This is a genomic window from Oceanobacillus locisalsi (assembly GCF_042675985.1).
GTDB lineage: Bacteria > Bacillota > Bacilli > Bacillales > Amphibacillaceae > Oceanobacillus > Oceanobacillus locisalsi.
In genome coordinates, this window is the sequence record NZ_JBHTKK010000026.1 from 1 (window position 1) to 57,671 (window position 57,671).

A 57,671-nucleotide genomic window follows, 5' to 3' on the forward strand; every position below is an offset into this window, starting at 1 on the left:
TAAAATGGAGGGGCGTGTGGCTACCCCTAAACATTTTTTCAAGTATTTTATGTTGTTTTTCACTTAGTTTTATCTCGACAGCTTGCTTAACCATTTCCATTCATCCCCTTGGTTATTTTTTACAAGTTAAGAATAACATGGAAGGGGGAGTGAATTCAGCCGTTCTGCACTCGTATGACATGAAATCACCTTTATAGTATTTTCATTTTGACATATTATGAAGTACTTGAACACTTGAAAACACGGTTTTATCTTCTTTTTCCATTCATTTTAAATCACTTCATTAGATGTTCACATGATACTCTAAAAGAGCTGCAGCAAAATGCTTATTATGTATCTTGCAACAGCCCCTCTAAATTACTGCAAATCCTGCCCGCGTGTAAAGCCAATATAATTTCCATTACCATCTTTTAAACGAATTTCATTACGCCAGTAAGCATTAATGGTGTCCACAATCCCGGAAATACTGGAACGGCGTACATTTTTAGTGCTGCTGGATGTCGTATATAAACGGTTGGCAGATACTTTGCTGCCTTCGCTTATCGCATGCGATTGTTGTTTGCTGGATGAAGATTCACCATTAATCACCTTCATCACAGCTTGATAATGACTGCCAAGAGACTTTTTACGAGCTTCTCCATTTCCGTGCTTTCCCGCTTTCGTTTCTTCTACCAACTTCGAAATAGACTTTCCGCTTCCAGAAGAAGGATTATCGGCAGAAGAGCTATTTAACTGTTGATAAACTTGCTTACCTGCTAATCCATCAGCAGCTAAACCATAATACGATTGAAAACGTGTGACCGCATTCTCTGTATCATTACCATAATAGCTATCAATGCCATAGTTTTCAGCACTTTTATTGGGATAAAAAGGCGGTTGATTATTTGCCAGCTTTGTTTGCAGCTGTTTCACGGGCTCTCCGTATTCCCCGTTTCCTAATGTTTGCCCAGTCCAATTTCCCGACACCTTGGTCCAATTACTGCTGTTATTGTTTGCTGCTTTTGATATGGAATGGTTACCAGATGCTTTCCCGATCATCTTTTTAAATTGGTTCCATGTTACGCCATGTGTTCCATCTCTTAATTTTCTGGGGCAATGTTTTCCGCTCCACGTATGATGCTGGTTCACATGAGATGACGAAATGCTTTCCTTCTTCATAATATGTTTGACTAAAGCAGCCGTATTTTCAATAGCTTTCTTATAATCGCTATCTGCATTGACACAAACTTCTATCTGTATAGAATGAAGGTTTCCATTGCCTCTGCCGTCACCCGCTCCCCAAAGTTGAAAATGGTGGTCAAAAGACTGAATCGCCACTTTATCATCCACTTGCCAATGCCAAGCAGCTTCCCGAGAATTTCCGTTAGATTGTAAATTAGCATGATTTTGCGCTCCTGCACCACGCCTTACATTATCGGTTTCATGGATTGTGATATAGCTTTTTTGGTTATTATTACCATACTTAAATGACGTGTCATGAATGAGTTGTTCTTTCATTTGTACCACAATACCGCCCCCTATTATTAATTATTATTTTTAGCCCCTGTTCCAATCTATTTTACGAAGTTTCTTTTTCGAGCTTTTTGCCCAGCTTTTTACTGCCTCGATGCTCACCTTTTCCTGTATCGCAATTTCTTGATTAGACAATCCTTCTAAAATGGCACAGTGGAACCAGACTTTTTGTTTGTCTGTCAGTAACGTGGTGAATTGATAGAAATCGTTTTCATTATTATGCTCCACTATTTCTTGCGGGTCCCCTCCCCCTTCAAATTCCGCCGATATTTTCTTTCCATGTGCCTGACTATAGTTTCCTGATTTTGTTTCTACATTTTGTTCATGACCTAACTGTTCAAAGTACTTTTTTTCCACCATAGATTTCCGAAATACATCCACTAAACGATTGCGGATTTGAAAATTCATATACGTAGCTAAAGGTCCTTTATCCGGCATGTAGTTTTCATATGCTCTCCACATCGCTACCAATCCCTCTTGAAAATACTCCTCTTTTTCCTCTTCAATTTGCAGTCGTGCCATCTGGTAATATACCCTGCGCTGATTCTGTTCAATAAAATCCTCCAACTCCCACAACTTTTTACTCATTTATAACTCCCCTTTCAATTAGATTATTATTAATTTACCAGAATATAAAAGTTTTGTCATATTGCAAAATAGCATTTCAGGATAGAAATAGCTATAATTCAGTCAAATTTCCCTATTATTTTTGAACTACTTTATTGATATAAAAGACTTTTACTAGGACAATTTTCGAATTTTATACTTTTTGTAGACAAATACTAACATTTTCTGCAAATATCGTCGTAAAAACGCTACATAGCGCCTTTGAAAAGCTTCCATTACCCATTTTTCGAATGATTTCTTGCATACTAAATAAATTCACTTTAAATATGCCCCCTTTTTAAAACCAGAAACGACTATAGGGATGAAAGGAGGTGATGAACCATGGCAGTCGCTGAATTAACTGAATCCGTTTTGCAGCTGACGATAAACGAAGGTATTGATCCCATGACCGGGGAGTTTGTCTTCAAGCAAAAACGATTCAACAACGTCAAACCAGAAGCTACTGCTGAACAGCTCTTCCAAACAGCGCACGCATTCGCATCTGTTCAGCAGCATACGCTCTACGCTATCACGCGCCGAGACGCTTCAGACATTTATGACGAAGAAGCTTAATCACTGCAGTTTATGAAGAAAGGAGGTGAAAAACATGCGAAAACTGGAATTGAAATTCTTAAATGAAGAAGGCCGTGTAGTGACTTATACGTTGGACCATCCTGTCGAACCAGTCGATCCTGAAACAATCCAAGAAGCAATGGACACAATCCTCGGGGAAAACGCCCTTTACTCCACAGGCGGCAACCTGACTGAAGTACACAGTGCCCGTATTGTGGAGCGTATCGTGGAAGATATTGAATTATAATGTTTGGCTCATACAGGACTTTAGACCGTGAGGGACTCTCCTCACGGCATTGTTCTTGTATAAATGCTACAAAAGGCATGCTTATTCGACATTCGTTTATGAAATCAAAGGTGGTGAACCCTATGGAAGCATGGATTTCTCTTATAACGGATATTGGATTTCCTGCGGCGGTGACCTTCTACTTATTGCACCGGGTGGAAGGAAAACTGAATCAGTTAATTGAATCCATCTACGCGATTTCCATTCCTAAGAAGGTAAATGAATGATGAACATATAACATTTTCTGCCATAAAAATCCGAACGGCCATTTAGAATTCTCTTAGCAGAATTCTGATGAGTTCGGATTTTTTCGTTCTTTTTAGGTTTACGTATATTCAAGGCATAACTATCTTATATTTTAAATCGCTTTGAATTTTTAAATCATAAGAAAATCCCTTGCACTTCACGTAACGGAAACCGTTATACTTATCAGTAAAGGAACTGATTCAGATATATACCATTGGTGAATTCGGAGCAAAAACCGGATTTTCAACACGAACGCTGCGTTTTTATGAAGAGCTTGGGATTCTTTACCCAAACAAAAGAAGTGAGAATGGTCATCGTTTTTACGGATTAGAGGAACTCGCAACCTTACAGCGGATTCAATCATTAAAGTTTATTGGATACTCGTTGCAGGAAATTAGAGAAATGCTGGATAAAGAAGAAGTCACGTTAGACAATTTCGCTGATTCTCTTCCTATTCAGAGAAAGGTATTGGTGCACAAGCGGGAAGAATTAGACCGTGCTATTGCAGCCATCGATCATGTACAAGAACTTTTAAATGATAACTTTCTATTAGATTGGACGGTACTCACCTCGTTACTTCACGGGATGGAATTTGAAGAAGAACAAAAGGCATGGATGAAGGAGCATTTTCCAGATGATTTTGCATCGCTTTTCACAGATATTTCAAAGGAAGTTCGCGCGAAATTAGATAGAGAATGGCTGTCTATCCTGGCTGAAGTAAAAAGGTTGATGAGAGAAAACGTCCCTTCGCATGCCCCGGAAGCACAACAGGTATTGTTAAATATCAATGAATTATTTATGAAAATTGTCTCTGAAGATGTTATTACAAAAAACATCGATAACTGGGAAGAACAATTGGAATCTGCTGAAGCGGCGGATGATTTTGTAGCTCCGACTTTCTGGTCGAAAGAGGAAGAAGCTTATATGGAGGAAATAGCTAAAGCGATGGAACAGAAGTATAAAGAGGACGAAGAAAAATAATAAAATACATTTTTAGATAAAGAAAAAAGCCAGGCAACAACCTGACCTCCTCTTTTACCGTATATCTCGAACAACACTGTTTAAAATCATCGAAATCAATGAAATCACAATCGATGCGATAAACGCCGTACCAAACCCGTCAATGACAAAGGAAGGTCCGATAAGCGCCTGCGTAATCATCAATATAATCGCATTGACAACAATTAAAAACAATCCAAATGTAATCACTGTAATCGGCAATGTTAAAATTACCAAAATCGGCTTCACAAACATATTCAAGATGGCTAAAATAACACTTGCTAACAGCGCTGTTCCAAATCCATCCAGCTGAAAAGAATCAAAAATCTGGGCAACAGCTATCAGCGCAACAGCATTTAATACTAATGAAATAATTCCCCGAAGTAACATTAATACACGTCTCCCCTAGGCATAATAAAGGCAGCGATGAGATAAACAATCGCTAATGTAGAAAAACTCGGGATAAGCAGGATTAAGAAAATAATCCGCAACAGTGTCGGGTCTACATTTAAATATTCTCCTAATCCGCCAAGTACGCCGGCGAGTATTTTATTGGTTTCAGAACGCTTTAATTTTTTCATGAAAGTACCTCCTCAGGTAATTGTTTTGCTGTTTATTGATTCAAGCTTATGTGGGTTGCTATCCTTATATACGAAAATAGAAATGAAAAAGTTTCATTTCTATTTTCCCGCATCGTATTCTTTTTAAACAAAACAATTATTTGGAGACGTCTTTATCAAAATGCCAAGTATAAAAACGTTCTATAGATTGCCCTTCAATCAATTCATTTTTTACTTCTTCATCGATTTCATCCATCTTTTTAAACCAGCCAAACATGCCTGCTACCTGTGAGTCATGGGAGAGGACTGTTTGCAGCTTGGTATCAAACGTATCGTGCACATCATTGACGATATCCGGGCTGCCTAAATCTTCTTCATGCCCATTTGAAAAAGCTTGGGCCCAAACTTTGGGTCTTTCCTCAGGAGCCATTTCTTCTACTGCCTGGATTGCAGCAGCTCCCAAAGCATTATGATCCGGATGCACCGCATAGCCGGGATAATGCGTGATGACAAGGGATGGTTTAATTTCTTCCAAATACCCTCTTAAATGATCCGCTACCTCTTGTTTATCTTCAAATTCAATTGTTTTATCACGATACCCGAGCATTTTCAATTCGATATCCAGGGTTTCACATGCCTGCTTCAATTCTTTTTTGCGAATTTCAGGCAGGGATTCCCGATTTGCAAATGTCGGATTCCCCATATTTCTTCCCATTTGTCCTAACGTTCCACATAAATATGTTACCGGCACGCCTTCTTTTCGAAACTGCGCGATGGAGCCGGACGCTCCAAATGCTTCATCATCCGGATGTGGATAAATGACAACAACATGTTTCTCCATTTCGTTCACCTGTCTTTCTGAAATCAAACTATATCATTCGTGTCTGTTATTATTGTTGAAACGGTGTCTCGCTAATTTCCAATGCGACCATTAACCGGCCCTCATCGTCATGGCCGGCCATGAGCAGCTGATGTCCTTCATGGATCGTCCAATCCGTCAATCCTTCTGCATAAATCCAGCCGATTTCCATCTTCAAACCGACACGGTAGGAATTTCCGTCCCCTATAATTTTTGCATTCTCATATCTCACTTTTGCATTCCGTATATATGCGCCAACATTATAAGCATTGGCATCTAAATGACTCGCATAAGCACCATTTGTTGTCTCTAAATGGACATATACATCTTTATTTAAGTAACTGTCCAGCGCCTGCTGAACTTTTTCCATTTCTATCGGCTTCATGTTTCAACCTCCAATTCTACTCTTTCACTCTATCGAAATGCAGACACAGCGTCAAATGAACAGCTTCATCAAATTAATATACTGTCCTTCCTAACAAAGACCAGCCTGCAAAACACGATGCTTTACAGACTGGCATTTTTCCATTATTTACTGCTGACTTTCTCTTTCAGCACATCTTCCATACGTGCTTTATCTCTTTCTAAAACTGGGCCTAGGTATTTTCCTGTATAAGAGACGTCTGCCTGCTCTGCAATTTTTTCCGGAGATCCCGTCGCAACAATCTGTCCGCCGCGGTCTCCACCTTCTGGACCTAAATCAATAATATGGTCTGCGCTTTTAATCACATCTAAATTGTGTTCGATGATCATAACAGAGTCTCCATTATCCACCAGACGCTGCAAAACATCCAGCAAACGGCGGATATCAGCAGAATGAAGGCCGGTAGTCGGCTCATCCAGAATATAAAAGGTCTTGCCGTTGGAGCGTTTATGCAACTCACTCGCTAACTTCACCCGCTGTGCTTCCCCGCCGGATAAAGTTGTGGCCTGCTGACCTAACTTAATATAACCTAATCCGACATCGTACATGGTTTGAAGTTTCCGTTTAATCTTTGGAATTGCAGAGAAAAATTCCAATGCTTCTTCAATCCGCATTTCCAGGACTTCGGATATATTTTTGCCTTTATACTTCACTTCCAGGGTTTCTCGGTTGTAACGTGCCCCTTCACAAACTTCACATGGGACATAGACATCTGGCAGAAAATGCATTTCAATCTTGATAATCCCGTCTCCGCGGCAGGCTTCACAACGTCCGCCTTTCACATTAAAACTGAAACGTCCTTTTTTATAACCGCGTACTTTAGCTTCATTCGTTTGCGCAAATACATCACGAATGTCATCAAATACGCCGGTATATGTGGCCGGGTTGGAACGCGGCGTTCTTCCGATTGGAGACTGGTCAATATCAATGACTTTGTCGATATGCTCGATACCTTTGATAGACCGATATTTCCCGGGCTTCACTTTTCCTTTATATAATTCTTTCGCCAGGGATTTATAAACAATATCGTTTACCAGCGTACTTTTTCCAGATCCGGAAACACCAGTCACAACAGTCATCAAACCGATAGGAATTTCAGCGGATACGTTTTTTAAGTTATTTTCCGATGCCCCGGTAATTTTTATTTTACGCTTATCTGCTTTTTTACGTTTCGACGGTACAGGGATAAATTCTTTTCCGGATAAATAACGGCCGGTTAAAGAATTCTCATTTGCTTTCACATTTTCCGGTGTGTCGCTGGCGACAATCTCTCCGCCATGTTCGCCTGCACCTGGACCAATATCTATCAGCCAATCCGCTGCCAGCATCGTATCCTCATCATGTTCTACAACGATTAACGTATTATCCAAATCCCGCATTTGTTTAAGCGTTTCAATCAGCCGATTATTATCACGCTGATGCAGACCGATGGAAGGCTCATCAAGCACATAAAGCACACCTGTCAGCGCAGATCCGATTTGTGTTGCCAGGCGAATCCGCTGCGCTTCCCCTCCTGAAAGTGTTCCTGCTGAACGGGATAAGGTTAAATAATCCAGACCAACATTATTTAAAAATGCCAGACGGCTATCAATTTCTCTTAAAATCAGACGTGCAATCTGACGGTCTTTGTCACTTAGTTCAAGCTGCTGGAAGAAGTCTTTAGCTTCCAAAATCGAAAAATCGGTTACTTGGCTGATATGCTTTCCATCCATTAATACAGCCAGTGCTTCCTTATTTAAACGGTTCCCTTTACAAGTCGGGCAATTTTTCTGAGCCATATATTTTTCTAATGTTTCACGTATAAAATCGGATGACGTTTCTTTATATCGGCGCTCCACGTTCTTTAGCACCCCTTCAAAAGGAGCATCCTTCGTACGGGAACTGCCAAAATCATTCTCATAATGAAAATGAATTTTTTCCTTTCCGCTGCCATTTAAAATGATATCCATTTTTTCCTCAGGAATATCTTTCACTGGGACATCCATCGGAATCGCATAATGGTCACAAACACTTTTGAGAAGCTGCGGATAATACTGTGAACTGATCGGTTCCCAAGGTGCAATCGCATGTTCATTCAACGTTTTATCCCAATCCGGAATAACCAATTCCTCATCCACCTCAAGTTTGGAGCCCAATCCATCACAGCTTGGACAAGCACCGAACGGGCTGTTGAAAGAGAATAAGCGCGGCTCCAGCTTCCCAATGGAAAAACCGCAAATCGGGCATGCATGGTTCTCGCTGAACAACAGCTCTTCATCGTCAATCACATCGACAATAGCATTGCCATCGCCAAGTTTCAATGCTGCTTCAAGAGAATCACTTAAACGGCTTTCGATGCCTTCTTTCACCACTATACGGTCAATAACAACCTCGATAGAGTGCTTTTTATTCTTTTCCAAATTAATATCGTCGGTAACTTCCATCATATTTCCATCTACTCGGATACGTACATAGCCTTGCTTTTTCAAGTCTTCTAATACTTTGACATGTTCTCCCTTCCTGCCTGATACGACAGGGGATAAAATCTGCATTTTCGTTCTTTCCGGATATTCAAGCACCCGGTCAACCATCTGCTGTACAGTCTGGGAACTGATTTCAATACCGTGCTTTGGACAAGTCGGTCTTCCTACCCGTGCAAATAGTAAACGCAGATAATCATAAATCTCGGTCACCGTTCCCACAGTAGACCTTGGATTTTTGCTGGTTGTTTTCTGGTCAATCGAAATAGCCGGTGATAACCCTTCAATCACATCGACATCCGGTTTGTCCATCTGTCCCAGGAATTGTCTTGCATAGGCAGACAGAGATTCAACATACCTGCGTTGACCTTCCGCATAAACGGTATCAAAGGCAAGGGAGGATTTCCCGGAACCGGACAGTCCGGTCAGAACTACTAATTTATTTTTAGGAATATCCACATCTATATTTTTTAAGTTATGTGCTCTTGCACCTTGAATGTTTATAGATTTGCTTGGCATAAAAACCTCATCCTTCCGCTTTAAGCTCCAAGAGAACATCTCTTAATTCCGCTGCTTTCTCGAAGTCTAGATTTTTGGCTGCTTGTTTCATTTCTTCGTCCATATTTTCGATGACCTTTTGTCTTTCCTTCTTCGTCATCTTCTTCACTTGTTCCGCTTCCGATTCGTAGGTTTCCGGAGCTTCGGCAGCAACCGTTGCCTGAATAACATCCCGGACTTCTTTCCGAATAGTTTGCGGGGTGATGCCATATTTTTCATTATATGCTTGCTGTACTTCACGACGGCGGTTCGTTTCATCCATCGCTTTTTGCATGGAATCGGTTATTTTGTCTGCATACATAATGACTTTGCCCTGCTCATTACGCGCAGCACGACCCATCGTCTGAATTAAAGAACGCTCGGAACGCAGGAATCCTTCTTTATCTGCATCCAAAATGGAAACCAGCGATACTTCCGGAATATCCAGCCCTTCCCGGAGAAGGTTAATTCCGACAAGCACATCATATTTTCCGACACGAAGATTGCGAATCACTTCAATCCGCTCCAATGTTTTAATTTCCGAATGCAGGTAAGCAACTTTAATGCCGATTTCTTTTAAATAATCGGTTAAGTCCTCTGACATTTTCTTCGTCAACGTCGTGATTAAGACACGCTCTTTACGTTCCGTCCGTTTATTAATCTCACTAATTAAATCATCAATCTGTCCATCAATCGGTCGGACCTGCACTTCCGGATCCAGCAAGCCTGTCGGCCGGATGATCTGCTCTGTCATTTCCGGTGAATGCTCTAATTCATATGGCCCCGGCGTTGCAGAAACATACACCAGTTGATTGGTTTTTCCCTCAAACTCTTCAAATCGTAACGGCCGGTTATCCATTGCAGAAGGCAGCCGGAATCCGTGATCCACCAGAACCTGCTTCCGGGCTTGGTCTCCATTGTACATACCGCGGATCTGCGGCAATGTCGCATGGGATTCATCAATGATAACTAAAAAGTCATCGGGAAAGAAATCCAGCAAAGTATAAGGCGTTGCTCCCGGCTCACGTAACGTTAATGGACGCGAGTAGTTTTCAATTCCGGAACAAAAGCCCATCTCCCGCATCATTTCCAAATCATAATTGGTCCGTTGTTCTAAACGTTGCGCTTCCAGCAGTTTCCCGGCATCATGTAATTCTTTCAGCCGTTCTTCCAGTTCTTTTTCGATATTTTTAATCGCTATTTTCATCTTTTCATCACGGGTAACAAAGTGAGAAGCTGGGAAGATAGCTACATGTTCACGGTCTCCGATAATTTCACCGGTTAACGCATCGACTTCCCGAACCCGGTCAATCTCATCCCCAAAAAATTCTACCCGGATACAGTGTTCTTCATGTGATGCAGGGATAATTTCTACGGAGTCTCCGCGTACACGGAATGTCCCGCGCTGAAAATTAATATCATTTCTTGCATATTGAATATCCACCAGCTCCCGCAACAGCTGATCTCTCTCTTTTTCCATGCCGAGCCTTAAGGACAGCACCTGGCTCTTATATTCTTCCGGATTACCCAAACCGTAAATACAGGAAACACTGGATACAATTAAAACATCATTTCGTTCAAAAAGTGCGGATGTAGCCGAGTGACGTAATTTATCAATTTCATCATTGATACTTGCATCCTTTTCAATAAACGTGTCGGTAGAAGGCACATAAGCTTCCGGCTGATAGTAGTCATAATAGCTCACAAAATATTCTACCGCGTTATTTGGAAAGAATTCTTTAAACTCACTATACAGCTGACCTGCCAATGTTTTATTATGCGCAATCACAAGTGTCGGCCGGTTAATTTCTTTGACCACATTGGACATGGTAAATGTTTTTCCCGTTCCGGTAGCACCGAGCAATGTCTGGTGACGCTGGCCGGCAAGCACTTTTTCAACAATGTCATTAATTGCTTCCGGCTGATCGCCCGCCGGTTCATAAGCAGATACTAATTCAAATTGATCCTTCATCCTATTTCCTCCGTTCCTTGCAATAACTATTATCTATTATACCCTTTTTGCCAAAAACGAACAAGCATTCGATATTTTCTTTATATTGTTGTATACAATTTATTTAAAATCCTCTACTTCTATTATAGCCTTTCTGTCAAACACTCAATCCTTGATTCTATTTTATAATAACGAAAAGAATGCTTGGAGCACGTAACAACTGCTGTTCCAAGCATTCTTTTATTAAGATGCGTTATTCTTTCTCTCTCTTCTTGCTTTAAAAGGTTCTTCTGCAAATTGAAATCCTAAGGAATGATGTTCTCCTTCGTACAGAGAGCATTGTACAAAACGGACTTCTTCGTCCTGGTTGAGCACTTCCATTTTAATATAAGCGCCACTCCCCTGCAGCGCTTCATAAAAAGCTTGAGGAGTCTGTACATTTCTTCCATGAACTCGGTAAACCACTTCGCCAGGTTCTATTTTTAGCCTGTCTGCAGGGCTTCCCGGTAAAACACCGACAACCCGCAACCCTTTTGCATGTGGCTGATAATATGGCCGGCGCAAACGGTCGCCTTCTCTGTAACGGTAATTCAAATATTCTTTTCCTATTATCGCCAGGATAATGGCAGTAAGGGAAAGATATGGAACAAATACACCGCCGACAGCAATAAGCAGAATACCGATTGCTAAAAAGGTATTCGCTTTTGCGAGTTTATAGATAGCCTCCTCATGGAAATGCCCTTTAGCTTTGTAGTTAAACCCTATTAAAAAGGGAATAAGCACTAATCCCAAAGAAGATTCGCCAATGGATAAATAAGGCCACCAAGGCGCAAAAGAAGTAATTGCTCCTTCAGGTACGAGCATCAGCAGCGGTACAACCGTTAGCCGCTTCAGCTGCTGCACACCTACCCAAGCCCCGCGATCACTTAATTGAATGCTTGGAAACACGTCCTGTTTTTCTATCCGTTTAATCAATAAAGACTCTACAAAAAGAAGCAGACCTGCCAGCACCGCTAACGCCGGAAGACTCCGTCCGTACAGCAAGGAGTAATCCACAACATTTTGCATGTCTAATACATAAGGCGCAAAAAATAAAATAAGGAATGTCAGCCCCAAAGTATAACTGGGGGAAAGTAATGTAAAACGCGTACTGACACTTAAAATAACAAAGCTGAGTGCTAATACGAGAAGCGTTTCATACGAAAATACCATTCCGGCACCGATAATAACAGCCGATATCAATATCCCGCTGATTAATGCAACAAGCCAGGTCCGATGCCATTCCATAAACCTGGGATACATTTTTATCCCGAAATCATACCGCTCACGTTTTATACGAAGATAACTTGCCATCGTTAATATAAATAAAAACCAGTATAATGCCGGGTTCAGAAAAAATTTGCCTATGCCTTTTGCCAATTCAATAAGCCATGATTCCACCAATACGCTTCACCTGCTTTGTAAATCCTATTTGTCAATGAAAATTTGTTCATCCATCACAATAGGATGAATGAACAAATCTCCTGTTTTACTGATACAGTTCTTCTAAAGAACGTTCTAACTGTCTGTCATCTTCACCTTCGCGGATTTTTTCCACTACTTGGGTTTCAATTAACCCGCCGGTTTCTTCATCTACTTCTCCGGTTACTTCCAAATCATTATCTTCCTGGAATGCTTCTACAGCACTTTCCGTTTCCTCACTGAAGTAGCCGTCTGTTCTTCCCGTATCGTATTCCAGTCCAGATAACATCTCTTGCATATTCGCAATCGCTTCGCTGGTATGGTCAACAGTAAGCGGTTCGTCGTCTGTTACTTGAATAGGGGTTGCATAATAGTAATCATCCTGTCTTTGTTCGATGGTCGGTTCGACACCTTCTCCGTCAATCGAATTACCATTAGGCGATAACCATCTAAAGGTTGTCATTTTAACAGAACTGTCATCCCCTAACGGAATAGCCTGCTGTACAGACCCTTTTCCGAAACTGGTTTCGCCGACAATATCATAATCCAGCTCTTTCATAGCAACAGCGATAATTTCAGAAGCAGAAGCACTGCCTTCATCAATCAACACACTGATCGGATAATCCTTTTGTTCATCTAAATCAGATACATATTCTTCTGCATTCCCGTCAGCATCTTCTATTTGCAGATAAGGCATGTCGCTCGGCACAAATTGCTGCAGAATTTCTTCAGCAACATCCAGCAATCCGCCTGGGTTTCCGCGAACATCAATCACCAGTCCGTCAATACCTTGATTTTCTAATTCGGTCAGCTGCTCTTCAAATTCTTCCCCTGTATGTTCGGAGAAGTTGGTGATTTGAATGACTCCTGTATCATTTCCACCTTCTGAATCCACTTCACTATACACTGTTTCAACTGGAATAGTATCCCGTTCAATTGTTACTTCAAATGGGTCAGAAGTACCTGAACGCTGTATTTCTAAAACCACATCGGTTCCTTTTTCTCCGCGTATTTTAGCAACAGCCTCGTTCACATTTAATCCTTCCAGACTTTCACCGTCCACACTTAACACTTGATCGTTTGGACGCAGACCCGCTTTTTCGGCCGGAGATTCTTTCATTGGAGACATAATGGTAATATAGCCGTCTACCTCGCTGACCTCTGCACCGATTCCTTCAAAAGAGGACTCAATTTGTTCATTGAACTGTTCCATCATTTCACTATCTAAGTAAGAAGTATGCGGATCGTCCAGTGTAGAAAGCATGCCTTCAATGGCGCCTTCCACCAATTCATTATCATCCACGTCTTCTATATAGTTGGATTGAATCAACTCAAAAATCTGGGATACTTTATCTAAATCTCCCGATAATTCGCCGCCTGATTCTTCACCGCTGTTACTCAATGTACCATTGTCTGAATCAGACATTTCTATAGCAGAGTTGTCCCCCTGGTTCTGGGCTAACTTCACCCCGCCATATCCGCCTAGCACACCGATAAGTAATGCACCGATTAATATCAATATGATTTTAGTTTGATTAAGCTTCATTGCTACACCTCTTTATTACTTCAAAAGATTTCATTCACCTCTGAAGTCGAATTAATGTATCCATAACCACAGCAGGAACTTTAGTTTGTCTTATTCTTCTATTATACCTGCTTTCTTCACTGAAAACACGTCATTTTTCTAATAAGAAAAGCATATCATGATATGAAAAGAATGACCATAATTTAAATCAAATATTATGAACTCAACCTTCGCACCTGAGAATAACTTGCTGTTCCAGGATGAACAGGATATAGTGTATAGCTTCCGCTCCGGCCAAGTCCTCCGCTTTCCCATTGGAGTCTACGTGGTTGGCCTGCGCTCTAATAGGATACTACAGCGTTTGGAAGAAATAACATCCTGATGAAGGGAGATGAAAGAATCGCTTTTTAGCCTAAATAAACAATCATTCTGGTGTTTCAAATGGTTGATTTAGCAGTTCACATCATGACAACATGGTCCTCATATCGAGAATCCTTTCATGCACAGAAAGGACTGATTGCAGAACTTTTTACCGTACACCACGAAAAATGTGTTCTGTCTAATCTACCTTTAGTTGTTCAACTATTTCATGCATAGAACATCCCACCAGCGGAGGCGGACCGTTTTGACTCCTGAGGGATCAGCACCCTCTGAAGATCCACTTTTGCCAAGCGCTCTTCTTGGCAAAAGTTAGCTGAAGAGCGTGCCCCTAGGAAAGCAAAACGGTCCGCCGCAACGGTAGCTTGACACCTTACCTTCCAGTCCTAGTCAACGACTGTTTGGAAGAAATAATCTACCCTTAGTTACTTTTAAAGTGCGTAAGTTGAGTTATGAAGAAGCAGTCTATTGGAGCGTATCTCTCTCATTATCCTTTTTATAACAAGAAAACCGAACTAATTCAAACGCCAGATACATGGTCATTTGAATAATAGTTCGGATTCCTTCATCTTTATACAACTGTTTTATACTATTTACGATTTGTTACATTAATTAATATAACCTGCCGGGTTTACCGGGTTCTTATAACCGCCTGGATGAATTTCAAAATGGAGATGGACACCCGTAGAGCCCCCTGTATTTCCCATCACTGCAATTTGATCTCCTTGGCTCACCTTATCGCCATTAGAAACATTAAAACTGTTTAAATGTGCGTACAGCGTCGTATATTCTTCTCCATTGACCTCATGGGTAACCATGACAGTGTTACCGTAACCGCTCATTGTTCCTGCAAAAGCAACTACACCGTCTGCTGCAGAGCGAATCTCTTTATCCGCTTCTCCTCTTTGTCCAAAATCCATTCCATTATGCGGACGGACATCTCCATGGATCGGATGCACCCGATTCGGATCAAAAGGAGATGTTTGCGGACCGGATGTCGGGCGAATAAAGCCGGAACTATTGCTTGGAGCAACACTTTGAGACATCACTTCTCCAGAAGCATGAGCTGCTACTTGCACTTCTTCATCTTCTTTTTCATTATCATTTTCTTCTTCATTGGAATCGTCATTACTTTCTGATGAGTCATCTTTAGAGGAATCACTGCTTTCTGAGGATTCGTCTTCTGAAGAAGTATCCTCTTCCGACTGATCATTCTCTTCTGTCTCTTGTTCTTGATCTTGCTGTTCTGATTCCTGCTGTTGTGCTTCTTCTTGTTTTTCTTGTTCTTCCTGACGGGCTTCTTCTGCCTTCCGCTCTTCTTCGGCTTTCGCTTCAGCCTCCGCACGTGCAGCCTCTTCTGCTTCTTTCTGTTCTATGTCTTCTTTCTTGCTTTCAGCCGATTCCAAAGCAACCTGCTTCGCTTCCGCTTGTGCATCCATTAACTCCTGTTCTTCCTCAGCTGTTAATTTCTCTTCTTCCATATCATCATATTCCATTTCCAGGTCAGCCAATAAGGTTTCTTTATCAGAAACTTGGTCATCTAACTGATCCTGTAATGCGAGCAACTCGTCCTGCTGGTCTTCCAATGTTGCTTTATTTTCTTCGACAGCTACCTTATTTTCTTCGACTGTTGCTTTGCTAGCTTCCAATTCTTCCTGATCATCTTCCAGTTGCGCTTTATCATTCGCTTGTTCTTCTAAAATAGACCGGTCTGAATCCATTACTTTATTTACTGCCGTGCTTCTGGATACAAATTCACTGAAATTTTGTGCCCCGAAAATAACTTCTAAGTATTGAATCTCGCCGCCATTTTGCTGAATACTGCGAAGGCGATCTTTAATGAGCTCGTCTCTTTCCTCAATACGCTCTTCCAAATCAACGATATCATCTTCTAATTCTTCTATTCGATCAGATAATTCTTCTATTTCATTCGTTAAACTAGTAATTTCCTGATTTGTTTCTTCTATTTCATTTTCTTTCTCTGAGAGATCTGATTGTGTCTGGTTTAATTCTTCATCGATGGATGAAATTTCGCTTTCTACTTCATCCTGTTCTTTTTGATTAGACTCCAGCTTCTCCTCAGAATCCGCTTGTTTTTTCTTAGCTTTCTCTTTTTTGGATTCTAAATCAGATTTTTCTTCTTCCAGGTCATTAATTTCATCTTCCACATCTTCTACAGACTCTGCCGAAACAGAATGTATTGGTACCGCTATTGCAAGCAATGTAATCAAGCTGGATACCGTGAATGCCCTCATGCTTCTCATATGTTGTTCCCCTCTCCGATGTTGTTTCTGCATGACATATACCGAAACATGGTTCCTCTACCATATTCAATATATGAATCTATTTTAGAAAAACTCGTATCCACTGCATTTGCAGCGAATGCGAGTTTTTCATCATTGTTTCCGATTATGGAAAGTAATTTATATCTGTTTTTTATACTTTTAAGAACTTACGTACACTCATAACGCTTCCCCAAATGCCGATCAATGCTCCTATACAAAGAACCATTCCTGATAATTGCCAAGCAAATGGATTAAATGGCAGCAGTTCGACAAATTGGAAGGATACAGCAGCTGGGAAATAATTGTATACATAATAGTAGCCGCCCACGATCACAGCTACCGGAACCAAGGAACCAAGGATTCCTAATAATGCCCCTTCCACAAAAAATGGCCAACGAATAAAGGAATTGGTTGCTCCCACTAATTTTTGAATACCAATTTCTGTACTTCTTGCAATGATTGTTATCTTGATGGTATTGGAAATTAAGAATATAGCAGTGAATACCAACGCTACAATTAACCCTAAACCTATTGCTCTGGCATAGTTCGTGAATTCAAAAAGATCATCAACCACTTCTTGCCCATATAATACATTTTCCACATTGTTTAATTCTTCAATTTGGCCGGCAACAGCTTCCGTATCTTCCGGGACAGCAGCCTCCACCGTATACACATGGCTCAGCGGGTTATCCTGTTCAAGCATCACCCATGCTTGTCCTTCATCGCCCATACTATCAATTAAACTATTTAATTCATTTTCATTAGAAGAGAATTGGACTTCTGCAACGCCATCTATTTGTTCTATTTCTTCACCGAGTTCGACAATTTGATCCTCGTCAGCAGTCACATCAATCATCGTGCTGATTTGCACATCTTCTTCAATATTTCTCGCCATTTGGTCCAGATTCAATACTAATGCTAAAAATACTGCAACAAGAATTAAAGTTGTGGTTACTGCTGCAATCGAAGCAAAAGTCATCCAGCCATTCCGGAATATATTTTTCATTCCTTCGCGTAAATGTCTTAATAATGTTCTAAACTTCATAGCCGTAGTCACCCCGCTGTTGATCTCGTACAACATTTCCATCTTCAATTGCAATGACACGGCGTTTAATTGTATTCACAATATGTTTACTATGTGTTGCCATGATGACAGTTGTACCTTTTGAATTAATATCATCTAAAACCTGCATAATGCCCCATGAAGTATCCGGGTCCAGGTTTCCTGTCGGCTCATCCGCTATGACTACCTTCGGGTTATTTACAATAGCTCGTGCAATGGCTACGCGCTGTTGCTCTCCTCCTGATAATTCACTTGGAATCATTTTTGCTTTATCTTCTAAACCTACAAGCTGCAAAACTTCTGTGACTCTGTGTTTGATACTTTTTGGGGATGTTTCAATTACTTCTAAAGCAAAGGCCACATTTTCATAGATAGTCAGTTTTTGCAGAAGTTTAAAATCCTGAAAGACAACGCCGATATCCCGCCGCAAATAAGGGATATGTCTTTCTTTTATTTTACTTAACTCCCGGCCGTTAATGACTATCTTCCCTTTTGTCGGCTTTGCTTCGCGGTAAATCAAACGGATAAATGATGATTTTCCGGCTCCGCTCGGTCCGACAAGATAAACAAACTCGCCGCGGTCGATATGTATATTAATATCGTTCAGGGCTGTTACTCCATTACTATATGTTTTGGATACATTCTCCATTGTTATCATTTCATGACCACCTATTACTATATTATTTCCATTTATGACGAGGCATCTCTACAACATGTTATATATATTTCTAAAAAAACATATTTCGTCATCTCTATTTATTATAATTTGGCTGGTATATTAATCATTTTTATTTGTTATATATTCTCTATGTTTTGCATAAATCGACATCATCTAAATAGATTGAAACGAACAAAAGTAATTATAACATCTCTGCGTATTTTTTGATGAAAAAATCACATTACATTTTTATTTCAATTCGACAAAGCTTGTAATAATTAAAAAGCAGCCTTATTCAATCCCTTCATCATGGTATTTCACGGTTTTTCTTAAATTTGCCATATTTTATATTTTGAGCATGCTGAAATGTTTTGTTTTGTAATAAAAAGGGTATAGAGGGAATTGTTTTTAAAGAAGTTTGGAAGTGGTTGAGTTATTGTTTATATACAGGTTGAAAGAATATATTTTTTCTTCAAGAAGTGAGATTTCTACATCTGAGGAAGCAGCGGGTAATGATGCGATGAAAAAATACAGCCGAGAAATAGAGAGGGGAAATCATAGAAAGAAGAGAAGGAGACAGACGCTTGCAATAATGTAAACGCCTGTCTGTTATTATTGTTCCGTTAACCATGAAGATAATTCCTGCAAATCTTCTCCTTCTACTTGTGTCTGAGGCGGCATACTGCCGGTTCCTTCCTGCACAATATCTTCAATTTGTTCTTGTGAATATTTCGAACCGATGTCAGTCAGTTCCGGAGACCCATTGCCAGAAAGGTCAGCACCATGACAATTGGCGCAATTATTGCGATATACTTCTTCACCGGTTTCCAAGTTTTCTTCGCTTGTATCCGTGGTGTCGTCCGCATTACCGCAAGCTCCAAGCACAAAAAGTATGCCTAATAACAAAGCAGCTATCCCTTTTTTCACGTGTGATCCTCCTTGATTCGTTGTTGCTAACAGTATATCTTTTTTTCATTCTTACTGCATGAAGGATTTTGAACAAAAAAGAACAATTGCCATTAATTCATTTGTGAACGAAGGTACGAGTTAATAAACATATCCAGTTTGCCGTCCATCACTGCCTGGGTGTTCCCTGTTTCCGTATTTGTTCTATGATCCTTCACCATGGAATACGGATGAAAAACATAAGAACGAATTTGACTGCCCCAGCCGATTTCCATTTGTTCTCCACGAATTTCAGCTAATTCTTGCTGCTGTTTTTCTATTTCCATCTGGTAAAGTTTTGATTTTAACATTTTTAACGCCTGTTCCCGGTTTTTAATCTGTGAACGTTCATTCTGACATGTCACAATGATATGCGTCGGAAGGTGCGTAATCCGTACTGCCGAGTCTGTTGTATTGACATGCTGACCGCCGGCCCCGCTGGCACGGTAGGTATCGATTTTTAAATCTTCTGCTTTTACTTCAATATCTACATCATCGTTCATTTCCGGAGTCACGTCACAGGACACAAAAGAGGTATGCCGTCTTCCGGATGAATCAAATGGGGAGATTCGAACCAGACGGTGTACGCCTTTTTCTGCTTTCAAATAGCCATAAACATTATGCCCTTTGATTAACAGCGTAACGCTTTTTACACCGGCCTCATCTCCCGGAAGATAATCAATTGTTTCGATGGAGAAATCATGACTCTCCGCCCAGCGTTGATACATTCGCAATAGCATACTTGCCCAGTCCTGCGATTCTGTACCGCCGGCTCCCGGATGCAGTTCTAATATAGCATTATTGGCATCGTAAGGTTCATTTAATAAGAGCTGTAATTCGAATTGATCTACTTGTTGTTTAAAGTTTTTCAATTCCGATTGCAAGTCATCAAACAACTCTTGATCTTGTTCCTCTTTAACCAGCTCATAGGAGACTTCCAGGTTATCTAATGTCTCTGTGATTTCCTCAAATTTATCAACATAGCTTTTTAACCCATTTGATTCTTGGATGACCGTTTGTGCTTGGCTCTGATCATCCCAAAAACTGGGATCCGCCATAAGTGATTCTAATTCAGCAATTCTTGCCCGCTTCTGATCGAGGTCAAAGAGACCCCCTGAATGCTTCAATTTGTGAAGTTATTTTTTCAAGCTCTTGCTTAATATCTGTTAATTCCATTACAAATTCCTCCTGTTTAAACTTTCGGTTCGCCGCAAACTTATTGTCCGTGGCAGTTTTTATACTTCTTGCCGCTGCCGCACGGACAAGGGTCGTTTCTTTTTACTGTATTGTTTTTTACAACCGGTTTTCTAGACTTTTTCTTCTTGTCTTCTCCGCCCCCGGAAACAGCTTGCGTATTTTTAACCACTTCCTGGCGTTGCAGGTTGTCTTGAATCTGCGCCTTCATCACATATCTGGACACTTCTTCTTCAATGCTTGCAATCATTTCTTCAAACATATTGAAGCCTTCCATCTGATATTCGCGCAATGGATCGTTCTGTCCGTATGCACGTAAATGAATACCTTGGCGCAGCTGATCCATCTGGTCAATATGATCCATCCACTTGGTATCAACTGTACGGAGTAAGATAACTTTTTCAAACTCGACGAATTGTTCCGGTGTCAGTTCTTCCTCTTTCGCATCGTAACGGCGATTCACTTTTTCCATGATAACACTTGTGATTTCAGCAGGTTCTTTTTCCTTCAGCTCATCCTTCGTGATATCTCCCTGTTCCAATAAGTTACCTTCCACATACTCGATAATGGCATCCAGGTTCCATTTTTCTTCATCATGATCCTGGGTATGTGTCGTAACTACTCGTTCCACTGTAGATTGGAGCATATTCGTAATAATCTCACGCAGGTTGGTTTCAGAGTCAATCACTTCAAAACGCTGTTTGTAAATAATCTCACGCTGCTCACGAAGCACATCATCATAAGACAGAATGGTTTTACGCGCATCATAGTTATTTCCTTCCACACGTTTCTGAGCAGATTCTACTGCACGGGAAACCATTTTGCTTTCAATCGGCTGGGTATCGTCCATACCGAGTCTTTCCATCATTGTTCTCAGATTATCTGAACCAAAGCGGCGCATCAGCTCGTCTTCCATAGATAAGAAGAAGATCGAAATACCAGGATCTCCCTGACGTCCGGAACGACCGCGGAGCTGATTGTCAATCCGGCGTGATTCATGCCGTTCTGTACCGACAACCGCCAGTCCGCCCAGCTCTTTGACACCGTCGCCCAGCTTGATGTCTGTACCACGTCCGGCCATGTTCGTTGCAATAGTTACAGCGCCTCTTTGACCGGCATTTTCAATAATCTCTGCCTCGCGAAAGTGGTTTTTCGCATTTAATACTTCGTGTTTTACGCCTGCACGTTTCAACATTTGAGAAATTAACTCAGACGTTTCCACTGCTACAGTACCAACCAGCACCGGCTGGCCAGCTTCATGACGTTCTTTAATATTATTTACAACCGATTTGAATTTGCCATCCATTGTTTTATAAATCTGGTCTGCTTTATCTTCTCTTTGAATCGGTTCATTTGTAGGAATAGCAATAACATCCATATTATAGATGCTTCGGAATTCTTCTTCCTCTGTTTTGGCTGTACCAGTCATTCCGGATAATTTATTGTACATCCGGAAATAGTTCTGGAAGGTAATGGAAGCAAGCGTCATGCTTTCATTTTGAATCTGCAATCCTTCCTTGGCTTCAATCGCCTGATGCAAACCGTCACTATACCGGCGCCCTTTCATTTTACGTCCGGTAAACTGATCAATAATAATGACTTCTCCTTCTTCCACCATATAATCTGTATCGCTGTGCATAGAGACATGCGCTTTTAAAGCCTGGTTAATATGATGGGTCAAAGAAACATGTGATAAATCAAACAAGTTTTCAATACTGAAGAATTTCTCTGCTTTATCAATTCCCTGTTCTGTCATTTGCACTGCTTTCGTTTTTTCATCAAAGGTATAATCGGATTCTTGCTGCAGTGTACGTACAAATCGATCTGCCTGCTGATAAAGCGATGCAGATTTTTTGGCTGAACCGGAAATAATCAATGGGGTACGGGCTTCATCAATTAAAATCGAGTCTACCTCATCAATAATGCCATAATTCAAAGGGCGCTGCACCATCTGTTCTTTATACAGCACCATGTTATCTCTTAAATAGTCAAAGCCAAATTCATTATTTGTTCCGTAAGTGATATCGGCCTGGTATGCTATACGTTTATCTTCCTTAGGGAGGCCATTATGATTCAAGCCGACGGTTAATCCTAGAAAGTCGAACAGCTCGCCATTCACTTTCGCATCACGGTCTGCCAAGTAATCATTGACCGTAATAATATGCACGCCTTCTCCAGACAATCCATTAAGATACGCTGGCATTGTTGAAGCCAACGTTTTCCCTTCCCCTGTTTTCATTTCAGCTATATTTCCGTTATGCAGCGCGATTGCACCAATTAATTGCGTACGGAAAGGACGCATGCCAAGCACGCGTTTAGAAGCTTCACGAACAACCGCATAGGCTTCAGCCAGTAAGTCATCCAATGTTTCTCCATTTGCAATCCGTTCTTTAAATTCTGCTGTTTTATCCTGCAAAGCTTTATCTGAAAGCTTTTCTATCTCAGGCTCTAACGCCTCAACCTTGTCCACTTGTTTTTCAATACGCTTCACTTGTTTTTGGTTCCCGTCACCAAAAATCTTCGTTAATAATCCTGCCATTATAAACGCTCCTCAGTTATTTGAAACTTTTATTGCTTACCGCACTACATTCCAATGCCATTAATATATATGATTTACCTTGGTTTAAAGCACGTGCTCCAAAACGTTTCCCGCTCTTTTGCACTACTTTTCAAAGGTAAGTTATTCATCGTTAGTACACTTACCATTTCTAACTGGTAATAGTCAATAATAGTATCATAACACTTCCTAAACCGTTATGACAACTTACACCCTCCGAGGCATTTTTGACAATGTCTCTTCTCTTGAATAGTCCAAATGAACCTCCAAAGTTTCGAAAAAAAAGAACTGAAATGATTATTCCAGTTCTGCATGAGGCAACCTTGCGGGGGGTTTCTTTCGGAGAGTAGTACCAATCTTGGTTAGACTACTATTATATATTTTCTTTTTGTTCTGAGGATAGTTGTGCGACATTTTTATTGAGGTTCGCTACAAAACGTAATAATTGTTGAATCGTCAGTTCCTGCTGTTTCACCCGTTGTTCGAGTTCATTCAACAATTGTTGATGCATATACTGCATGTGACCGCCTCCTTTTTTCTTTCTAAACCATTTATATCATATGTTTACTTTCCCGGCGAATCGACAAAATTACATTTCTATTTACAGAAATGGCATTTTCCCCGGGAGGAAATGCCATTTTCAAAGCCTGAAAATATAATTCTTATTAAAAACAATACTAAAAATTGAAAAACAATGTTTTTTGACAAAAATTTTATTTTGTTCTATTTCAAATTATCGCTTCACAGACAAAATAACAGCCCGCCGCCTCTATGATAGAAGCAGCAGACTGTTATTTTATCTGCTAAACTATTTTTCTATTTGAGTTTAAACATATGGTTCGATTAAACCATATTTTCCATCACGGCGTTTATAAACCACGTTGGTTTCGCCGGAATCGTCATTGGTAAATACAAAGAAGCTGTGCCCCAGCATATCCATTTGCAGAATAGCTTCTTCCGAGTCCATTGGTTTCAGATTAAAACGTTTTGTACGAACCAATTCAATCTGATTTTCAGGTTCTTCAACTGCCTGTTGCGCTTCTTTTTCCAACTCGGCAAAAGCATGCTTAGGTGCTCCATTTTGTCTAAATTTACGGTTAATTTTTGTTTTATGTTTTCGGATTTGTCTTTCTAATTTATCTACGGCCGAATCTACAGCAGCGTATAAATCAATGTGCTGTACCTCTGCACGCAGTAAGAGATTTGTCATTGGGATGGTAACCTCAATGCGCTGTTCATCATTATAGACACTTAAATTTACATGCACATCGCTAGTGGGAGGGTTATCAAAGTATCTTTCCAGTTTGCTGATTTTCTTCTCAACATATTCCCGAATAGCGTTTGTAACCTCAATATTCTCGCCTCTGATATTAAATTTCATGTAAGTGTCCTCCTTCTTTACTTTTATAAATCTATTATAACACTTTTTCACAAACTTCTCTTGTTTAAACCCTATTTTTTCGTAAACGTTTTCTATCCAATTCTTTCATCCCCTTATATGCAGGGGGTAAGGAGGGATAAAATTTCTATAAAAAATTTAAAAGAGAAAGGAAAATACGCTCCTTTCTCTCTACTTTTTTTTATCTAAAAACATACCATCTGTATTTTGTACACTTTTATAAGGATTTACATAACTTGTTGTCGATTTTTTTTGTTGCTGCACCTGCTTCATTTCATTTTTTAATGCAGTGAAAAGCTGCTGCATCTGTTTTTCGATATGTTGATTCATATGCACAACCGTGCGCCCCAGTTTTTCTTCCTCTTCTGAATAAGGCGGAGCTATAGATTCAAGCAGCTTTCCTCTCTTCTCTATTTTTTCCTGTAATTCCACGATAATTTCTTCGCGGTTATGAGAAGTGATCTCCTGCATTAACAGCTGCTGCATATTTTCTGTTATTTGGTGGATAGGAAATACTCGATTCATCAGATTGAAGCGCCTTGTTTATATTTTTGCTGACGATCCTTCAGAATAACCTGCTTCCAGACATCACGAAATTCTTCGGTATAACCAAGCGCTTCTTCCAGCTTCTCTATATTATTCTTTATATTCGCTTCTTTTAACAGGTTATACATATAATCATATAATGGCAGCATTTGTCGGGAAATCTCCATTTCCATATCAAGCGTCACCATCAGTTCATTGATGATTTTCTGTGCTTTCTGGATATTTGTGTTTTTGGCAGCAAAATCTTTATGTTCCAAATCTTTCATTGCTTGTTTGATAAATTTAATACAACCGTTATAGAGCATTAAAGTCAATTCGCCGCCGGAAGCTGTATTGACAGCATTGTTTTGATAAGCTTGATACGCTTTATTACTGCTCATACCGGGTCACCCCCTTTTTTTATTGTTGTGCTGCTCCGGAAGAAAAGTTTGACATCAGCATGCTGGATTGCTGGTTCATATTGGAAATAGCCCGCTCCATCTCGGAGAATTGTCTCCAATAACGTGCCTCTACACTCTCGAGACGGCGTTCAAAATTTTCAATGCGGTCATTAATATCCTCCATCCGCTTCCCTATCGCATAACCGTCTAATGTCACATTGTTTTCTGTTCCGGCACGCTGGTTGATCTGGCTGATGGTGCTTTCGACAGAATCTTCCAGACGGTTAATTAAGCCTCTGCCTTCCCCTTCTTCATTGTTTAAAAAGAGTTTTTGTACACTTTCTGCGTCTTCTGCCAGCGCCTCGCGAAGACTTGTTTCATCAACAACCAGCTTTCCGCCATTCATATAGTCCGCAGAAGTTTCAATTCCTACTTCGGTTAAAGAAGTAAAAGCTCCCTCATTCTGTACCGTCCCGTACCAGCTGGAACGCATATTGGTCAATCCATTTGATAAGGAAGCTTCTCCCCGTAGCATCCCGCTTTTGGCCTGTTCCTCCCAAAGTTCAATTTCCCGTTCGCTCATGTCCGATTTCTGCTCATCGGTTAACGGCGGATAATCACGAAAAACCTCTTCACGCTGCGACCCGTTTATTTCATCAACAATTTCATTATACGATTCCACAAACGCGGTGATTTTTTCAACCGTATGATCAATATCACTCGTTACGTTTAAAGACGCCTCGCCTTCTGTTTTATTTAAAAATTGGAAGGTAACACCATTCAGCTCATAATGATTATCCTGGGGCTCAACAGTATAAGCACCGTTATAGGTGAATTTTGCATTTTGGGCGCCTTTTTCACCGTTTGTATTTAGACCTAACGCTGTAAATAAGCCGCTTTCATCCATATTAAAGTCAACTTCCGCTCCGCCTTCATTATAAACACCCGTTCTGGTAGCTTCTAAAATCGCTGTATTGGAGTTTTCATCATAGGTCATCCGAACAGGGGCATCTGCATCGTCATTAATCCGTCTGATAACATCCGAGAGAGTATCGCCTTCTTCCATTTCATAGCTATGTTCTTTGAAGAATCTTCCCTCACCATCTTCTTCTCCATATGAAGCATCTTTTCCATATGTTCTAAATGTAATTGGACCATCCAAATTCAGAGGTTCTTTTGGGTCAATCCCTTCCCCAGATTCCCCGACATTAATCGCAGAAGTCGCCAATTTTTCTACTTCAATCCGATATGTCCCGCTGTCTGCCCCGGCGCTTCCTGTGGCAATTACCGCATCTTCCTGTGTAGATGAAATTATTTTTGAATGAAATGTATCACTCATTTTCATATCAAAAATTTTATTTCGATCAAAATCAGCCAATAATTTATTCACATCCCGGAAAGCATCGCGTTTCCACTCTAACTTTGTCCGGTCCTGGTGTAATTTATCAAGCGGTATTCTTTCTGCATCCATTAAATCTTTGACCATTGAATCTGTATCAATACCACTTGCTAAGCCGCCAATTCGCATTATTCTTCACCTCTATATCCTTTTGTCGAAAACTATCCGGTTACCCTTCTTCCTATCTATCTTTTATATCGGCTTTTTTTGGAAATTGTGAAGCGCCAAATGCAATGAAAATAATTCTCCAAAACGAATGCTTTGGTATTACAGTTCCTTTCCTTTCAAAAGGTCTAAGAGATTTTGATCGATTTGAGCTGCCTGGTTATTTTGATTTTTCACATCCACATAAATCTCCTGCCGATAGATATCTACTGATTGAGGCGCACGAATGCCAAGCTTGACTTGATCTCCTTCAATAGCAATGACTTCTATTTCAATATCCTCACCGATTTGAATCGCTTCATTTCTTTTTCTGGAAAGTACAAGCATTATTTCCCCTCCTTTTCAGGGGAAGGCTGGTGAATGGAAGCTCGGGAAGAATAATCATCCTGTTGCAGCACGACCTGTTTAGCCAGATTTTCTTTCACGTGAATCACAATGGGCGCTTTCAAATTAATGGTGCTGTCTGCAAAAGGTTTATTTACTGTAACAATGGTATAAATCGCTACATCGTTACGGTCTTCTATATGTAAAACTTCCATAGCAGAAGGCTCCAGCTCAAATGTATAATCCTGATAAAAATAATAGGGGTCGGTAATGATAAAAGCTAAGCTGGCGTCATCTACCGATTGTAAAATATGAAACATAGGATTATCCGGTAATTCCAGCAGCACAAATTGCCTGACCTCTGAAAATCCGGGGATCCCGGATGGAAAGGTAATTATTTTCGACGTATCAATTTCGATCTCGCCCAGATAGGCAGATGTTATTTTCATGATGCACACTCCTTATATTTTTGTATTCACGATTTCTATGGTTACATCCGGATGCTGTGCAAGGGAGGTTTCCAAGCTTCCGGGGGTATACTGCATGACCGGTTTATTCACACTTCCTTCTATAACCGGCTGATGCACTTGCACCTGTATATCTAATTCTGCCGGTTCATAAGACGTTTCGACCGCAAAAGGAGAAGGAATAAATGTTAATCCCAATTGTTTTTGCTGCGAAAAGCCATTTTCCACTGCTTGTGCCGGAATAGGATTGGCATCATTTTCAATCCGCATAAGCGCATCCCCTTGACGTGCTCTCCGTGCTGTTCCTTCAAGCGCAGCCTGTTTACCTTGCTCGGCATGTCGGGCAATACTTTTTTTGGCACTTAATAGGTTCATATCTTCCCATGCCCGGCTCTGATCAATGTTTAATCTCCCTCTTCTGGTTTGCATGGAGATGTCTGCTTCAGGCTGTCTGATCGTTAAATCACCGGATGGCTGTGACATATGTAATTGCGCCGGTTCGGATTGTATTTGTATTTTTGCCTGCTGCGATTGTATTCTGATTTGCGGAAAATCCATCGCCATTCCCTCGCTATCATTTTTTAAAAACACCCCGCCAGCGGGCAGGGTGTAACGTACCTATCATTTATCAGAAACGCAGCAAAGACTGCATGTCCTGCCTCCGAAAGCGATCCTTTGTCATTAACGTAAAAAGTCAACTAAAGAAGGCTGAATAATCCGGGAGCCTGCTGAAAGTGCTGCCCGATGCAAGCTTTCTTGTGTCATCAAATTCGTAATCGTTTCAGCAAAGTCAACGTCTTCATTAGCAGATAAAGTCTCTGTCGTTACGATTTTTTGATCAGCAAGACGATTTTCGACAAGCTCCAAACGATTCATGCGGGCACCGATTTCTGCACGGGAATCCAGGACCCCATTAATGGAAGTCTCCAAATCACTGATACTATCCTCTATATTTTCTTCCGCTTCCAGGTTATCAATGAATTGCCCCACTGCATGGAATAGTTCGCCATCTTCACCAAAAACCGTTGACCCATTCATATTTGTTTTGACATTGATGCCGCTTGAAACTTCAATCTGTACATCGTCATCGGTGAAATTGGAAGTCACTGCACCATTGTCATCGATGGATACTGGCGGCGTATCCGAATTGGTACCATTGAAAATATATTTCCCTTTCACGTTTGTATTTGCAATGTCTACCAGGTGTTCTTCTAATTGTTTCGCTTCTTCGACGATACTCTGGTATTCATCGCTGCTGTTCGTGCCGTTACTCGCTTTGACAGCCAGCTCTCTTAACCGCTGCAATGCGTTGTTTGCCTGATCAATTGCCGCATCCGTATTGTCCAGCCTGCTGTTTGCCTCTGATGTGTTGCGCTCAAATTGTTCCATTCGGGATAATTCGGAACGATACGAAACACCCTTCATTGCCACCATCGGGTCATCAGAAGGCTTGGATATCTTTTTTCCAGTGTACAGCTGATCCATGTATTTATTCATTTGTGTACTGTTATTGGTGACATTTCGTAATAAGTTATTGGAAAGCATCCCTTGAGTAACACGCATTTTTTAACCTACCTTCCTACTAGTCCCATTCGGTTGATGACGGTATCTATCATCTCATCCATCGCTGTCATACCGCGGGCAGCAGCATTATAAGCATGCTGGAATTTAACCATATTTGTCATTTCTTCGTCTAAGGATACCGCACTGATGGACTGACGCTGGTTATTTACCTGATGCTGTAATGTTGCGGTACTATCCAGCATCGTGTTGGCATGATTGGCGTCTACACCTATTTCACCAATCATCGATTCCAGATAACCATTCACAGAAACAGTTCCATCTCCATCCTCATCACTTAAGTATTCATTCGGTTCTGTGAAAATAGCTGCCAAATCCTTTGCCAAATCACCGTCTCCTGCATTTCCATTGGAGGAAACAATAAAGTCTTCATGGTCTTCCAAAACGACTTCCATCGCTCCGGCTGCTCCTGTGGCATCCGATAATTCGTTAAAGAACGGAACTTCTGTACCGCCCTCCTGATGTATATCATTAAAACGTTTACTGATCGAATAGGCTAAGTTATCCAGCTTCTCCAGCATTTCCGGAAAATCTCCTGTCACTTCCCCGTCTTCCGCATAACCGGAAGCATGTACATAACTTTGTATGCTGCCTTGCGAAGATGTAATATCTGCACCGTTCACAGAGATACTTTCAAATACGGTCATTCCGTCTATTTCGGTATAGACCGGCTGATCAATCTTATTCACTTCTCCCTCCGCACCGTCTACTAACGTTGCCAGCGGGTTGCCGTCTTCATCCTTTACTTTCACTGTGACAGCACCGTCCCCTTGTTTTCCGGAAGGGATATGACTGTCGTCGTACGCTACTTCAATGTTCACGATTCCTGATAAATCATCTAACATATTATCGCGCTTATCGTATAAATCATTTGCATTATAACCGTGCATTTCCAGCTTTTTAATCTGCTCATTCAGCTCGCCCAGACCGGCAATCATATCATTGGCCTGATCAATCGTATTCTCTGTCTCTGTTTGCAGATCAGACCGAATCGTATTCATGGAAGAGGACAGATGATTAAAGGTGTCTGCCAATGCACCGCCGCTTTCCAGTACAACAGCACGGGCTCCGTTCTGCTCCGGATTGGCAGCCGCTTCCTGCAATGAACTCCAAAAATCGCTCATTGCCGCTTCAACACCAGCGTCACTCGGCTCATTTAATAAATTTTCCATTCTTGACAGCGCCTCTGATCGTTCAGACCAGTAACCTACCGATGCATTCTCTGACCGGAATTGCGTGTCCAAAAACTGGTTGCGGAGCCGCTGTACTGAACCAGTTTCCACTCCTGTCCCCATTTGACCGGGCTGATTGGGACTATTCATTCCCGGTGTCGGATAGGCATTCATTGCCTGCATGTTGACACGCTGTCTGGAATATCCAGGTGTATTCGCATTGGAAATATTATGTCCGGTTGTATAGAGAGCACTCTGCTGTGTACTCAGAGCTTGGCGTGACATTTCTAACCCTCGGAACGTGCTCATTCATTCTTCTCCCCTTTTCTATGCTTTCGAATCAAACAAAGAACGGCCGGACACCTTTTCGGAAGAACCCGCTCCGTAATTCATCGATTGGATTGTCGGATTCACTAACTCCATCGAAAGCTGTACAAACTTCATGGATTCTTCCAGTAATGTCTTGTTTAACTGTTCCTGTCTCTTTAATGCAGTAATCGTATCTGTTAATGCCACTGCAGCTTTTTCAAGGTTTTCTTTTTCTTCTCCGTCTAACCGGTGAAGCATCTCTGTAATCGTCAATGATGCTGCCGGATGAGGCTGCTTTTTGTTCCATGCTTCTGCAGCTCCTTGTCTTATCTCCTCCTGCTGTTCCAGCTGGCGGGTGAGTTTTCGTTCTTGCACAAGCAAACCTTGAAATGCATCTAAGTGATTATTGGTTAAAGCCTCCGTTTTTTGTTTCGATAACGCTAGCAAATCCGAGTGCGTAGCTGTTAAGTCATTTACTGCGTGAATCAGCTGCATGCTCACACATTATCCTCCTTTGACTGTATACATCTATTTATCAGTCCAAAAATCCTGCATTTTCTGAGCAACCTTGTCATAATTTATTTCATATTGATTGCTCTCAATCTTCTGCTTTATCTCATTTACATAGGCAGCCCGCGTTTCATTCGGCTGGCTCTGCTTCTGTAATTGCTTTGCTTCATTTGATATTTCAATACTGTCTTTCTTGGAAGCTTCTGATTCTGCCGCCTGTTTATCTTTAAAAGCCTGTTTATATGGATTAAAATTTGTTGGATTTGGCCCATGTATTTTCATTTTCTGCACCCCTTCCAGTAATGCCTCGATATTTTAACCTTTCTTCCATTCCCCTTTAGCATAATACGTTGTCTCTTTCGCTTCGTTTAATGCCTTCTCCTGTATAGATTCCTCTGCCTCATGCTGCACCAGATCTTCCTTTAATTGCGTTTGGCAATCCTCACATATATTCCCTTCTGTGATAGGACCCCCGCATCTTTCACAAGGATAAGATATATTGGGAAATTGGGAAGGCTGAAGTCTTTTTTCGCGGATAAATTTATGAAGAAGATGTTCATCCACGTCTGTTGCCGCTACAATCTGCCCAATCGTAGCAGTTCTGTTTTCCCGTTTTCTTAAAAAGGTATATACCGTTTTAAAATCGTCTTCTTCTTTTTTATAACATGTATCACATATTTCTCTAAATTGCTTTACAAACACGCGATTACATCGTTCGCAGTTTGCCAGTTCTGCCATTGCTGTGTCTCCTCTCCGCTTTCATCTTGCCAGGAAGGAATTTCAATGTTCAGGCACTTATATCAGCGAATGATTTTTCATCAAAAGTCTTTACTTAATTCTATCATCGGCACTATTACTGTTTTTATTAATAGTAAAAAGGAATCATTTTATGTTCATAATCTATTTTTATCATAACAAATCTTCACACGGATTTGGGTGTTCTACTGCTTTTTAAACACCGCGCTTTCGCTGTGCCATATTAACTTCTTGCTATTGTCAATACATAAACTGCCGGGCAGCCATGAAGTTTTAACTGCTGTGCTGCCTGTCGCACGGTTGTCCCTGTGGTATAAACATCGTCAACAATCAGCGCGGTCTGTTTTAACGGTTTCGTGATAAAAAATGGATTGTCTCTTTTTAAGCGTACTTTCCGATTGCTGCTTGCCTGGTTTTCTCCGCTTCTCTTGCCTAAAGCTTGGTTGACAGGACACTCCAGCATGTCGGCCAAAGCCAGGGATTGATTAAACCCCCTTTCCTGCATTCTGTTTTCACTTATTGGAATCGGAACAACTGCTATCCGAGGATATTTATCTGCAAATTGTTTTTTAAAAGCCCGTTGGAGTTCGTTTCGAAAAACTTCTCTTAATACATAATCACCTCTGAATTTCCATTGACGAATCATATCACGCAACGCATCGTTATAATGAAAAACCGAATAATTCTTTTCAATATTATCTCCCAGTTCTCTCCATTGCTGGCAATCCAAACACAGCTTTCCCTTCCACGATCTGCTGCATCCTTCGCACCGTTTTCCAGAAATGACTTCTAATGTGCCAGCACAGGACGAACATAAAACAGAAGGCTTTTCCACCGTCAACCATTGCGACCAGGTCAATGATTTCTCTAATGGTTCATAACAGTACAAACAATGATTCACAGCTTTTTCCCCCTTTGGTTCATATCCAGAATCATTTGTCTGGCTTTTTCCATAGCATCTGTTTTGCCGTCGTAAAAAAAAGCAACCTCGCCGGAAGGGTCGTCTGCACTTCTGCCAGCGCGTCCGGCAATTTGCACCAGCGCCGCTTCATTAAATACGTCATGACCGGCATGCAACACAGCAACATCCACGGAAGGAAAGGTGACGCCTCTTTCCAATATCGTTGTGGTAATCAAGGCACGTAATTTCCTTTCCCGAAATTGATTTATTTTTGCTTCTCTGTCCTTGTCTGCTGCAAAAACAACTTCTAATTCTTCTGAAGCGGAAATAACCGCTGTTTTGAGCAGCAGTCTGGAAATGACTTCTTTTAATGCTTGTGCCATCTCAATTTCCGGAACAAAAAGAAGTAATTGCCGCTTCGGATTTTGTCTGTGAATGAGCCATGTTAAAAAAGTTTTGGGAAGCTTTTTATTTGTTAATTGACGCGAGAGAGAAAAAGAGAATTGATATGTGGGAACAGGTAATAAATGGCCGTGGTAACGTAATGGAACAAAAACATAGGGCAGTTTTCCCAGCTTCATCTGCAATCTGAAATTTTTACGCGGGGTTGCGGTGAGGTATAAAGTCGTTGCCTGTTTCTTAACAGCTTGCTTTGAAGCATGCATTAAGCTTTTATCGATATAATATGGGAAAGCATCCACTTCATCAATAATCAATAGATCAAATGCCTGGTGGTAACGCATTAATTGATGCGTCGTTGCTAAAATGAATTGCGTCTTTCCCGTCCGCTGTTCACTTCCACCATAAAGTGCTTCTAGCGACACATCTTGAAACGCTTTTTTTATTCTTGGATACAGTTCCCGGATGACATCCACACGAGGAGAAGCCAAGGCTATACGGTCTCCACGCTTTAATGCCGCTGTAATTGCAGGGAATAACATCTCTGTTTTCCCAGATCCGCAAACTGCCCAACAAAGATAGGATGGCATCCGTTTGGCAACAGCTTTCTCCAAACTGGCCGCTGCTCGGCTCTGGGCTATTGTCAGCTCTCCTTCCCAAGTTAACGGACTGGCATGCTCGGGCCACTCCGCCGCTGCACCATTCCAGATATATAGCGGTTTACATTCACTCATTCTTCCCATCTGAATACAGTTTCGACAATAAAAATGATTCTTTCGGCAAATGCCACAGGGATATTCCGAAAAATAGGCCATAGCGGTATTGCCGCAGCGAATACATTTTAATATCCCCTTCTTATTTTCAATTGCAGGTATTGGGAGAACTTGTTTTGTAGAGCGGAGAACTTGAAAACACGCAGAAGAAATGGGGGCTTCTTCTTCCAAAATCCGTTTACCGGATAAGGCTTGCGCCAGGTGTGCAGGGGACAATGGAATCTGTTTATCCATATTTTTAGTAACACCTCCGTAAAAGGTAATATGAGGAAATCGTTATTTTTAAATTTGATGGAAAACTTCATTCAGCGAGCTTGTTTCTTCTGAATGAAGTTTTCCCTTACTTTTCATACCAGGCAACACCAATGGCACCTTGTCCAAGATGTGTACCGATAACGGGGCCAAAATAACTGATGGATGTTTCTATCTCTGGATGTTTTTCTTTAAAGTCTGCTTCTAATTTTTCAGCATAGGGACGGTCATTGCCATGAATAAATACAACACGCAGATCCTTTCCTGCATGCACTTCTTCATCCAGTAAACCAAGAATTCGGGATATTGCTTTTTTCTTTGTACGGATTTTTTCAAAAGGAACAATCAGCTTATTCTCAAAGTGAAGGATGGGCTTGATTTGCAACAAACTGCCTAATATGGCTTGGGCATTGGATAATCTTCCGCCCCGTTGCAAATTCGTTAAATCATCTACCATAAAATAAGCGCGGACGGTTTTCTTCATCTCGTCCATTCTCGCAAGAATATCTTCCGGTGATGCTCCGTTTTGAGCCATCGCTGCAGCTTCCAGTGTATAAAAACCTTGTATCATACAGCTCATTTCGGAATCATAAGCATAGACATCAATTCCTTCGACCATATCCCCGGCACTGACCATTGTTTGATACGTCCCGCTGATGCCGCTCGACAAATGAACCGAAATCACAGCATCATAGTCTTTAGTCAACGCTTCTAGTTTTTCTGTAATATCCCCGAGAGATGGCTGGGAGGTACTCGGCAATTCTTTTTCCTGAGCAAGTTTTTGATAAAATGCTTCTGTAGTAATATCTAATTCTTCACGATAAGAAGCATCCTGAAAATTAACGCTCAACGGGACCATATGAATATGGTGTTTTTCACGTTCTTCGGGCGTAATATATGCTGTGCTATCTGTCATAACAGCAACCTTCATAGACAATAACTCCTTTTCTTTTCTGTAGCGATGCGGTCTTATTTCTATACACCTGCTTAGAAAACGGATTACTTGACATTATTCTACACGAATTGCCAGTAAAAATCGAATGATTTTCCAAGGGTCCCCGTTACGTCATGCCTTTTACCGGGATTTATTGAAAAAACGCCCTGACCAAATTAAATCAGGACGTTGTTTTTCTTTTTTTATGATTAAACCACTTCTACCCAGCCTTTTCGAATGGCATACACAACGGCTTGCGTACGGTCATTTACATCCATTTTTTGAAGAATATTACTCACATGGTTTTTAACTGTTTTTTCACTGATATAAAGAGATTCAGCAACAGCGCGGTTGCTGTTTCCTTCTGCTAATAACTGAAGCACCTGACATTCCCGTCTTGTTAAAAGATGGAGCGGTTTACGATGCTCAACATTTCTATTCGCCAGATTGGAACTATTTTCTCGAGCCAGACGGCGGTATTCTTTCACCAAATTATGGGTAATGCGCGGATGCAAGTAAGATCCGCCTTCGCTTACTACCTTAATCGCTTCGACAAGCGCCTCTGCATCCATTTCTTTTAACAAATAACCTTGCGCCCCTGTTTTCAATGCATGCGTAACGTAATTTTCATCGTCGTGAATCGACAGGATGATTATTTTCGTATTTGGAAATTGCCGCAGCAAATCAGCAGTTGCCTGAACACCGTTTATTTTAGGCATATTAATATCCATTAATACAACATCCGGATTATTTTCCCTTACAATGTCCGTTGCATCCGATCCGTCATCTGCTTCTGCAACGACATGAAATGCGGGTTCAAAATCCAAAATCCGCTTAACACCTTCCCGAAATAATTTATGATCATCAATTAATACGATATTTACTTCTTTTTGTGCATCCATATATATATCTCCTTTTCTACTGAATGATACTAATTGAACGGTAATATTTTTAATCATTAATTAATAGATAGATTATTTTTCTAATAAGGTGAGTCTATTATAGTATACCTTGCTATCATTGTCTCTTTTCAACGCAATCCATTTGTTTCCTGCAGATTACTTATTTGACGGATGGTGACGCAGTTTCAAAGAGCCAAGACAGCTTGTTTCCTATTAAAGACCCCGGAGGAAAGTATAAGAAAAACTGCCGTTTCGCCAAATATCGGGCGGATATGCGGCATCCGATATAGTTCCTCTTTCTCATTATACTATATATCTTTACGAATATGGAACATTTATTGTAACCGTTGTCCCTTTACTTTCTGCTGTAGCGATATCTAATTTCCCTTCAAGCATTTCGACCCGTTCTTTCATTCCAATTAATCCAAAAGAATCATCGCTTTTTTCATCCGGTTGAAATCCTTTGCCGTTATCTGCTATGACTAAAGTGATGCGATCTTTTAAAATTTCCAATTTCACCTTGACTTCAGTAGCTTCACTATGCTTTATAACATTCTGTGATGCTTCTTGCATAAGCCGGAATAAAGCTACTTCATATTTCGGATCCAACCTTTTTTCTTCCCCAAACACGATAAATTCCACATGCACATCATGGTATTCTGTTAATCTGTCTGCGTATTTCCGGATGGTCGGGATAAGTCCTAAATCATCCAGGGCCATCGGGCGCAAATCATAGATTATTCGCCGTACTTCCTGCAGAGAGGAACGGACATTTTTCCGCAACGATTTAATTTCTTGAGAAATATCTTCCGAAGAACCTTTTTTTATAACACGATCCAGTATATCTGAACGTAATAAAACATTAGCGAGCATCTGAGCCGGTCCATCATGGATTTCCCTGGAAAGTTTTTTTCTTTCCTCTTCTTGCGCTTCAATGATCTTAAGGCCAAATGCTTGTTTTTCTCTCGCATCTTCAATCATTTCATTGACTACTTGCATATCTTCTTTCATAAAACTGAAGATGACCGTCATTTTCGCTACAAGGTCTTCCCCGCGTTCCAATATATTTGCAAGTTTCGTCAACCTGATTTCAATTTCATCACGCCGCTTCCGCAAAAGCCTTTCTTCTTCACGCATAACACCTAATTCGGTTTGAATTTCATGGGTTTTTTCATAGACCATGCGTATTTCGTTTTCTGTATATTCCCTGAAATCTCTATTTACCAAAGCAAGCTGTTGGCGATAGCTTTTCTCTTCTTTTTCTAATTTATCGCCTTTTTGAATATGATCTTTCACTTTCTTCTTGGTTGATTCTAATTCCTCAGAAAGATACGCATATTCTTTTCTGCTTTCTTCTGTTATTTCAAATACTTCATCCTTACTTTGGTCTATCATGTTCAGTACATTATCCACAATTTGGTCTATCGCTTCACTGCTTAAACTTTTTGACATCAGAAATCTCACCAACCTATGTTATAATTATTCGTAACTTTCATTTGTTTTATAAGGTTATATTCAAATTAATTTCCCTAAAATCGCTTATTCGCTTTCCCTTTTCATTCTATGTCTTTAGAATCATGGATAAACGCAAGGTGTTCAGTGAGAATACACCTATATACGAGTCAAAATTATGCTTTCAATGAGGTGAAAATAATCATGCTATCTACTTATTATACCGTAAATCATCAAGGAACAGATGAAATTACCATTCAAAAATCGCGTTTTATCGCACACATTAAACGGGTTGAATCAGAAGAAGAAGCCCAGGAATTTATTCAATCTATTAAAAAAAAGCATCGGGACGCGACACATAATTGTTCTGCATACATTATCGGTGAAACAGACCATATTCAAAAAGCAAATGACGATGGGGAACCGAGCGGAACAGCAGGAGTTCCTATGTTAGAAGTATTAAAGAAAAAAGGGCTGAAAGATACTGCTGTTGTCGTGACGAGATATTTCGGTGGAATAAAACTTGGAGCCGGCGGGCTGATCCGTGCTTATGGATCAGCCACCACACAAGGGATTCAAACGACCGGAATTGTTCGCAGAGAACTAATGCAAGGCATATCCGTCACGGTGGAATATTCGTTACTCGGCAAAATGGAGAATGAGATACGCCAGCAATCCAAATATATTTTAGAGGATATACAGTATCATGAGAATGTCGTTTTTATTATCTATGTAAAAACAGAGGAGACAGATGCTTTTCAAAATTGGATAACGGATATGACAAGTGCACAGGCAGAAATAGAACTGCTTAACCAAAAATATGTCGAAACAGAAGTCGATGACACCCCTTCTGCTTGATGAAAAAAAGCTCTGCCGGATGATATAACCATCCGGCAGAGCTTTCGTTTAATAACTTTTCTTTATACTCGTGTTTAACGATAATTCCTTAATTAGCAACTGAATGATTTCATCCATGGAATTTACCTTTTGACTCTCCGTATCATGAATGACTCTTTTCAAAATCTTTTGATATTGCTCCTGCTCTCTGCCCATTCATCTACCGCCTTTAAATATTTTTTCTGAAAAATACCTGTTCAAAGTTGTAAATCTTTGTCGTCACGCAAAATATGTAAGATCACTCTCTAAGATGAACATTCTCATTTAAATATAATTCTATTAAAAAATAGATTGCTTGTCTACTTTTTCCGCTAATTTTCTTAGTTAAAATAGGAAATAATAGATGAAATATTTGTTTTAAGCATAGACGATTACCCTAAATTTCGATATAATCTATTACAGATTTATTTTTCTTGACAATTATATAAATTGAACTAATAAACCTGTCTTTTATGCTTAAACAATGAAGTTATTTATTTTAGGATTAAGCATAATAACTAGCGGAGGAAAAACACGGAGACTCCTGTGGGAATGCGCAGTGTGAAGACCCCGCAGAAAAAAGCGAACTTCTTTTTTTGAGGAGGCTGAGGACAAGCCCACGGAAAGCGTAGTGTTTTTCCGTAGCGAGCAGCAAGGGTAAAATATTAATTTCAAATTATATAGTAAAAAAGTATTTAAATTAAGGATAGAATTGAGGAGAATATATTGGTATCTAGAGCAGATAATAGAAATCGTAAAAGAAAGAAATGGCCCTTTATTGTTGGTGGAATCGTTCTGTTTTTTATTTTGGTCATCGGTGGCGGAGCTTTCTACATTTGGACCCAGGTTGGTAATGTTGTAGAATCGATGCACAGCCCGTTAGACAGGGACAGTGATCCTGAACGGCAAGATCAAATTAACCGCCTCTACAGTGATGCAGACGCAGTGAACATGCTGCTTTTGGGAGTAGATGAACGCGACGGAGATGTCGGCCGTTCGGATACCATGATTTTACTTTCATTGAATCCCAAAACAGACTCCATGCTTATGTTAAGTATCCCGCGTGATACATATGTGAATATTCCTGACCGGGGAATGGATAAAATTAACCATGCATACGCATTTGGAGAAGCTGCTCAAACTGGCGGCGGCACCGAATTATCGGTTGAAACGGTGGAAGACGCTTTTGATATACCGATTCACTCTTATGTACGTGTGAATATGGAAGGTTTCCAGCAAGGTATTGATGCTTTAGGCGGCGTGGACGTTCAAAACAGTACTGCTTTTTCACAAGATGGACATGATTTTAGTGAAGGAAATGTCAATTTAAATGGAGAAGAAGCTCTTTCCTATATTCGGATGCGAAAAGAAGACAGCCGCGGTGATATGGGAAGAAACGAACGGCAGCGTGATGTGATTGTTGCTGCAATGGATAAAGCAGCAAGCTTCTCCAGCATTACAAAAGCAAATAATATCTTAGATATCTTAGGAAGCAATGTCCAGACCGATTTGGATATGAAACGATTGCAAAATTTATTTACCGATTACAGCGGAACAAGAAATAATGTAGAAACAATGGAAATCGAGGGAGACGGGCAAACAATCAGCGGAGTCTGGTACTATGTTGTACCGGATAATGAAATCAACCGTATCCACTCAACGATCACAGAGCATATGGAACAGGAATAAACCGGCTGTGCTGAAGATTTTTGATACATGTGCATGATGTTAAAAGACTTCAGAAAAATGACAGCAGGTTCCAAAAGAAAATCAAAACGTCACCTGGTATATACAGTGTGGCGTTTTTCCTACAATATTTTATTTTCCTGATACAGTACCTATATTTTTAAAAGTGAATAACTGTCCTGTATAATATCCAGAATGTGATATACTTTTTCGTAAACAGATAATTTTTAATGGGGGTTAGAAAATGTGGAAAAAAAGTTTATGGCTTATTCTTTTTATCGCCCTGTTAGCCGGGTGCTCTGAAGAACAAACCGACCCGACAAACACCTTAAATCAATATGCAGAAGCAGTAGAAGAAGGAGATTATGACGCTCTGTATAACCTATTCTCCCAAGAAGCGCAGGATACATATGCAGAAGAAGACTCCGCTTTACGTTTAGAGAAATTATATGATGATATATCTGCCTCCGACATTGAAATGCATGTACAAGCATTAGAAGAAAGAGAGATCGCTAATGCATATGATGACGGTACAGCAACAATTCCGTTTACTGTCAACATGAATACCGTCGCCGGGGAGATCTCATTTGATTATCAAGCTGAAATGACTTTATCTGAAAGAGAAGATGAAGCAGATGACTGGCTGATTAATTGGGATTCCGGTTTTATTTTCCCTGATTTGGCAGATGGCGGAGAAATTCAAATCTCTACAAATCAACCTGTCAGAGGGGAAATTCTTGATAAAAATCAAATTCCTCTTGCTATCAACGATACAGTATATGAATTTGGAGTCATTCCGAGTGAATTAGGCGATGATGAAGCAACACTTGAAGAACTTGGTCGTTTACTTGGCATGTCTGTCGATTCTATCCAGTCCAGTTTGGAGGCGGAATGGGTGGAAGACGATTTATTTGTACCATTAAAGACCATTCTCCCGGATGATTCCGATACCGTAGATGAGTTAAACGCAATCGATGGCGTATCCTATCGGGAAACAGAAGGCAGAATCTATCCGGAAGGCGAGATAACTGCTCAATTGGTAGGATATCTCCGTTCAGTGAATGCGGAGGATTTGGAAGAACTGGATACAACAGAATACGATGCTTCTGACAATATTGGTGCACGCGGATTAGAAAGTCTATTTGAGGAAGAACTCCGCGGTAAAAAAGGAGCTTCGATTGAAGTTACCAAAGAAGGCGAAGAAAATGTCGTCTTGGCGGAAAAAGAAGCAGAAGACGGAGAGAATGTGGAAGTCACCATTGATGCTAATATTCAGGACAAAGTCTTCCAAGGATTTGATGAAGACCCAGGAAATGCAGCTGTCATTGACCCTCAATCTGGAGAAACATTAGCTTTAGTCAGCAGTCCTTCCTTTGATCCAAATGATATTCTTTATGGCACATCTTCCAACTTTTGGAGTGATATGGAAGAAGATGAATTACAACCCATGCAAAACCGTTTTTCCTCTACTTTTGCACCAGGCTCCGTCATCAAGCCGATTACTGGAGCAATCGGGCTAGAAAACGGAACGATAGATTACGATGAGGAAGGCATTGAAATTGATGGCCTCGAATGGGACGATTATAATGTCACACGCGTATCTACTTCCGATGACCCTGTTGATTTAGATGATGCCTTAATACGTTCAGATAATATCTATTTCGCAATGAAAGCTGTAGAAATGGGCGGAGATGCTTTTGCAGAAGGATTGCAAGCATTCGGAGTCGGAGAAGAATTGCCGTATACTTATCCAGTAACTGACTCTACCATTTCCAATGCAGGAGATTTAGATGACGACTTTTTACTGGCACATACAAGCTATGGACAAGGGGAAATCCAAATGAGCGCTCTGCATCTGGCCACTGCATATTCCACCTTTATCAATAGCGGTGATATGGTTCAGCCGACCTTATTAACAGAAGAAGAAACAGATCAGACCTGGAAAGAAGATTTAGTTACCGAAGAACAAGCGGAACAAATCAAAGATTCTCTCCGGAAAGTTGTTACAGAAGGAACCGGAGAAGCGGCAGAGGAAGCTGACTTTCCTATCTCCGGTAAAACAGGAACAGCAGAATTAAAACTGACCGATGAAGATAGCGGTGATGAAAATAGCTGGTTCGTCGGTTACCCGACAGATGATCAAGATTTAATGATTGCCATCATGGTCGAAGGAACTAATGATAGTGACCGCAGCTCTGGCGTTGAAAAAGCGACAGACATTCTAATGGATATAAAAGAATAAAGTGTTAAAGGAGGACGGTGTTTCTAAAATGCGCCGCCCTCTTTTTCTTATTTCGTACGGAAACAAACAGAAAAAAGCCATCCGGCAAAATATAATCTGCCAAACAGCTGTGTCGGAATATCTATGAAGCCTGATTCCTTTAAATTATTTAGGTTTCAGGGTATTTGTTAATTCCAAAAATGTTTCTTTATCTTGATTATCGATAGCATTATCAATAAGCCGCTTCACATTTTCATGCTCTAATTCAGATATCAGCTGATCCAACGCTCTTTGCTGTTCTGAAACAACCTCTGTATCTTCAGGCAAATAGTAGGATTCAGCAATGCGGTGAAGCATCTCTAAGAAGCCGGGAACAGAAACCAATTGTGACATGGAAATCGTCAATACTTCTTTTTCTTTTTGAAATGCGAAAACGTCTTCGGTATTTTCAATTTTTTTCGTCTTGCGATTAATACGGACTTCTGTAGATTTAACAGGGATAAACTGATATATATTCTTATTCATAATGATTGAGAAATACTGATACGCTAAGATAATCCGGATATACTTCTCCTCTGTCTTTACATAATAAGGTTTTAACATTTTAACAGTAACCATCTTATCCCCCCTATTCAATATATACATCTTAATTTTCAGTTAATTCATTCTATCCGATTTTTTCGAAAAAATCAAGAGTCGTTTATTACCAACATGTTTTTTTATCATAGAGACAGGGAAGCCCTTTCCTTCCCTGCCTGCGTGTTTAACTGCTTGCAGCTAATGCTTTTGTTTCTTCCTCTGTAAATACTCTGGAACGAGTTAAAAATCTTTTTCCTTCCGGTCCTTCCAGCGAAAACATGCCGCCTCTTCCATTGACTACATCAATAATCAGCTGAGTGTGTTTCCAATATTCAAATTGATCTTTGGAAATATAAAACGGAATATCTCCCAGCAGATGTCCCAATAAAATATCAGAATCACCAGTTTTCAATTCTCCCAGCGGATAGCACATTGGCGAACTTCCGTCACAACAGCCTCCTGATTGATGGAACATAAGCGGACCGTGGAGGTCTTTTAACTTTTTCATCAAATCTTCGGCATCTTGTGTCGCAACAACTCTATCTACCATGGAAAACACCTCCTTTTTGAAATCGATGAAATAAGCGTTTGCTTGTTTCGAGTGTCATGGCAAACATTCGTGTAACCGATATACCTGCTGTTCCCGTTTCGCATTGAATGCAATTTCTGTATTATTCTAGAATAAGCCGTCCGGACTATCACTGTAACTGACGAGCAAGTTCTTTGTCTGCTGATAATGATCCAGCATCATTAAATGATTTTCTCTGCCGATTCCAGACTTTTTATAACCTCCAAATGCCGCATGTGCCGGATACTGGTGATAACAATTTGTCCATACGCGTCCAGCCTGAATACCTCTTCCAAACCGGTAAGCTGTATTCATATCCCGCGTCCAGATACCGGAACCTAATCCGTAAAGTGTATCATTCGCAATTTCCAGCGCCTCTTCTTTATCTTTAAAAGTCGTAACGGCTAATACAGGACCAAAAATCTCTTCCTGAAAAATACGCATATTATTATTTCCTTTGAAGATCGTTGGTTGTACATAATAACCGGAAGCCAGCTCACCGTCAAGCTCATTCACTTCTCCGCCGACAAGAATTTCAGCACCTTCTTGTTTGCCAATATCAAGATATGACTTGATTTTTTCAAATTGCTCTTCCGAAGCTTGAGCGCCCATCATGGTTTCTGTATCCAGCGGATGACCAATTTTAATTTGTTTAACACGTTCAATTGCTTTTTCCATAAAGCGGTCGTAAATCGATTCATGGACAATTGCCCGGGAAGGACACGTACAAACTTCTCCCTGGTTCAGGGCAAACATAACCAAACCTTCGACGGCTTTATCAACAAAACTGTCATCCTTATCCAAAATATCCTCAAAGAATATATTAGGCGATTTCCCGCCCAGCTCCAATGTTACCGGAATAATATTTTCAGAGGCATATTGCATAATTAAACGTCCAGTCGTTGTCTCTCCTGTAAAGGCAATTTTTGCAATACGGCTGTTGGTTGCGAGCGGTTTGCCGGCTTCTACACCGAAACCATTTACAATATTTAAAACACCATCCGGCAATAAGTCCTTAATCAAATCGAGAAGAATATGAATGGATGCCGGCGTCTGTTCGGCAGGTTTCAGCACAACACAGTTTCCGGCAGCTAACGCTGGTGCAAGCTTCCACGTTGCCATCAGTATCGGGAAGTTCCATGGAATGATTTGACCGACAACCCCAAGCGGCTCATGGAAATGATAAGCAACTGTGTCGTTATCGATTTGGCTGAGTCTGCCTTCTTGAGCACGAATGGTACCTGCAAAATACCGGAAGTGGTCAATCGCCAGCGGAATATCTGCTGCTAATGTCTCCCGGACCGCCTTTCCATTCTCCCAGCTTTCTGCTACTGCTAATTTTTCCAGGTTTTCTTCCATACGGTCAGCGATGCGGTGCAAAATGAGCGCACGTTCTGCGACAGGCGTCTCTCCCCAAGCGTCTTTTGCTTCATAACCTGCATCAATTGCCGCATCCACATCTTCTTGTGACGAACGGGCTAATTCGCAAAACACTTCACCTGTAATCGGTGTTGTATTCTCGAAGTAGTTTCCTTTTACCGGCGGCTGATATTTTCCTCCAATATAATTATCATAACGCTTTTCATAATTTACAACAGCACCTTCTGTGTTCGGATTAGCATATCTCATGTAACTCCTCCTTTATTGTAAGCGATTACAATTTATTGTTAGTAATATTAGTTTGTAATTATAGTATAGCAAATTATATTTCACTTTTACAATAATTTCAACTATAACTTGAAATTAATATTTTTCCTTCTGGTATTCGCTACGGAAAAACACTACGCAATCCATAGAAGCAGTTGTTGATTGTTTCTTCCATCCACCTGTTAAGATTGGAAAGTAAGGTGTCAAGCTGCCGATGCTGCGGACCGTTTTACGTCGGAAAGCGGAGGGCTTGGCCGGAGCGGTAGCTGTACACCATATCTTGTTCAAAAAATAGAAGGACGCTCTAAAGAAAAGCAAGCATGATAATAGAGGTCATGTTTATCCTGAAACAACACGGTTTATATGCTTATTCTTAGGTGCGTAAGATGAGTTAGTCGTAAATAATAGGTTTATTTTATTTTTTATAGCAAAAGGCCTCTGCATTTCCTATATACAGAGGCTTTTTCACAGCATACATGCCGTCAATTATGCTATATCTTTTGATGAACACAGAGGGAATAATACTGCATCCCTTCCATCTGCGGTTTATCAAACTGAATAATAGAGATACTATTTACTTCAATTCCGGAATTACCCGAACTTCTTTTGCCATTTCAGATTGACATAAAGGGCAGCTCGGTTCATCTTCAAAACTAAATGATTCTCTCATCCATCCTTGACAATCTTCTTGCGTGCATGACCATACATTCGTTTCAACTTCTTGTACTGGTTCTTTTGGTCCGCGTGAAAAAGACATTATAGCATCTCCCTTCCTTATAGAGCATGCTTCAAAATCCAGTGAAACGGACTTTGATAACAAACCCTTATATACAGTATACGCTAATTATTGAAAGAGTGAAACTTTTAAGAATAACAACTTTTTGTAATTTTTTCAATGATAATATCTTTATCTAGTTCTGTCTTACCGTCGGCACCTCTCTATAGCATGTACTACTTTTTTGCTTTGTATACTTTCCTTCTTTCAACATTAAAATGTTCTTCCTTTTATTATATGCCCCCTTTTTTTCACTTATGCTTCTTTCCTAAAAAATCGGACAGTATAATTGAAACACTGTCCGACCTCCCTCTTTCATGTATATCCGATGCTCCTCTTGAACATCCTTGTGAAAACTTCCATTATTTTAAAGCAAATTTCTCAATAGCTTTTCCGACGCCATCATCTATATTGCTGGAAGTGACTGCATTGGCTGCTTCTTTGATAGCTTCTTGTGCATTGTCCATAGCTATACCTACACCGACTTCTTGAATCATCTTCATATCATTCAGACTGTCGCCAACTGCCATGATTTGATCCATCGAGATACCGGTGCGCTCACATAGAAAGCCTAATGCATTTGCTTTACTTACACCTTTCGGATTAATTTCAATATTTGTCGGCAGAGAATTCGTTAATTCCAGCTCCTCAAATGACATTAATCTTTCTTGGACTTCCCGCAATTTTTCCGGATTTTCCGAAGCACACCCAAATTTCAACCATTCGTAATCCTGGATATTTACAATTTCGTCTTCTTGAAATACTTTGTCAGTAGAAATCATCCAGCGACGTACGCCGCTTTCTTTTGTAATTTGATATAAATCTTCTACGATATCAGCAGAAAGCAGTTTTCGTTGCAGTAGCTCTTTTTCCATCGTCCATACTTCGCCGCCATTAGCCGTAATCAAGAATGTCTGTAAGTTTAAATCTTGCGCATATGGATAGCATGTGTCTATTGCCCGTCCAGTACTTAAGACCACCTGAATCCCCTGATTTAACGCTTCTTGAATTGCTTCTGTATTGCGTTTGGATACCTCGAGCATCGGATTTAATAATGTTCCGTCCATATCCAAAGCAATTAGTTTAATAGGTTTTGTCATATGCTCCATTCCTCATTTCTCTATTATCTGTCTTAAGTATAATGGAAATCCAGCAGTTTTGGCTATAAAAATATCAGTTACTGCAGATAACCGTTATTTCTACAAATTAATCGATATTATTTCCCAGGAAATACTCTTTTTCTTATTCTAACCTAAAAACACTTCACCTGAGCTATTTGATGAAGTGTTTTTAGATTCAATGTTTTATAGATTCCCCGATCCGTCTATCTCTTCTATCATATCTTGAAGCTGATTTCTTTCGGTGAAATGAATAATTTGTTCTAAGTCTAATAATAATATCAGTTCCTCATTTACGGTTGCGACACCTAATAAAAAGGTATCTTTTATTTCCCCTGCCAGCTTAGGGGCAGGTTTAATAGAGGCAGTTGGTATATCTTTCACTTCTGTTGCCTGATCCACAATCATGCCAATCTGCATCTCGTCTACTTGTACGACAAGTGTTCTTGTCTGATCTGTTATTTCGACAGCACCAAGATCCAACCGTTCACGTAAATCAATAATCGGTGTCATCATTCCGCGCATCTCTGTAACACCTTTTAGAAAATCAGGTGTACGTGGAATCTTAGTCAAAGATAATGCCCGCTCTATGGACACAATTTGCTGAACATGGACAGCAAAAATCTGCTCTTTTAATCGGAATATAATATGTTTATCTGTATCCATTCATTTTCCCCCTTTCCTGAACATGTCATCTATTCTATTAATGCATTCGGATCAACAATAAGAGCAACTTCGCCGTCCCCTAAAATCGTCGCTCCTGAAACAGCAAAAACTTCTCCAAGATAATTCCCAAGCGACTTCAATACCACTTCCTGCTGACCAATTAATTCATCAACGACCAGTCCTAATAATTTATCCCCTTTTTTAATAATGACAGTAGAATAGCGATCTGCTTCTGTATGATAATCTGGAACCTTCAGCACGTTCCCTAAGAACAAAACAGGAATAATCTTGCCGCGATAGTCAATCACTTCAGCACCTTGCGCATGCATGATCTTTTCTTTCGGAAGTATTACCGTCTCTAAAATAGAAGTTAATGGAATGGCGAATATTTCTTTTTGGACATGTACCAGCATCGTTGTCATAATGGATAAGGTTAACGGAAGCTGGATAGAAAAAATACTGCCTTTTCCTGGTGTTGTTGTAACAGAAATCTTACCGCCTAAAGCCTCTATCTTATTTTTAACAACATCTAATCCAACACCGCGTCCGGAAACATCGGAAATGTCATCCGCTGTACTGAAACCCGAGCTCATGATTAATGCAGCAACTTGATCATCTGTCAGCTCTTTGGCTTCTTGTGGTGTAATAATATGATTCTCAATCGCTTTTTCCGACACTTTTTCACGGTTAATCCCTGCCCCATCATCTTCTATTTCCACAAATACGTGATTTCCGCTGTGATAGGCATGTAATGTCAGATTACCTTCTTCCGGCTTATTATTTGACAGCCGCGTCTGCGGACTTTCAATACCGTGATCACAAGAATTACGGATCAAATGTACAAGCGGATCGCCAATTTCATCAATGACAGTACGGTCCACCTCCGTATCTGCCCCTTTTATTTCCAAGTTGATTTTTTTATTTAAATCCTTAGCCAACTGACGAATCATTCTTGGAAAACGATTGAAAACCTGTTCAATCGGAACCATCCGCATCGCAAGAATCAATGATTGCATATCTGAACTCACTCTGCTTAAATGCTCCACGGTTTCTCTTAAATCATTATTATCTATCGAGGAAACAAGTACCTCCAGACGGCTTCTGTCTATTACAACCTCTTCAAATAAATTTAATAGATTATCAATTTTATCGAGGTTTACCCGGATATTTTTAGAAGTTGCTTTTTTCCCGCTATTGGATACTGCCTCTTTTTTCTGTGATACATCTGTCCTTGGTTTATCTTTCTTGACCGGAACTTCAATTACCTTTTCACGGACGGGCTGTTTATCCACTTGCTCCTTTTCTGCGTCAACCGTTTCTTCTTTTACTGCATCTTGATGAGGAAGCGTATGATTATCTGTTTCCATGACATGTGCTTCTGCTTCTTCCACTTCTGACACATTTTTCACCGCTTTTATCACATCTTCCGGCGTTTGATCTGTCAGAAATAAAAGGGTAAATCCGGAATCAAATGTCCCTTCTTCAATTTCCTCCACTGTCGGAAAAGTGCGGATAATTTCTCCCATATCTTCTAATACTTCAAAAACCATAAACGCTCTGGCACCCTTGAGAATACATCCTGTTTCAAAAGTCACGGTCAGCTCGAAAGGAACCATTCCTTGTTCTTTCGCCTGCTGGATAACAGTAAGCTGAAATTCATCTAAATCGCCAGTTCTGAAATGCATTCCGGTATCATCTGGCTCTTCTTCTGTTACAGGGATCGACGCAGAAGAAACACTTTCTCCTTTTTCAATGGCTTCCAGTTTTTTTACATGCTCCCGGACATCTTTTTTACCGTCGCCCCCATTACGTACTGAATCAACCATATCTTCTAAATCATCAATGGCTAAAAATAACAAATCTATTATTTCTGTATCTGTCACTAATGCTTCATTACGAATCAAATCCAGCACATTTTCCATTTTATGGGTTAATGCGGCAATATCATCATATCCCATTGTAGCTGCCATTCCCTTTAACGTATGTGCAGAGCGAAATATCTCATGTACATACTCCAAATTAGAAGTGTCTTCTTCTAATTTCAAAATATTATCATTGATTGATTGTAAATGTTCTTGGCTTTCATCTAAGAAAATATCCAAATATTGTTGCGTGTCCATAAGACTTCCCCTCTATTCTATCTGCTTTCTAATCGTCATTTATTTCATCCGGCACATCAATCTCATAGTTAGGTAAAACCAACACCTCTACACGTCTGTTTCTTGCTCTGTCTTCAGCTGTATCATTGGGATAAGCCGGATCAAATTCTCCATATCCTTTCACACTGAACAATGTTGGATCAAGGTCTTCATTTTGCATCAGAATTTGCATGAAGTTCATCGCACGGTCTACACTCAGCTCCCAATTCGAACCAAAATCCGCATTATGTATCGGGACATCATCCGCATGACCGCTGATTACGACTTGATGCGGCGGTTCTGTATGTAATATTTGAGAAACATCTTCGGCAACTTGCCTGCCTTCCGGTTTAACTGCTGCACTTCCGGAATCGAACAGAATATCATTCCGCATCCGGACCATCAGCCCTTCTCCCGTCAGCTCTGTACCAAACTCTTCTGTCAAACCCGCGTCTTCAATATATACATTGATTTCTTCTTGAACCTGCCGGAGCCGGAGAAGTTCCTGTTCCCCTTCCAAATCCGCATCTTCCATTGCTTCTTCCTCTTCTTCGCTTCCTTCCTCATCATCCGTGCCTTCGTCTATATGATCACCATCATCCCGGCCTTCCTCCATATTGGGAGGAATCGGTTCTGAATCATACTCCAAAATGCCCGTTCCAGAACCGGCAGACAATTCATCACGGAAAACATTCGCAAGCTGTAAATACCTTTCTGAATTAACATCGCTGGAAGCAAATAATACAATAAATAATGCTACTAATAATGTTAATAAGTCCGAATATGGAAGCAGCCAGGATTCATCTACATGAGATTGTTTTTTCTTTTTTCTTCGTCTAGCCATCGCTATCCCTCTTCTGCAGTTCCGCCAGTTCTTTGGAGGAAAGTAAAGATCCTAATTTTTCCTGTACAATTAAACGTGAATCACCGGTTGTAATAGCCAGAACACCTTCCACGATTAATTCTTTTTGCAGTACTTCCTGCTTAGACTTTTCACGCAGCTTGTTAGCAAATGGATGCCATAGCACGTAACCTGTAAAAATCCCCAGCAATGTTGCTACGAAAGCTGCAGAAATAGCGTGTCCCAATGCATCAATATCAGACATATCCGCAAGCGCTGCAATCAGCCCGATAACAGCTCCGAGTACGCCCAGTGTCGGAGCATATGTACCCGCCTGTGTAAAAATAGCTGCTCCTTCTTCATGACGCTGCTCCATAGCTTCTATTTTTTCTACCATTACGTCTTTAATAAAATCAGGGGACTGTCCATCAATTGCCAGTTGTAGACCTGATGAAAGAAAAGCATCATTTACTTCACTTAACTGGTTTTCTAAAGAGAGAAGCCCTTCTTTTCGAGTTTGATCCGCCCAATCCATAAATAAAGTAATCAGCTCTTTGGAATCTGTTTGTTTCTCTTTAAAAAATAATTTTTTAAATAATGCCGGAACTTTTTTTAATGCATTTCCCGGAAAAGCAATTGTAACGGCTGCGATTGTACCTAATATAATGATAAGAAATGCTGCCGGCTCAAGTAATACAGTTATTTCTGCGCCCTTAAACACCATTCCTACACCGATAGCAACGATACCTAATATTAATCCTATCACTGATGTTTTATCCATTATGTATCCTCCCGTTTTCCATTGTACCTACTTTTAATATCGGTAAAATTCATAAATTATGAAGTCCATAACAAAGTAAATTTAACAGCAATCGACAAGTATTTTACATGAAGGCAATAAAAACAGGCTGTGCCGTTTCACACGAGCCTGTTTTTATTGCCTTCATATAATGTGATAGATAACAGCTTGATATGGTTTCAGTTTCCCATTTGCTGCTTCTTCATAATTATTGAGAAGTAATGTTAACTGGTTATCCTTCCATTTTTCCGGCAGTGTATAAGATGTTTCTTCTCCAAAAACATTTACCAGAATCAGCCATGACTCCTCTTGATAATGCCGTGTATATGCATAAATAGCTGGATGATCCTCGAGCACAAGTTGATAATCCCCGTAAATAAGTCCTTCATGCTGCTTTCGTAATGTAATCATTTCTTTATAAAAATGAAGAATGGAATCCGGGTTCTTTTGCTGTGCTTCCACGTTCACTGTTTCATAGTTTGGATTTACTTTTATCCATGGCGTTCCTGTTGTAAAACCGGCGTTTTCCTTCTTGTCCCACTGCATCGGAGTCCGGGAATGATCCCGGCTCGTCTTCGCTAAATCTGCCAATATTTGTTCTTCAGGAACCCCATTTTCCAGCTGTTCCTGGTAGAAATTGATTGCATCCACTGCATCATACTCTTTAATCGATTCAAACGGGGCATTGGTCATTCCTATTTCCTGCCCTTGATAAATAAACGGCGTTCCCTGCATCATAAAGTATAATACAGCAAAAGCTTTTGCCGAAGCCATATGATAATGCGCTGTATCTCCCCAGCTGGAAACAGAACGCGGCTGATCATGGTTTTCTAAAAACAATGCATTCCAACCGATATTCGCAAGCCCTTTCTGCCAGGTAGTAAACACACGCTTCAGCTCTTCTAAATCAAACTCCTCACCAGCTTCACGTCCCCAAAGATTGAGATGGTCAAATTGAAAAATCATATCAAACACGCCATGCTCTTCCCCAACCCAATCATCTGCCTGCGAAAGCTTTACCCCATTGGCTTCTCCAACAGTCATGATATCGTAATGATCAAGTGTTGCTTTCTTAAACTCCTGCAAAAATTCATGGATACCGTCCTGGTTCATATGCCCTTTAAAAGAAGGAACATACTTTTTCTGCTTCGGATTCGGCATATCAGGAAGCCCTGGTTTCTTTTTAATATGAGTGATTGCGTCCACTCGAAAACCATCAATTCCTTTATCCAGCCACCAATTCACCATTTTGTATAAATCGTTGCGTACTGCTTGATTTTCCCAATTTAAATCAGGCTGTTTCTCCGAAAAAATGTGCATAAAATATTCTTTTGTCTGCGCATCATATTTCCAAGCGGAACCTCCGAAAATCGATTCCCAGTTATTCGGCTCCTCTCCATTCTTTTTCCCGGGATGCCAAATATAATAGTCGCGGTATGGATTATCCTTCGATGATCTGGACTCGATAAACCAAGGATGTTCATCGGAAGTATGATTAATAACTAAATCCATAATCAGACGCATTCCTTTTTGATGTACTTTTTCCAAAAGCTCGTCAAAGTCAGCCATGGTCCCAAACTCTTCAGCAATCGCCTGATAATCGCTGATATCATAACCATTATCATCATTAGGAGATTGATAGACAGGACTTACCCAGATAACATCGATTCCTAAATCCTTTAAATAATCTAATTTAGCAATAATGCCTGGAATATCGCCGATACCATCTCCATTGGAATCCTTAAAACTTCTTGGATAAATTTGATACACTATTGCTTCTTTCCACCATGTTTTTTTCATATTCTCGACTCCCCTTCCTGAGTAACATGGAATGTTTTTTCATATTGCTGCTCAACTTTCGCACCTAAGAATAAGCATATAACTCTTGCTGTACCAGGATGAACATGATTACTATTATTATGCTTGCTTTGATTTCAATCATCCTGCTATTTTTTGAACAGGATATGGTGTGTAGCGACCGCTCCGGCCAAGCCCTCCGCTTTCCGACGTACAACGGTCCGCCGCAGCGGTAGCCTTACACTTTACCTTTGTTCCTATGGTAAGGAAGCTACTTTTTAAAGTGAACAAATTGAGTTACTGCAAATCACACCACAAAAACCAGAAAACACACATAAATCAGAACATTTATCATTACTCTCATCATAATCGTTATGGATAAGAAAGGACAGTCAAATGGATACCCTACCGTTAATGAATTGTCTCATCTGTCAAAAATTGAAAACTATAACAGAAACAAAAGCCTATTCTATTACGCAATATAGAATAGACTTTTGTTTCAATTACTCTAACTAAGCCCACCACATTGAAGCTGGAGGCTCTGTGATATTCACCTGTTTTAAATTTTGCACCGCTTTATGGAAACCTTCTTCAATCGACATAATCGGATCTTCATGTTCGATGCTGACCACATAATCATAACCATACGTCCGGAGCGCACTCACGATATCCGACCATTCTTTTACACTGTGCCCATATCCTACCGAACGGAAGCTCCAGGCCCGCGTCTGTACTTCTCCATACGGCTGCATATCGGTTAATCCATACATATTCACATTGTCCTGATCAATGTACGTATCTTTGGCATGGAAATGGTGAATCGCATCCGCTTTACCAAGAATCTTGATAGCAGCTACCGGATCGATTCCCTGCCACCACAAATGACTCGGGTCAAGGTTCGCACCAATCGCATTATTCGTTGCTTCCCGCAACTTCAGCATAGTATACGGTGTATGGACAAGAAAGCCAGCATGCAGCTCCAAACCAACTTTTACGCCATGATCTTCGGCAAATTGTCCTTGCTCTTTCCAATATGGAATCAACTTTTCTTCCCATTGCCAGTTTAAGATATCGGAGTATTCCGTTGGCCAAGGTGTTACCGGCCAATTGGGATATTTTGAGTCTTCATTGGAACCCGGCGTACCAGAAAATGTATTGACGACCGGAACATCCAGCATCTCCGCCAAACGCACCGTTTTGATGAATGTATCATGACTTGCTTTGGCATGTGCTTTATTTGGAGAAACGGGGTTATCATGACAGCTCAGCGCACTGATCGTTAACCCGCGTGATTCAACCTTATCTTTAAATTCCTTTCGCTTATCACTGTTTTCCAGCAACTCATCCATGGGACAATGAGCGTTTCCAGGGTTACCGCCCGTCCCTATTTCTACCGCATCCAATCCAGCACCTTTTACATAATCCAGCATGTCTTCTAGCTTTTTATCTGCAAATAAAACCGTAAATACGCCTAGTTTCATTTTTTTGGCCTCCCTTTAGTTAATCGAGATACTTTTACCCTGTTCACTGCTTTCATAAATGGCATCGATGACTTTCGTTACCAAGAGCGCATCTTTGGGATTGCTTTTCAATGTATCTTTCCCCAAGCATGCATCTACAAAATTTTGTGCTTGCAAAAAGGCCGCTTCCTGTTGATCTTCCTTCGTATCAGCACGTGTTTCCATCATTCTATGATGCTTCGGCTGATAGAATTCATAAGGGAATACATTTACCCCGCCGTTTTCGCCGGATATGGAAATATGTGTTTTATCCGCTTTGATATTTGCAGCCCAGGAGCATTCAAATAACAAGGTGCTCCCATCATCAAAACGAATATAGGCACTTACATGATCATCCACGTCCATCGCTTCATGATCATAACTTCCCCAATCGTTGACCTGATTTGGCTGCTTACTTAAGCGCTGATAAGTTTGCGCACTGACTTCTATCGGTTTGGAAGGTGCCAATAGCCAGAATGCGGCATCCAATAAATGACACCCCCAATCAATCAGGCTTCCGCCGCCTTGCAGCTGTTTGTTGATAAATACGCCCCAGCCCGGAACTTTCCTTTGACGCAAGGCTTGCACCCGCGTAACAATAGGCGCTCCTACTTCCTGCATCGATTCTTTGGCTAACATCACCGAATCCACAAAACGATAATGGTAGCCAATCATGAATATTTTGTTATTCGCTTCCGCCGCTTCTAACATCCGCTTTCCTTCATCTGCATTCATTGCCATTGGTTTCTCGCATAAAACATGAACCCCTTGATTCAAAGCGGCAACCGCTATCGGTTCGTGAAATTTATTTGGCGTGCAGATAGTCACAGCATCCACATGCGGAAACATTTTCAAATAATCCTCAAACACATTGGGAATCGCATTCTTCTCTGCCACTTCTTTGGCCCGCACAAGATTGACATCCTGGACCGCTACGATTTCAACATGTTCCGTCAGTGCCTGATAGGCGGGGATATGGCGGTTTTCCGCAATTCCCCCTACACCAATCAGGCCCATTCTTAACCTCTTCATGACCTGTCACTTCTCCAATGAATAAATTCTTTTCGTTTCGACTGATTCTAAGGCTCCCAGAATAATAGCCAGTGATTTCTTTCCTTCTTCCCCATCAATAAGAGGCGTGGTATCGTTCTGAATCGATTCAATAAAATGATCGATCACATGCGTTGTGGTCTGTCCGCCTTCATCGTTGGATTGAATGCCGCCAAGTTCATATTTGACTGTTTCACCATTCGCATACTGAGCGACCAGCGAATACGTTGGGTCATCTTCCAAACGTAATGTAGCTTTCTCCCCATAAATCACCGTGGAATTATCTTCTTTTGCTGTATACGCCCAGCTGGCTGCTAATGTTCCAATCGTGCCTTTCTCTGATTTGAGTATCAACGTCGCATTGTCATCAACATCAGCATCTTCTTTCGCACTTGTTTCCACGAATGCACCAACTTCTGCAAATTCATCCTGTAATACATAACGGATTAAATCTGCTTTATGCACGCCTAAATCTCCCATGGCGCCTATAAAAGCTTCATCTTTTTTAAAGAACCAGCTCTCTTTGCCGTCAGCGCTCCAGCCCTCTGGACCGCCATGCCCAAATGTTGTACGGAAGCTGTAAACCTTTCCAATTGCTCCCGATGCAATCAAGTCTTTCGCTTTTTGATGAGAGGAAACAAAACGCTGATTATGCCCAATCATCAATTTCTTTCCGCTCTGGTTCGCCGCTTCAATCATCTGATCTGCTTCCTCCGCAGAAGTTGCCATTGGCTTTTCGCAAAGGACATGTTTGCCGGCATTCAGTGCATCGACACTGACTGGCGCATGCAAGTAATTTGGCAGACAAACACTGACAGCATCAATGTCATCTTGTTTCAACAGTTCCTTATAATCTGTATACGCTTTTGCTTGGTATGTTGCAGCCGCTTCTTCCGCCCGTTCCTGGACAATATCACAAACTGCTGTGATTGCTGCATGTTCATTTGCTGCATATTCCGGCAGATGGCGATTTTTTGCAATACTGCCGCATCCGATAACTGCTATTTTTAGACTCATTTACTTCTTCCTCTCTACTTGGATTTATTTTTCAATAGGTTGATAGTTTCCATACGTATGTTTTGGTGTATCTTGATTCTTCGCCCACTCTACGGCATTTTTGATCACTTGTTGGACCTCAGCCTGATGGTACGTCGGATACGTTTCATGACCAGGACGGAAATAAAAAATCCTTCCCCGGCCGCGCTTGAATGTCGCACCGCTTCGGAAAACTTCTCCACCGGTAAACCAGCTGACAAAAATTAACTCATCCGGTGCTGGAATATCAAAATGCTCTCCGTACATTTCTTCTTTTTCAATTTCAAAATACTCGCCGATTCCTTTGGCAATTGGATGCGATGGATCCACATTCCAGACACGTTCGGTATCATCGGATTCGCGCCATTTTAAATCGCAGCCTGTACCCATAAGCGTTTGAAAGATTTTAGAGAAATGGCCGGAATGAAGCACAATTAATCCCATGCCGTCCCATACACGCTGTTTTACACGCTCTACAATAGCATCCTGTACTTCATCATGTGCTTTATGTCCCCACCAGACCAAGACATCTGTATTGTTCAACAATTCTTCCGTTAAACCGTGCTCCGGCTCGTCTAATGTTGCGGTTGTTACGTCATGCCCTGCTTCTGATAAAAAGCCGGCGATTGCTCCATGGATTCCATTTGGGTAAATGGAGGCAACGGTTTCATTTGTTT

56 protein-coding genes (1 of these 56 running past the window's edge) are annotated in these 57,671 nt (G+C 40.7%); 7 read left to right on the top strand and 49 right to left on the bottom strand.

Annotated features, from left to right (window positions below):
* Positions 1–357: 357 nt before the first annotated feature.
* Together ACFQ19_RS16795 and ACFQ19_RS16800 are read right to left on the bottom strand one after the other, a co-directional pair.
* Complete coding sequence (locus ACFQ19_RS16795; protein ID WP_379593873.1) at positions 358–1,497, bottom strand: N-acetylmuramoyl-L-alanine amidase; 1,140 nt, start codon at positions 1,495–1,497, stop codon at positions 358–360.
* 39 nt (positions 1,498–1,536) lie between these two features.
* On the bottom strand, positions 1,537–2,100 hold the full coding sequence (locus tag ACFQ19_RS16800) for a sigma-70 family RNA polymerase sigma factor (RefSeq protein ID WP_379593815.1): 564 nt from the start codon (positions 2,098–2,100) through the stop codon (positions 1,537–1,539).
* A gap of 360 nt (positions 2,101–2,460) precedes the next feature.
* Between ACFQ19_RS16800 and ACFQ19_RS16805 the strand changes: the two genes are divergently transcribed.
* The 4 genes from ACFQ19_RS16805 to ACFQ19_RS16820 all read left to right on the top strand — a co-directional run bounded on the left by ACFQ19_RS16805 (position 2,461) and on the right by ACFQ19_RS16820 (position 4,204).
* Positions 2,461–2,691, top strand: coding sequence for a DUF1659 domain-containing protein (locus ACFQ19_RS16805; protein ID WP_379593816.1), 231 nt, complete (start codon positions 2,461–2,463; stop codon positions 2,689–2,691).
* Positions 2,692–2,725: 34 nt separating this feature from the next.
* Positions 2,726–2,938 (top strand): DUF2922 domain-containing protein, encoded by a 213-nt coding sequence (locus ACFQ19_RS16810; RefSeq protein ID WP_379593817.1) that lies wholly within the window; start codon positions 2,726–2,728, stop codon positions 2,936–2,938.
* A gap of 122 nt (positions 2,939–3,060) precedes the next feature.
* Complete coding sequence (locus ACFQ19_RS16815) at positions 3,061–3,204, top strand: YvrJ family protein (RefSeq protein ID WP_379593818.1); 144 nt, start codon at positions 3,061–3,063, stop codon at positions 3,202–3,204.
* Positions 3,205–3,436: 232 nt separating this feature from the next.
* Positions 3,437–4,204 carry a MerR family transcriptional regulator gene (locus ACFQ19_RS16820; RefSeq protein WP_379593875.1) on the top strand — a complete coding sequence of 256 codons (768 nt, stop codon included), beginning with the start codon at positions 3,437–3,439 and terminating at the stop codon, positions 4,202–4,204.
* 54 nt (positions 4,205–4,258) lie between these two features.
* On the opposite strand, the gene ACFQ19_RS16825 is transcribed toward ACFQ19_RS16820, so the two are convergent.
* The 32 genes from ACFQ19_RS16825 to ACFQ19_RS16980 form a co-directional block, all read right to left on the bottom strand.
* The gene (locus tag ACFQ19_RS16825; protein WP_077601948.1) at positions 4,259–4,612 is read right to left on the bottom strand and encodes a phage holin family protein; all 354 of its coding nucleotides are present in this window, start codon (positions 4,610–4,612) and stop codon (positions 4,259–4,261) included.
* On the bottom strand, positions 4,612–4,803 hold the full coding sequence (locus ACFQ19_RS16830; protein ID WP_379593820.1) for a PspC domain-containing protein: 192 nt from the start codon (positions 4,801–4,803) through the stop codon (positions 4,612–4,614). The genes ACFQ19_RS16825 and ACFQ19_RS16830 overlap by 1 nt, the downstream gene beginning before the upstream one ends.
* Positions 4,804–4,939: 136 nt before the next feature.
* Positions 4,940–5,623, bottom strand: a complete 684-nt coding sequence (bshB2, locus tag ACFQ19_RS16835; RefSeq protein ID WP_379593821.1) for a bacillithiol biosynthesis deacetylase BshB2 — start codon at positions 5,621–5,623, stop codon at positions 4,940–4,942.
* A 49-nt stretch (positions 5,624–5,672) separates the two neighbouring features.
* Positions 5,673–6,026, bottom strand: a complete 354-nt coding sequence (locus tag ACFQ19_RS16840; RefSeq protein ID WP_379593822.1) for a YojF family protein — start codon at positions 6,024–6,026, stop codon at positions 5,673–5,675.
* Between the two features lie 143 nt (positions 6,027–6,169).
* Positions 6,170–9,043, bottom strand: a complete 2,874-nt coding sequence (uvrA, locus tag ACFQ19_RS16845) for an excinuclease ABC subunit UvrA (RefSeq protein ID WP_379593823.1) — start codon at positions 9,041–9,043, stop codon at positions 6,170–6,172.
* A 7-nt stretch (positions 9,044–9,050) separates the two neighbouring features.
* Complete coding sequence (uvrB, locus tag ACFQ19_RS16850) at positions 9,051–11,033, bottom strand: excinuclease ABC subunit UvrB (RefSeq protein WP_379593825.1); 1,983 nt, start codon at positions 11,031–11,033, stop codon at positions 9,051–9,053.
* Positions 11,034–11,255: 222 nt separating this feature from the next.
* Complete coding sequence (locus ACFQ19_RS16855; protein WP_379593826.1) at positions 11,256–12,452, bottom strand: PDZ domain-containing protein; 1,197 nt, start codon at positions 12,450–12,452, stop codon at positions 11,256–11,258.
* 88 nt (positions 12,453–12,540) lie between these two features.
* Complete coding sequence (locus ACFQ19_RS16860; RefSeq protein ID WP_379593827.1) at positions 12,541–14,019, bottom strand: S41 family peptidase; 1,479 nt, start codon at positions 14,017–14,019, stop codon at positions 12,541–12,543.
* Positions 14,020–14,984: 965 nt separating this feature from the next.
* Positions 14,985–16,640, bottom strand: coding sequence for a murein hydrolase activator EnvC family protein (locus ACFQ19_RS16865; RefSeq protein ID WP_379593828.1), 1,656 nt, complete (start codon positions 16,638–16,640; stop codon positions 14,985–14,987).
* Between the two features lie 172 nt (positions 16,641–16,812).
* On the bottom strand, positions 16,813–17,706 hold the full coding sequence (gene ftsX / locus ACFQ19_RS16870; protein ID WP_379593829.1) for a permease-like cell division protein FtsX: 894 nt from the start codon (positions 17,704–17,706) through the stop codon (positions 16,813–16,815).
* Positions 17,696–18,382 (bottom strand): cell division ATP-binding protein FtsE, encoded by a 687-nt coding sequence (ftsE, locus tag ACFQ19_RS16875; RefSeq protein WP_379593830.1) that lies wholly within the window; start codon positions 18,380–18,382, stop codon positions 17,696–17,698. The genes ftsX and ftsE overlap by 11 nt, the downstream gene beginning before the upstream one ends.
* A 612-nt stretch (positions 18,383–18,994) precedes the next feature.
* Positions 18,995–19,309 (bottom strand): c-type cytochrome, encoded by a 315-nt coding sequence (locus ACFQ19_RS16880; RefSeq protein WP_379593831.1) that lies wholly within the window; start codon positions 19,307–19,309, stop codon positions 18,995–18,997.
* Positions 19,310–19,401: 92 nt separating this feature from the next.
* Positions 19,402–20,503 (bottom strand): peptide chain release factor 2 gene (prfB, locus tag ACFQ19_RS16885; protein WP_379593833.1). Its coding sequence is split into 2 segments (ribosomal slippage): positions 19,402–20,430 and positions 20,432–20,503, totalling 1,101 coding nucleotides; the frame shifts between segments, so codons are not numbered across the junction.
* A gap of 40 nt (positions 20,504–20,543) precedes the next feature.
* A complete protein-coding gene (secA, locus tag ACFQ19_RS16890) occupies positions 20,544–23,060 on the bottom strand; it encodes a preprotein translocase subunit SecA (RefSeq protein WP_379593834.1) in 2,517 nt (838 codons plus the stop codon).
* Between the two features lie 391 nt (positions 23,061–23,451).
* On the bottom strand, positions 23,452–23,598 hold the full coding sequence (locus ACFQ19_RS16895; protein WP_379593835.1) for a hypothetical protein: 147 nt from the start codon (positions 23,596–23,598) through the stop codon (positions 23,452–23,454).
* A 306-nt stretch (positions 23,599–23,904) separates the two neighbouring features.
* The gene (gene hpf / locus ACFQ19_RS16900) at positions 23,905–24,459 is read right to left on the bottom strand and encodes a ribosome hibernation-promoting factor, HPF/YfiA family (RefSeq protein ID WP_379593836.1); all 555 of its coding nucleotides are present in this window, start codon (positions 24,457–24,459) and stop codon (positions 23,905–23,907) included.
* A gap of 189 nt (positions 24,460–24,648) precedes the next feature.
* Positions 24,649–25,002, bottom strand: coding sequence for a flagellar protein FliT (locus ACFQ19_RS16905; protein WP_379593837.1), 354 nt, complete (start codon positions 25,000–25,002; stop codon positions 24,649–24,651).
* Positions 25,002–25,403: a flagellar export chaperone FliS gene (gene fliS, locus ACFQ19_RS16910; protein ID WP_379593838.1), complete on the bottom strand. Its 402-nt coding sequence runs from the start codon at positions 25,401–25,403 to the stop codon at positions 25,002–25,004. Before fliS ends, ACFQ19_RS16905 begins: the two co-directional genes overlap by 1 nt.
* 19 nt (positions 25,404–25,422) lie before the next feature.
* Positions 25,423–26,931 (bottom strand): flagellar filament capping protein FliD, encoded by a 1,509-nt coding sequence (gene fliD, locus ACFQ19_RS16915; protein WP_379593839.1) that lies wholly within the window; start codon positions 26,929–26,931, stop codon positions 25,423–25,425.
* Positions 26,932–27,069: 138 nt separating this feature from the next.
* On the bottom strand, positions 27,070–27,294 hold the full coding sequence (gene csrA / locus ACFQ19_RS16920) for a carbon storage regulator CsrA (protein WP_379593840.1): 225 nt from the start codon (positions 27,292–27,294) through the stop codon (positions 27,070–27,072).
* A complete protein-coding gene (gene fliW / locus ACFQ19_RS16925) occupies positions 27,294–27,740 on the bottom strand; it encodes a flagellar assembly protein FliW (RefSeq protein ID WP_379593841.1) in 447 nt (148 codons plus the stop codon). The genes csrA and fliW overlap by 1 nt, the downstream gene beginning before the upstream one ends.
* Before the next feature lie 12 nt (positions 27,741–27,752).
* On the bottom strand, positions 27,753–28,316 hold the full coding sequence (locus ACFQ19_RS16930; RefSeq protein WP_379593842.1) for a DUF6470 family protein: 564 nt from the start codon (positions 28,314–28,316) through the stop codon (positions 27,753–27,755).
* Positions 28,317–28,439: 123 nt separating this feature from the next.
* Entirely contained in the window at positions 28,440–29,321 is an 882-nt protein-coding gene (flgL, locus tag ACFQ19_RS16935) for a flagellar hook-associated protein FlgL (RefSeq protein ID WP_379593843.1), read from the bottom strand.
* Between the two features lie 8 nt (positions 29,322–29,329).
* Positions 29,330–30,820 carry a flagellar hook-associated protein FlgK gene (gene flgK, locus ACFQ19_RS16940; protein ID WP_379593845.1) on the bottom strand — a complete coding sequence of 497 codons (1,491 nt, stop codon included), beginning with the start codon at positions 30,818–30,820 and terminating at the stop codon, positions 29,330–29,332.
* A gap of 18 nt (positions 30,821–30,838) precedes the next feature.
* A complete protein-coding gene (locus tag ACFQ19_RS16945; RefSeq protein WP_379593876.1) occupies positions 30,839–31,315 on the bottom strand; it encodes a flagellar protein FlgN in 477 nt (158 codons plus the stop codon).
* Positions 31,316–31,348: 33 nt separating this feature from the next.
* Complete coding sequence (gene flgM / locus ACFQ19_RS16950; RefSeq protein WP_379593847.1) at positions 31,349–31,612, bottom strand: flagellar biosynthesis anti-sigma factor FlgM; 264 nt, start codon at positions 31,610–31,612, stop codon at positions 31,349–31,351.
* Positions 31,613–31,645: 33 nt separating this feature from the next.
* The gene (locus ACFQ19_RS16955; protein WP_379593848.1) at positions 31,646–32,068 is read right to left on the bottom strand and encodes a TIGR03826 family flagellar region protein; all 423 of its coding nucleotides are present in this window, start codon (positions 32,066–32,068) and stop codon (positions 31,646–31,648) included.
* A gap of 241 nt (positions 32,069–32,309) precedes the next feature.
* Positions 32,310–32,987 (bottom strand): ComF family protein, encoded by a 678-nt coding sequence (locus tag ACFQ19_RS16960; RefSeq protein ID WP_379593849.1) that lies wholly within the window; start codon positions 32,985–32,987, stop codon positions 32,310–32,312.
* Positions 32,984–34,393: a DEAD/DEAH box helicase gene (locus ACFQ19_RS16965; RefSeq protein WP_379593850.1), complete on the bottom strand. Its 1,410-nt coding sequence runs from the start codon at positions 34,391–34,393 to the stop codon at positions 32,984–32,986. Before ACFQ19_RS16965 ends, ACFQ19_RS16960 begins: the two co-directional genes overlap by 4 nt.
* Before the next feature lie 106 nt (positions 34,394–34,499).
* Positions 34,500–35,342 carry a DegV family protein gene (locus ACFQ19_RS16970; protein WP_379593851.1) on the bottom strand — a complete coding sequence of 281 codons (843 nt, stop codon included), beginning with the start codon at positions 35,340–35,342 and terminating at the stop codon, positions 34,500–34,502.
* Positions 35,343–35,554: 212 nt separating this feature from the next.
* Positions 35,555–36,247, bottom strand: coding sequence for a response regulator (locus ACFQ19_RS16975; RefSeq protein ID WP_379593852.1), 693 nt, complete (start codon positions 36,245–36,247; stop codon positions 35,555–35,557).
* A 318-nt stretch (positions 36,248–36,565) separates the two neighbouring features.
* Positions 36,566–37,699, bottom strand: coding sequence for a sensor histidine kinase (locus ACFQ19_RS16980; protein WP_379593853.1), 1,134 nt, complete (start codon positions 37,697–37,699; stop codon positions 36,566–36,568).
* A gap of 204 nt (positions 37,700–37,903) precedes the next feature.
* Here ACFQ19_RS16980 and ACFQ19_RS16985 point away from each other — a divergent pair, with 204 nt between their 5' ends.
* On the top strand, positions 37,904–38,557 hold the full coding sequence (locus ACFQ19_RS16985) for a YigZ family protein (protein WP_379593854.1): 654 nt from the start codon (positions 37,904–37,906) through the stop codon (positions 38,555–38,557).
* Positions 38,558–38,605: 48 nt separating this feature from the next.
* Here the strand turns inward: ACFQ19_RS16985 and ACFQ19_RS16990 are convergent, their stop codons facing one another.
* On the bottom strand, positions 38,606–38,752 hold the full coding sequence (locus ACFQ19_RS16990; protein WP_179134475.1) for a hypothetical protein: 147 nt from the start codon (positions 38,750–38,752) through the stop codon (positions 38,606–38,608).
* A gap of 549 nt (positions 38,753–39,301) precedes the next feature.
* Here ACFQ19_RS16990 and ACFQ19_RS16995 point away from each other — a divergent pair.
* A complete protein-coding gene (locus ACFQ19_RS16995; RefSeq protein WP_379593855.1) occupies positions 39,302–40,264 on the top strand; it encodes an LCP family glycopolymer transferase in 963 nt (320 codons plus the stop codon).
* 241 nt (positions 40,265–40,505) lie between these two features.
* Positions 40,506–42,503, top strand: a complete 1,998-nt coding sequence (locus ACFQ19_RS17000; RefSeq protein ID WP_379593856.1) for a penicillin-binding transpeptidase domain-containing protein — start codon at positions 40,506–40,508, stop codon at positions 42,501–42,503.
* Between the two features lie 144 nt (positions 42,504–42,647).
* Here the strand turns inward: ACFQ19_RS17000 and ACFQ19_RS17005 are convergent, their stop codons facing one another.
* The 14 genes from ACFQ19_RS17005 to ACFQ19_RS17070 form a co-directional block, all read right to left on the bottom strand.
* Positions 42,648–43,100, bottom strand: coding sequence for an IDEAL domain-containing protein (locus ACFQ19_RS17005; RefSeq protein WP_379593857.1), 453 nt, complete (start codon positions 43,098–43,100; stop codon positions 42,648–42,650).
* Positions 43,101–43,245: 145 nt separating this feature from the next.
* Positions 43,246–43,611 carry a DUF779 domain-containing protein gene (locus ACFQ19_RS17010; RefSeq protein WP_379593858.1) on the bottom strand — a complete coding sequence of 122 codons (366 nt, stop codon included), beginning with the start codon at positions 43,609–43,611 and terminating at the stop codon, positions 43,246–43,248.
* 126 nt (positions 43,612–43,737) lie between these two features.
* Positions 43,738–45,258 carry an acetaldehyde dehydrogenase ExaC gene (gene exaC, locus ACFQ19_RS17015; protein WP_379593859.1) on the bottom strand — a complete coding sequence of 507 codons (1,521 nt, stop codon included), beginning with the start codon at positions 45,256–45,258 and terminating at the stop codon, positions 43,738–43,740.
* A gap of 592 nt (positions 45,259–45,850) precedes the next feature.
* Complete coding sequence (locus ACFQ19_RS17020) at positions 45,851–46,033, bottom strand: cold-shock protein (protein WP_379593860.1); 183 nt, start codon at positions 46,031–46,033, stop codon at positions 45,851–45,853.
* Positions 46,034–46,413: 380 nt separating this feature from the next.
* Positions 46,414–47,151 carry a Cof-type HAD-IIB family hydrolase gene (locus ACFQ19_RS17025; RefSeq protein WP_379593861.1) on the bottom strand — a complete coding sequence of 246 codons (738 nt, stop codon included), beginning with the start codon at positions 47,149–47,151 and terminating at the stop codon, positions 46,414–46,416.
* Positions 47,152–47,355: 204 nt separating this feature from the next.
* The gene (locus ACFQ19_RS17030; RefSeq protein WP_379593862.1) at positions 47,356–47,835 is read right to left on the bottom strand and encodes a chemotaxis protein CheW; all 480 of its coding nucleotides are present in this window, start codon (positions 47,833–47,835) and stop codon (positions 47,356–47,358) included.
* A gap of 29 nt (positions 47,836–47,864) precedes the next feature.
* The gene (locus ACFQ19_RS17035; RefSeq protein WP_379593863.1) at positions 47,865–49,955 is read right to left on the bottom strand and encodes a chemotaxis protein CheW; all 2,091 of its coding nucleotides are present in this window, start codon (positions 49,953–49,955) and stop codon (positions 47,865–47,867) included.
* A gap of 28 nt (positions 49,956–49,983) precedes the next feature.
* Complete coding sequence (gene motB / locus ACFQ19_RS17040; RefSeq protein WP_379593864.1) at positions 49,984–50,817, bottom strand: flagellar motor protein MotB; 834 nt, start codon at positions 50,815–50,817, stop codon at positions 49,984–49,986.
* Complete coding sequence (motA, locus tag ACFQ19_RS17045) at positions 50,810–51,595, bottom strand: flagellar motor stator protein MotA (RefSeq protein WP_379593865.1); 786 nt, start codon at positions 51,593–51,595, stop codon at positions 50,810–50,812. Before motA ends, motB begins: the two co-directional genes overlap by 8 nt.
* A 162-nt stretch (positions 51,596–51,757) precedes the next feature.
* Positions 51,758–53,413 (bottom strand): glycoside hydrolase family 13 protein, encoded by a 1,656-nt coding sequence (locus ACFQ19_RS17050; protein WP_379593867.1) that lies wholly within the window; start codon positions 53,411–53,413, stop codon positions 51,758–51,760.
* 509 nt (positions 53,414–53,922) lie between these two features.
* Complete coding sequence (locus tag ACFQ19_RS17055; protein ID WP_379593868.1) at positions 53,923–54,891, bottom strand: sugar phosphate isomerase/epimerase family protein; 969 nt, start codon at positions 54,889–54,891, stop codon at positions 53,923–53,925.
* A 15-nt stretch (positions 54,892–54,906) separates the two neighbouring features.
* The gene (locus ACFQ19_RS17060; RefSeq protein WP_379593869.1) at positions 54,907–55,941 is read right to left on the bottom strand and encodes a Gfo/Idh/MocA family protein; all 1,035 of its coding nucleotides are present in this window, start codon (positions 55,939–55,941) and stop codon (positions 54,907–54,909) included.
* A gap of 6 nt (positions 55,942–55,947) precedes the next feature.
* Complete coding sequence (locus ACFQ19_RS17065) at positions 55,948–56,976, bottom strand: Gfo/Idh/MocA family protein (protein ID WP_379593870.1); 1,029 nt, start codon at positions 56,974–56,976, stop codon at positions 55,948–55,950.
* Between the two features lie 24 nt (positions 56,977–57,000).
* Positions 57,001–57,671: the 3' portion of a ThuA domain-containing protein gene (locus ACFQ19_RS17070; protein ID WP_379593871.1), read on the bottom strand. It continues 37 nt past the right edge of the window; 671 of the gene's 708 nt are visible here — the last part of the coding sequence; the start codon falls outside the window, past its right edge; it ends in the stop codon at positions 57,001–57,003.

What these genes read in the sequence shown, in the direction of transcription:
- ACFQ19_RS17060 (WP_379593869.1), bottom strand. Translation starts at nt 55,941, where the DNA reads ATGAAGAGGTTAAGAATGGGCCTGATTGGTGTAGGGGGAATTGCGGAA.
- ACFQ19_RS16955 (WP_379593848.1), bottom strand. Translation starts at nt 32,068, where the DNA reads ATGGCAGAACTGGCAAACTGCGAACGATGTAATCGCGTGTTTGTAAAG.
- ACFQ19_RS17025 (WP_379593861.1), bottom strand. Translation starts at nt 47,151, where the DNA reads ATGACAAAACCTATTAAACTAATTGCTTTGGATATGGACGGAACATTA.
- ACFQ19_RS16865 (WP_379593828.1), bottom strand. Translation starts at nt 16,640, where the DNA reads ATGAGAAGCATGAGGGCATTCACGGTATCCAGCTTGATTACATTGCTT.
- csrA (WP_379593840.1), bottom strand. Translation starts at nt 27,294, where the DNA reads ATGCTTGTACTTTCCAGAAAAAGAAATGAAGCGATTCAAATCGGTGAG.
- ACFQ19_RS16860 (WP_379593827.1), bottom strand. Translation starts at nt 14,019, where the DNA reads ATGAAGCTTAATCAAACTAAAATCATATTGATATTAATCGGTGCATTA.
- ACFQ19_RS16905 (WP_379593837.1), bottom strand. Translation starts at nt 25,002, where the DNA reads ATGAATCGAGTATTTCCTATCCACCAAATAACAGAAAATATGCAGCAG.
- ACFQ19_RS16810 (WP_379593817.1), top strand. Translation starts at nt 2,726, where the DNA reads ATGCGAAAACTGGAATTGAAATTCTTAAATGAAGAAGGCCGTGTAGTG.
- ftsX (WP_379593829.1), bottom strand. Translation starts at nt 17,706, where the DNA reads ATGAAGTTTAGAACATTATTAAGACATTTACGCGAAGGAATGAAAAAT.
- ACFQ19_RS16805 (WP_379593816.1), top strand. Translation starts at nt 2,461, where the DNA reads ATGGCAGTCGCTGAATTAACTGAATCCGTTTTGCAGCTGACGATAAAC.
- ACFQ19_RS16975 (WP_379593852.1), bottom strand. Translation starts at nt 36,247, where the DNA reads ATGGATGCACAAAAAGAAGTAAATATCGTATTAATTGATGATCATAAA.
- motB (WP_379593864.1), bottom strand. Translation starts at nt 50,817, where the DNA reads ATGGCTAGACGAAGAAAAAAGAAAAAACAATCTCATGTAGATGAATCC.
- fliW (WP_379593841.1), bottom strand. Translation starts at nt 27,740, where the DNA reads ATGAAAATAACATCTGCCTATCTGGGCGAGATCGAAATTGATACGTCG.
- motA (WP_379593865.1), bottom strand. Translation starts at nt 51,595, where the DNA reads ATGGATAAAACATCAGTGATAGGATTAATATTAGGTATCGTTGCTATC.
- fliS (WP_379593838.1), bottom strand. Translation starts at nt 25,403, where the DNA reads ATGAGCAGTAATAAAGCGTATCAAGCTTATCAAAACAATGCTGTCAAT.
- flgL (WP_379593843.1), bottom strand. Translation starts at nt 29,321, where the DNA reads ATGCGTGTTACTCAAGGGATGCTTTCCAATAACTTATTACGAAATGTC.
- ACFQ19_RS16965 (WP_379593850.1), bottom strand. Translation starts at nt 34,393, where the DNA reads ATGGATAAACAGATTCCATTGTCCCCTGCACACCTGGCGCAAGCCTTA.
- ACFQ19_RS16985 (WP_379593854.1), top strand. Translation starts at nt 37,904, where the DNA reads ATGCTATCTACTTATTATACCGTAAATCATCAAGGAACAGATGAAATT.
- ACFQ19_RS17065 (WP_379593870.1), bottom strand. Translation starts at nt 56,976, where the DNA reads ATGAGTCTAAAAATAGCAGTTATCGGATGCGGCAGTATTGCAAAAAAT.
- secA (WP_379593834.1), bottom strand. Translation starts at nt 23,060, where the DNA reads ATGGCAGGATTATTAACGAAGATTTTTGGTGACGGGAACCAAAAACAA.
- ACFQ19_RS17010 (WP_379593858.1), bottom strand. Translation starts at nt 43,611, where the DNA reads ATGGTAGATAGAGTTGTTGCGACACAAGATGCCGAAGATTTGATGAAA.
- ACFQ19_RS16990 (WP_179134475.1), bottom strand. Translation starts at nt 38,752, where the DNA reads ATGGGCAGAGAGCAGGAGCAATATCAAAAGATTTTGAAAAGAGTCATT.
- uvrB (WP_379593825.1), bottom strand. Translation starts at nt 11,033, where the DNA reads ATGAAGGATCAATTTGAATTAGTATCTGCTTATGAACCGGCGGGCGAT.
- ACFQ19_RS16895 (WP_379593835.1), bottom strand. Translation starts at nt 23,598, where the DNA reads ATGCAGTATATGCATCAACAATTGTTGAATGAACTCGAACAACGGGTG.
- ACFQ19_RS16815 (WP_379593818.1), top strand. Translation starts at nt 3,061, where the DNA reads ATGGAAGCATGGATTTCTCTTATAACGGATATTGGATTTCCTGCGGCG.
- hpf (WP_379593836.1), bottom strand. Translation starts at nt 24,459, where the DNA reads ATGAAATTTAATATCAGAGGCGAGAATATTGAGGTTACAAACGCTATT.
- ACFQ19_RS17055 (WP_379593868.1), bottom strand. Translation starts at nt 54,891, where the DNA reads ATGAAACTAGGCGTATTTACGGTTTTATTTGCAGATAAAAAGCTAGAA.
- ACFQ19_RS16825 (WP_077601948.1), bottom strand. Translation starts at nt 4,612, where the DNA reads ATGTTACTTCGGGGAATTATTTCATTAGTATTAAATGCTGTTGCGCTG.
- ACFQ19_RS17035 (WP_379593863.1), bottom strand. Translation starts at nt 49,955, where the DNA reads ATGGACACGCAACAATATTTGGATATTTTCTTAGATGAAAGCCAAGAA.
- bshB2 (WP_379593821.1), bottom strand. Translation starts at nt 5,623, where the DNA reads ATGGAGAAACATGTTGTTGTCATTTATCCACATCCGGATGATGAAGCA.
- ACFQ19_RS16930 (WP_379593842.1), bottom strand. Translation starts at nt 28,316, where the DNA reads ATGGATTTTCCGCAAATCAGAATACAATCGCAGCAGGCAAAAATACAA.
- ACFQ19_RS17005 (WP_379593857.1), bottom strand. Translation starts at nt 43,100, where the DNA reads ATGGTTACTGTTAAAATGTTAAAACCTTATTATGTAAAGACAGAGGAG.
- flgK (WP_379593845.1), bottom strand. Translation starts at nt 30,820, where the DNA reads ATGAGCACGTTCCGAGGGTTAGAAATGTCACGCCAAGCTCTGAGTACA.
- ACFQ19_RS16980 (WP_379593853.1), bottom strand. Translation starts at nt 37,699, where the DNA reads ATGTCAAAAAGTTTAAGCAGTGAAGCGATAGACCAAATTGTGGATAAT.
- flgM (WP_379593847.1), bottom strand. Translation starts at nt 31,612, where the DNA reads ATGAAAATACATGGGCCAAATCCAACAAATTTTAATCCATATAAACAG.
- ACFQ19_RS16840 (WP_379593822.1), bottom strand. Translation starts at nt 6,026, where the DNA reads ATGAAGCCGATAGAAATGGAAAAAGTTCAGCAGGCGCTGGACAGTTAC.
- ACFQ19_RS17050 (WP_379593867.1), bottom strand. Translation starts at nt 53,413, where the DNA reads ATGAAAAAAACATGGTGGAAAGAAGCAATAGTGTATCAAATTTATCCA.
- exaC (WP_379593859.1), bottom strand. Translation starts at nt 45,258, where the DNA reads ATGAGATATGCTAATCCGAACACAGAAGGTGCTGTTGTAAATTATGAA.
- ACFQ19_RS17020 (WP_379593860.1), bottom strand. Translation starts at nt 46,033, where the DNA reads ATGTCTTTTTCACGCGGACCAAAAGAACCAGTACAAGAAGTTGAAACG.
- ACFQ19_RS16830 (WP_379593820.1), bottom strand. Translation starts at nt 4,803, where the DNA reads ATGAAAAAATTAAAGCGTTCTGAAACCAATAAAATACTCGCCGGCGTA.
- uvrA (WP_379593823.1), bottom strand. Translation starts at nt 9,043, where the DNA reads ATGCCAAGCAAATCTATAAACATTCAAGGTGCAAGAGCACATAACTTA.
- fliD (WP_379593839.1), bottom strand. Translation starts at nt 26,931, where the DNA reads ATGCGAATTGGCGGCTTAGCAAGTGGTATTGATACAGATTCAATGGTC.
- ACFQ19_RS17030 (WP_379593862.1), bottom strand. Translation starts at nt 47,835, where the DNA reads ATGGATACAGATAAACATATTATATTCCGATTAAAAGAGCAGATTTTT.
- ACFQ19_RS17000 (WP_379593856.1), top strand. Translation starts at nt 40,506, where the DNA reads ATGTGGAAAAAAAGTTTATGGCTTATTCTTTTTATCGCCCTGTTAGCC.
- ACFQ19_RS16795 (WP_379593873.1), bottom strand. Translation starts at nt 1,497, where the DNA reads ATGAAAGAACAACTCATTCATGACACGTCATTTAAGTATGGTAATAAT.
- ACFQ19_RS16800 (WP_379593815.1), bottom strand. Translation starts at nt 2,100, where the DNA reads ATGAGTAAAAAGTTGTGGGAGTTGGAGGATTTTATTGAACAGAATCAG.
- ftsE (WP_379593830.1), bottom strand. Translation starts at nt 18,382, where the DNA reads ATGATAACAATGGAGAATGTATCCAAAACATATAGTAATGGAGTAACA.
- ACFQ19_RS16945 (WP_379593876.1), bottom strand. Translation starts at nt 31,315, where the DNA reads ATGCAGCTGATTCACGCAGTAAATGACTTAACAGCTACGCACTCGGAT.
- ACFQ19_RS16970 (WP_379593851.1), bottom strand. Translation starts at nt 35,342, where the DNA reads ATGAAGGTTGCTGTTATGACAGATAGCACAGCATATATTACGCCCGAA.